51 protein-coding genes and 1 pseudogene (2 of these 52 running past the window's edge) are annotated in these 56,912 nt (G+C 59.7%); 27 read left to right on the top strand and 25 right to left on the bottom strand.

The window, feature by feature from the left end:
• Nucleotides 1-1,287: the 5' portion of a betaine-aldehyde dehydrogenase gene (betB, locus tag E3W21_RS14545; protein WP_134420584.1), read on the bottom strand. 186 nt of this gene lie to the left of the window's left edge; 1,287 of the gene's 1,473 nt are visible here — the first part of the coding sequence; the start codon lies at nucleotides 1,285-1,287; the stop codon falls past the left edge of the window.
• Between the two features lie 108 nt (nucleotides 1,288-1,395).
• Nucleotides 1,396-1,989, bottom strand: coding sequence for a transcriptional regulator BetI (gene betI, locus E3W21_RS14540; RefSeq protein WP_129440466.1), 594 nt, complete (start codon nucleotides 1,987-1,989; stop codon nucleotides 1,396-1,398).
• 379 nt (nucleotides 1,990-2,368) lie between these two features.
• On the opposite strand from betI, the gene E3W21_RS14535 reads away from it, so the two are divergent.
• Nucleotides 2,369-4,318 carry a BCCT family transporter gene (locus E3W21_RS14535; RefSeq protein ID WP_256661576.1) on the top strand — a complete coding sequence of 650 codons (1,950 nt, stop codon included), beginning with the start codon at nucleotides 2,369-2,371 and terminating at the stop codon, nucleotides 4,316-4,318.
• Between the two features lie 210 nt (nucleotides 4,319-4,528).
• Here E3W21_RS14535 and choV read toward each other — a convergent pair whose 3' ends face one another.
• The 3 genes from choV to E3W21_RS14520 all read right to left on the bottom strand — a co-directional run bounded on the left by choV (nucleotide 4,529) and on the right by E3W21_RS14520 (nucleotide 7,563).
• Nucleotides 4,529-5,707 (bottom strand): choline ABC transporter ATP-binding protein, encoded by a 1,179-nt coding sequence (gene choV / locus E3W21_RS14530; RefSeq protein WP_129440470.1) that lies wholly within the window; start codon nucleotides 5,705-5,707, stop codon nucleotides 4,529-4,531.
• Nucleotides 5,704-6,549 (bottom strand): choline ABC transporter permease subunit, encoded by an 846-nt coding sequence (gene choW, locus E3W21_RS14525; RefSeq protein ID WP_129440472.1) that lies wholly within the window; start codon nucleotides 6,547-6,549, stop codon nucleotides 5,704-5,706. The genes choV and choW overlap by 4 nt, the downstream gene beginning before the upstream one ends.
• Nucleotides 6,550-6,615: 66 nt before the next feature.
• Nucleotides 6,616-7,563 carry a choline ABC transporter substrate-binding protein gene (locus E3W21_RS14520; protein WP_129440474.1) on the bottom strand — a complete coding sequence of 316 codons (948 nt, stop codon included), beginning with the start codon at nucleotides 7,561-7,563 and terminating at the stop codon, nucleotides 6,616-6,618.
• Between the two features lie 436 nt (nucleotides 7,564-7,999).
• Between E3W21_RS14520 and E3W21_RS14515 the strand changes: the two genes are divergently transcribed.
• Nucleotides 8,000-9,376 (top strand): L-serine ammonia-lyase, encoded by a 1,377-nt coding sequence (locus E3W21_RS14515; protein ID WP_134420580.1) that lies wholly within the window; start codon nucleotides 8,000-8,002, stop codon nucleotides 9,374-9,376.
• A gap of 537 nt (nucleotides 9,377-9,913) precedes the next feature.
• Nucleotides 9,914-11,017 (top strand): GlxA family transcriptional regulator, encoded by a 1,104-nt coding sequence (locus E3W21_RS14510; protein ID WP_129440478.1) that lies wholly within the window; start codon nucleotides 9,914-9,916, stop codon nucleotides 11,015-11,017.
• 105 nt (nucleotides 11,018-11,122) lie between these two features.
• Here E3W21_RS14510 and E3W21_RS14505 read toward each other — a convergent pair whose 3' ends face one another.
• The 6 genes from E3W21_RS14505 to choX all read right to left on the bottom strand — a co-directional run bounded on the left by E3W21_RS14505 (nucleotide 11,123) and on the right by choX (nucleotide 16,544).
• Nucleotides 11,123-11,386, bottom strand: a complete 264-nt coding sequence (locus E3W21_RS14505; protein WP_129440480.1) for a hypothetical protein — start codon at nucleotides 11,384-11,386, stop codon at nucleotides 11,123-11,125.
• Between the two features lie 310 nt (nucleotides 11,387-11,696).
• Nucleotides 11,697-12,860: a gamma-butyrobetaine dioxygenase gene (locus E3W21_RS14495; RefSeq protein WP_134420578.1), complete on the bottom strand. Its 1,164-nt coding sequence runs from the start codon at nucleotides 12,858-12,860 to the stop codon at nucleotides 11,697-11,699.
• A gap of 14 nt (nucleotides 12,861-12,874) precedes the next feature.
• Complete coding sequence (locus tag E3W21_RS14490; protein ID WP_134420576.1) at nucleotides 12,875-13,351, bottom strand: thioesterase family protein; 477 nt, start codon at nucleotides 13,349-13,351, stop codon at nucleotides 12,875-12,877.
• A gap of 179 nt (nucleotides 13,352-13,530) precedes the next feature.
• Entirely contained in the window at nucleotides 13,531-14,496 is a 966-nt protein-coding gene (locus E3W21_RS14485) for an L-carnitine dehydrogenase (protein WP_134420574.1), read from the bottom strand.
• 141 nt (nucleotides 14,497-14,637) lie between these two features.
• Nucleotides 14,638-15,525, bottom strand: coding sequence for a 3-keto-5-aminohexanoate cleavage protein (locus tag E3W21_RS14480; protein WP_134420572.1), 888 nt, complete (start codon nucleotides 15,523-15,525; stop codon nucleotides 14,638-14,640).
• 74 nt (nucleotides 15,526-15,599) lie between these two features.
• Nucleotides 15,600-16,544, bottom strand: coding sequence for a choline ABC transporter substrate-binding protein (gene choX, locus E3W21_RS14475; RefSeq protein WP_134420570.1), 945 nt, complete (start codon nucleotides 16,542-16,544; stop codon nucleotides 15,600-15,602).
• Nucleotides 16,545-16,915: 371 nt separating this feature from the next.
• On the opposite strand from choX, the gene E3W21_RS14470 reads away from it, so the two are divergent.
• Nucleotides 16,916-17,875: a GlxA family transcriptional regulator gene (locus E3W21_RS14470; protein WP_134420568.1), complete on the top strand. Its 960-nt coding sequence runs from the start codon at nucleotides 16,916-16,918 to the stop codon at nucleotides 17,873-17,875.
• A 139-nt stretch (nucleotides 17,876-18,014) separates the two neighbouring features.
• On the opposite strand, the gene E3W21_RS14465 is transcribed toward E3W21_RS14470, so the two are convergent.
• On the bottom strand, nucleotides 18,015-18,431 hold the full coding sequence (locus tag E3W21_RS14465; RefSeq protein WP_134420566.1) for a DUF3010 family protein: 417 nt from the start codon (nucleotides 18,429-18,431) through the stop codon (nucleotides 18,015-18,017).
• Nucleotides 18,432-18,712: 281 nt separating this feature from the next.
• Between E3W21_RS14465 and E3W21_RS14460 the strand changes: the two genes are divergently transcribed.
• Nucleotides 18,713-19,153 carry a hypothetical protein gene (locus E3W21_RS14460; protein ID WP_134420564.1) on the top strand — a complete coding sequence of 147 codons (441 nt, stop codon included), beginning with the start codon at nucleotides 18,713-18,715 and terminating at the stop codon, nucleotides 19,151-19,153.
• Nucleotides 19,154-19,268: 115 nt separating this feature from the next.
• Here the strand turns inward: E3W21_RS14460 and E3W21_RS14455 are convergent, their stop codons facing one another.
• On the bottom strand, nucleotides 19,269-19,670 hold the full coding sequence (locus E3W21_RS14455) for a lysozyme inhibitor LprI family protein (RefSeq protein ID WP_134420562.1): 402 nt from the start codon (nucleotides 19,668-19,670) through the stop codon (nucleotides 19,269-19,271).
• Nucleotides 19,671-19,904: 234 nt separating this feature from the next.
• Between E3W21_RS14455 and E3W21_RS14450 the strand changes: the two genes are divergently transcribed.
• The 8 genes from E3W21_RS14450 (at nucleotide 19,905) to E3W21_RS14410 (ending at nucleotide 29,746) form a co-directional block, all read left to right on the top strand.
• Nucleotides 19,905-20,882, top strand: a complete 978-nt coding sequence (locus E3W21_RS14450) for a dipeptidase (protein ID WP_008033250.1) — start codon at nucleotides 19,905-19,907, stop codon at nucleotides 20,880-20,882.
• A gap of 162 nt (nucleotides 20,883-21,044) precedes the next feature.
• Nucleotides 21,045-21,575 (top strand): DUF5943 domain-containing protein, encoded by a 531-nt coding sequence (locus E3W21_RS14445; RefSeq protein WP_008033249.1) that lies wholly within the window; start codon nucleotides 21,045-21,047, stop codon nucleotides 21,573-21,575.
• A gap of 15 nt (nucleotides 21,576-21,590) precedes the next feature.
• Nucleotides 21,591-23,651, top strand: coding sequence for a dimethylglycine demethylation protein DgcA (dgcA, locus tag E3W21_RS14440; protein ID WP_134420560.1), 2,061 nt, complete (start codon nucleotides 21,591-21,593; stop codon nucleotides 23,649-23,651).
• Between the two features lie 171 nt (nucleotides 23,652-23,822).
• Nucleotides 23,823-25,772, top strand: coding sequence for a dimethylglycine demethylation protein DgcB (gene dgcB, locus E3W21_RS14430; RefSeq protein WP_134420558.1), 1,950 nt, complete (start codon nucleotides 23,823-23,825; stop codon nucleotides 25,770-25,772).
• The gene (locus E3W21_RS14425; RefSeq protein ID WP_134420556.1) at nucleotides 25,772-26,992 is read left to right on the top strand and encodes an electron transfer flavoprotein subunit alpha/FixB family protein; all 1,221 of its coding nucleotides are present in this window, start codon (nucleotides 25,772-25,774) and stop codon (nucleotides 26,990-26,992) included. The genes dgcB and E3W21_RS14425 overlap by 1 nt, the downstream gene beginning before the upstream one ends.
• A 15-nt stretch (nucleotides 26,993-27,007) precedes the next feature.
• Entirely contained in the window at nucleotides 27,008-27,778 is a 771-nt protein-coding gene (locus E3W21_RS14420; RefSeq protein ID WP_123368597.1) for an electron transfer flavoprotein subunit beta, read from the top strand.
• A 122-nt stretch (nucleotides 27,779-27,900) separates the two neighbouring features.
• Nucleotides 27,901-28,467 (top strand): GNAT family N-acetyltransferase, encoded by a 567-nt coding sequence (locus E3W21_RS14415; protein ID WP_134420554.1) that lies wholly within the window; start codon nucleotides 27,901-27,903, stop codon nucleotides 28,465-28,467.
• 79 nt (nucleotides 28,468-28,546) lie between these two features.
• Nucleotides 28,547-29,746 (top strand): retropepsin-like aspartic protease, encoded by a 1,200-nt coding sequence (locus tag E3W21_RS14410; protein ID WP_134420552.1) that lies wholly within the window; start codon nucleotides 28,547-28,549, stop codon nucleotides 29,744-29,746.
• A gap of 791 nt (nucleotides 29,747-30,537) precedes the next feature.
• Here E3W21_RS14410 and gbcA read toward each other — a convergent pair.
• Nucleotides 30,538-31,833, bottom strand: coding sequence for a glycine-betaine demethylase subunit GbcA (gene gbcA / locus E3W21_RS14405; RefSeq protein ID WP_134420550.1), 1,296 nt, complete (start codon nucleotides 31,831-31,833; stop codon nucleotides 30,538-30,540).
• A gap of 286 nt (nucleotides 31,834-32,119) precedes the next feature.
• Between gbcA and gbcB the strand changes: the two genes are divergently transcribed.
• A complete protein-coding gene (gene gbcB, locus E3W21_RS14395; protein ID WP_129440532.1) occupies nucleotides 32,120-33,220 on the top strand; it encodes a glycine-betaine demethylase subunit GbcB in 1,101 nt (366 codons plus the stop codon).
• A gap of 90 nt (nucleotides 33,221-33,310) precedes the next feature.
• Here the strand turns inward: gbcB and E3W21_RS14390 are convergent, their stop codons facing one another.
• The gene (locus tag E3W21_RS14390) at nucleotides 33,311-34,135 is read right to left on the bottom strand and encodes an NAD(P)-dependent oxidoreductase (protein WP_134420548.1); all 825 of its coding nucleotides are present in this window, start codon (nucleotides 34,133-34,135) and stop codon (nucleotides 33,311-33,313) included.
• Nucleotides 34,136-34,384: 249 nt separating this feature from the next.
• Nucleotides 34,385-35,425 (bottom strand): low specificity L-threonine aldolase, encoded by a 1,041-nt coding sequence (locus E3W21_RS14385; protein WP_046045314.1) that lies wholly within the window; start codon nucleotides 35,423-35,425, stop codon nucleotides 34,385-34,387.
• 133 nt (nucleotides 35,426-35,558) lie between these two features.
• Here E3W21_RS14385 and E3W21_RS14380 point away from each other — a divergent pair, with 133 nt between their 5' ends.
• The 8 genes from E3W21_RS14380 (at nucleotide 35,559) to fdhA (ending at nucleotide 45,657) form a co-directional block, all read left to right on the top strand.
• Nucleotides 35,559-36,275 carry a TraX family protein gene (locus E3W21_RS14380; protein ID WP_134420546.1) on the top strand — a complete coding sequence of 239 codons (717 nt, stop codon included), beginning with the start codon at nucleotides 35,559-35,561 and terminating at the stop codon, nucleotides 36,273-36,275.
• 234 nt (nucleotides 36,276-36,509) lie between these two features.
• Nucleotides 36,510-37,763, top strand: coding sequence for a serine hydroxymethyltransferase (gene glyA, locus E3W21_RS14375; protein WP_134420544.1), 1,254 nt, complete (start codon nucleotides 36,510-36,512; stop codon nucleotides 37,761-37,763).
• Nucleotides 37,764-37,786: 23 nt separating this feature from the next.
• The gene (locus E3W21_RS14370; RefSeq protein WP_007947735.1) at nucleotides 37,787-39,037 is read left to right on the top strand and encodes a sarcosine oxidase subunit beta; all 1,251 of its coding nucleotides are present in this window, start codon (nucleotides 37,787-37,789) and stop codon (nucleotides 39,035-39,037) included.
• A 14-nt stretch (nucleotides 39,038-39,051) separates the two neighbouring features.
• The gene (locus tag E3W21_RS14365; protein WP_008147095.1) at nucleotides 39,052-39,381 is read left to right on the top strand and encodes a sarcosine oxidase subunit delta; all 330 of its coding nucleotides are present in this window, start codon (nucleotides 39,052-39,054) and stop codon (nucleotides 39,379-39,381) included.
• Nucleotides 39,378-42,395, top strand: a complete 3,018-nt coding sequence (locus E3W21_RS14360; protein ID WP_134420542.1) for a sarcosine oxidase subunit alpha — start codon at nucleotides 39,378-39,380, stop codon at nucleotides 42,393-42,395. The genes E3W21_RS14365 and E3W21_RS14360 overlap by 4 nt, the downstream gene beginning before the upstream one ends.
• Before the next feature lie 169 nt (nucleotides 42,396-42,564).
• Nucleotides 42,565-43,197, top strand: a complete 633-nt coding sequence (locus E3W21_RS14350; RefSeq protein WP_134420538.1) for a sarcosine oxidase subunit gamma — start codon at nucleotides 42,565-42,567, stop codon at nucleotides 43,195-43,197.
• A 193-nt stretch (nucleotides 43,198-43,390) separates the two neighbouring features.
• Nucleotides 43,391-44,248, top strand: coding sequence for a formyltetrahydrofolate deformylase (gene purU / locus E3W21_RS14345; RefSeq protein ID WP_134420536.1), 858 nt, complete (start codon nucleotides 43,391-43,393; stop codon nucleotides 44,246-44,248).
• Nucleotides 44,249-44,457: 209 nt separating this feature from the next.
• Nucleotides 44,458-45,657: a formaldehyde dehydrogenase, glutathione-independent gene (fdhA, locus tag E3W21_RS14340; protein WP_007947729.1), complete on the top strand. Its 1,200-nt coding sequence runs from the start codon at nucleotides 44,458-44,460 to the stop codon at nucleotides 45,655-45,657.
• 51 nt (nucleotides 45,658-45,708) lie between these two features.
• On the opposite strand, the gene E3W21_RS14335 is transcribed toward fdhA, so the two are convergent.
• The 4 genes from E3W21_RS14335 to E3W21_RS14320 all read right to left on the bottom strand — a co-directional run bounded on the left by E3W21_RS14335 (nucleotide 45,709) and on the right by E3W21_RS14320 (nucleotide 48,176).
• Nucleotides 45,709-46,068, bottom strand: coding sequence for a hypothetical protein (locus E3W21_RS14335; protein WP_256661560.1), 360 nt, complete (start codon nucleotides 46,066-46,068; stop codon nucleotides 45,709-45,711).
• Nucleotides 46,069-46,228: 160 nt separating this feature from the next.
• Complete coding sequence (locus E3W21_RS14330) at nucleotides 46,229-46,903, bottom strand: anti-sigma factor domain-containing protein (RefSeq protein WP_134420534.1); 675 nt, start codon at nucleotides 46,901-46,903, stop codon at nucleotides 46,229-46,231.
• Nucleotides 46,900-47,535 carry a sigma-70 family RNA polymerase sigma factor gene (locus E3W21_RS14325; protein WP_129440550.1) on the bottom strand — a complete coding sequence of 212 codons (636 nt, stop codon included), beginning with the start codon at nucleotides 47,533-47,535 and terminating at the stop codon, nucleotides 46,900-46,902. Before E3W21_RS14325 ends, E3W21_RS14330 begins: the two co-directional genes overlap by 4 nt.
• 50 nt (nucleotides 47,536-47,585) lie before the next feature.
• A complete protein-coding gene (locus E3W21_RS14320; protein ID WP_129440552.1) occupies nucleotides 47,586-48,176 on the bottom strand; it encodes a fasciclin domain-containing protein in 591 nt (196 codons plus the stop codon).
• Between the two features lie 320 nt (nucleotides 48,177-48,496).
• Between E3W21_RS14320 and E3W21_RS14315 the strand changes: the two genes are divergently transcribed.
• A complete protein-coding gene (locus tag E3W21_RS14315) occupies nucleotides 48,497-49,048 on the top strand; it encodes a DUF2780 domain-containing protein (protein ID WP_134420532.1) in 552 nt (183 codons plus the stop codon).
• A gap of 69 nt (nucleotides 49,049-49,117) precedes the next feature.
• Here the strand turns inward: E3W21_RS14315 and E3W21_RS14310 are convergent.
• Nucleotides 49,118-49,231: pseudogene (locus tag E3W21_RS14310) on the bottom strand (acyltransferase); the annotation flags it as partial.
• A gap of 197 nt (nucleotides 49,232-49,428) precedes the next feature.
• On the opposite strand from E3W21_RS14310, the gene E3W21_RS14305 reads away from it, so the two are divergent.
• The 4 genes from E3W21_RS14305 (at nucleotide 49,429) to creD (ending at nucleotide 53,663) form a co-directional block, all read left to right on the top strand.
• Nucleotides 49,429-49,935, top strand: a complete 507-nt coding sequence (locus E3W21_RS14305) for an ATP-dependent zinc protease (protein WP_129440556.1) — start codon at nucleotides 49,429-49,431, stop codon at nucleotides 49,933-49,935.
• Between the two features lie 74 nt (nucleotides 49,936-50,009).
• A complete protein-coding gene (gene creB, locus E3W21_RS14300) occupies nucleotides 50,010-50,690 on the top strand; it encodes a two-component system response regulator CreB (protein WP_134420530.1) in 681 nt (226 codons plus the stop codon).
• Nucleotides 50,690-52,117, top strand: a complete 1,428-nt coding sequence (gene creC / locus E3W21_RS14295; protein WP_134420528.1) for a two-component system sensor histidine kinase CreC — start codon at nucleotides 50,690-50,692, stop codon at nucleotides 52,115-52,117. The genes creB and creC overlap by 1 nt, the downstream gene beginning before the upstream one ends.
• Nucleotides 52,118-52,292: 175 nt before the next feature.
• On the top strand, nucleotides 52,293-53,663 hold the full coding sequence (creD, locus tag E3W21_RS14290; RefSeq protein WP_134420526.1) for a cell envelope integrity protein CreD: 1,371 nt from the start codon (nucleotides 52,293-52,295) through the stop codon (nucleotides 53,661-53,663).
• A 224-nt stretch (nucleotides 53,664-53,887) separates the two neighbouring features.
• Here creD and E3W21_RS14280 read toward each other — a convergent pair whose 3' ends face one another.
• The 4 genes from E3W21_RS14280 to E3W21_RS14260 form a co-directional block, all read right to left on the bottom strand.
• A complete protein-coding gene (locus E3W21_RS14280; RefSeq protein ID WP_134420524.1) occupies nucleotides 53,888-54,517 on the bottom strand; it encodes a glutathione S-transferase in 630 nt (209 codons plus the stop codon).
• A gap of 192 nt (nucleotides 54,518-54,709) precedes the next feature.
• On the bottom strand, nucleotides 54,710-54,889 hold the full coding sequence (locus E3W21_RS14270; RefSeq protein WP_134420522.1) for a hypothetical protein: 180 nt from the start codon (nucleotides 54,887-54,889) through the stop codon (nucleotides 54,710-54,712).
• Complete coding sequence (locus E3W21_RS14265; RefSeq protein ID WP_134420520.1) at nucleotides 54,886-56,016, bottom strand: PepSY domain-containing protein; 1,131 nt, start codon at nucleotides 56,014-56,016, stop codon at nucleotides 54,886-54,888. Before E3W21_RS14265 ends, E3W21_RS14270 begins: the two co-directional genes overlap by 4 nt.
• A 72-nt stretch (nucleotides 56,017-56,088) precedes the next feature.
• Nucleotides 56,089-56,912, bottom strand: the 3' end of a protein-coding gene (locus tag E3W21_RS14260) for a TonB-dependent siderophore receptor (protein ID WP_134420518.1). It continues 1,606 nt past the right edge of the window; the window shows 824 of its 2,430 coding nt (coding positions 1,607-2,430); the start codon falls outside the window, past its right edge — the gene reads right to left on this strand; the stop codon is at nucleotides 56,089-56,091.

The following is a 56,912-nucleotide window of genomic DNA, read 5'->3' as shown; positions in this document are numbered from 1 at the left end:
GCGGTGAGCGCGGTTCAGGTCCTTGGTGACGACGCCAGCGGCCAGGCCGAAGTCGGTGTCGTTGGCACGACGGATCACTTCTTCTTCGGTTTCGTAGGTCAGGATGCTCATCACCGGGCCGAAGATTTCTTCGCGAACGATGGTCATCTCGTCGGTGCAGTCGGTGAACACGGTCGGTGCCACGAACGCGCCTTTGGCGAATTCGCCTTCGGTCAGACGGCTGCCGCCGCACAGCACGCGAGCGCCTTCTTCCTTACCTTTGGCGATGTAACCCAGCACGCTTTCCATGTGGGCGAAGCTGACCAGCGGGCCGAAGTTGGTGTTCTCGTCTTCCGGGTTGCCAACGCGGATGCGGGCAACGCGCTCAACGATCTTTGCTTCGAGCGCGGCTTTCAGGTGGCTCGGTACGAACACGCGAGTGCCGTTGGTGCAGACCTGACCGGAGCTGTAGAAGTTGGCCATCATGGCGGTGTCGGCGGCGCGATCGAGGTCGGCGTCGTCGAAGATGATCAGCGGGGATTTGCCGCCCAGTTCCATGGTCACGTCTTTCAGCGACGAGGCGGAAGCGCTGGCCATTACCTTCTTGCCGGTGTCGGTGCCGCCGGTGAAGGAGATTTTTTCGATGCGTGGGTGCTCGGTCAGCCAGGTACCGACTTCACGGCCGCTGCCGGTCAGCACGTTGAACACGCCAGCCGGAACGCCGGCTTCGGTGTAGATTTCGGCCAGTTTCAGCGTGGTCAGGGAAGTGACTTCGCTTGGCTTGAAGATCATCGCGTTACCGGCCGCCAGGGCTGGTGCGGATTTCCACAGGGCGATCTGGATTGGGTAGTTCCACGCGCCGATACCGGCCACGACGCCCAGCGGCTCGCGACGGGTGTAGACGAACGAAGTGGTGCGCAGCGGGATCTGCTCGCCTTCGATGGCCGGCACCAGACCTGCGTAGTACTCCAGCACGTCAGCGCCGGTGACGATGTCGACGTACTTGGTTTCGGAGAACGACTTACCGGTGTCCAGTGTTTCCAGGGCAGCCAGTTCATCGTTGCGCTCGCGCAGGATGTCGACGGCACGACGCAGGATGCGCGAACGCTCCATGGCGGTCATCGCAGCCCAGATTTTCTGGCCCTTTTCGGCGCTGACGACGGCGCGCTCAACGTCTGACTGGGTCGCACGTTGTACGGTTGCGAGGACTTCACCGTTAGCCGGGTTGATGGCTTCGAAAGTGGCGTCGCTGCTGGCGTCACTGTAGCCGCCATCGATGTAGAGTTTTTGCAGTTCGAAACGGGCCATATAGTCCTCGCAAGAGCATAAGTTGGTTGGCGGTAACCACTGGGCGTGCCTTATAGCTTGGGCAACGCTGGTCAGTGGCGGTTCAGGTGCTGAGCGGTTCTGTGTGCTCTAACTCACCTGCTTGGCCAGTTGGAAATCCATGTATTCGTAAGCGATCTGGTGCGCCTGCTCGGTGTCGAAAGCATCTCCCGACAACGCGCCGCGCAACCACAAACCGTCGATGAGGGCTGCCAGGCCCCGGGCTGCACTGCGCGCGGTATCGAGCGGCAATACACGGCGGAACTGGCAGCACAGGTTGGAATACAGACGGTGATCGTTGATCCGCTGCAACCTGTGCAAAGACGGGTGGTGCATGCTGGTGGCCCAGAAGGCCAGCCAGGTTTTCATTGCCGGGCCATTGACCTGGCTGGCGTCGAAGTTGCCTTCGATAATCACCTGGAGGTGGGCCCGCGGGCTGCTGTCCTCCAGCGCCTGACGGCGCGCGGTGACGTTCTCGCTGAGGACGCTCATCAGATACTGCGCCGTGGCAGCGATCAGGCCGTTCTTGTCCTGAAAGTAATGACTGATGATGCCATTCGAGACACCGGCCAAACGGGCGATCAGCGCAATGCTGGCGTCCCCCATTCCGACCTGATCTACCGCCTGCAATGTGGCTTCGATCAACTGCTGGCGACGGATGGGTTGCATACCGACCTTGGGCATCTTGCACATCTCCTTAGGCCTTCCGGCGGACGTAAAACGTCTATCGGATTGAAGGCCAGTCTATTTTGTTTTGATTGAACGTTCAATCAACAAAGAATAAGATCTGCGACAATTCGTCGCTGCCTACAGGTTTTTCCTACATGTAGTTGGCGGAAAAACGACATCCGAAAACGCTCGAAACCCACGCGCTATGGCGCTCCCGGGCTTCGGGCTTTTTTCGGGGTGTCTTTATATCACCCGCTGGTCGGCTGCCAACTAAGCGATTGGTCGGGTAACGCGTTGCCTTGTGTTCTTCTCTCGCACTGCCTGGAGCATCTGTGCCATGAGTTCTGCCTCTCTTATAAAGACCCCACCCGAGAAGGTGACGGTCAACGGTTGGGTGTTCTACACCTCTACCGCGTTGATCCTGTTGTTGACCGCCATTCTGATTATCGCCCCGCAAGAGGCTGGCAGATTGCTCGGTATTGCCCAGGCCTGGTTGTCCCGCAGCTTCGGCTGGTACTACATGGTGGTGATCGCCGCCTATTTGGTATTCGTCGTCGGCTTGGCGTTTTCGTCCTACGGCAAGCTCAAACTGGGCAGCAAAGACGACACCCCGGACTTCAGCTATGGCGCCTGGGCGGGGATGCTGTTCTCGTCGGGTATCGGCATCTCGCTGTTGTACTTCGGTGCTTCCGAGCCGCTGGACCACTACTTCAACCCGCCAGAAGGCGTGGCCGCCAGCAACCTTGCCGCCCGTCAGGCGGTTCAGCTGACGTTCCTGCACTGGGGCCTGCATGGCTGGGCGATCTACGCATTGGTCGGCCTGGCCGTGGCGTACTTTGCCTACCGTCATAACCAGCCGCTGGCGTTGCGTTCGGCGCTGTATCCGCTGGTGGGCGAGCGTTGGGTCAAAGGCGCGGCCGGTCACGCGGTGGACGGCTTCGGCATGTTCGTGACCCTGCTGGGGCTGGTGACCAACCTGGGGATTGGTTCGTTGCAAGTGTCGTCGGGGCTTGAAAACCTGTTCGGCATGGAACACAGCAATACCAATCTGCTGATCGTGATCATCGTGATGAGCACCGTGGCGACTATCGCTGCCGTGTCCGGCGTGGAAAACGGCATCCGCCGTCTGTCCAACCTGAACATCGTGCTGTTCAGCGGTCTGTTGATTTTCGTGCTGTTGTTCGGCCCGACCCTGCACCTGCTTAACGGCTTCGTGCAAAACATTGGCGACTACCTGAACGGCGTGGTGCTGAAGACTTTCGACCTCTATGTGTACGAAGGCGACAGTGAGAAGTCCGACCGCTGGTTGGGTCTGTGGACCGTGTTCTATTGGGCTTGGTGGATTTCCTGGGCCCCATTCGTCGGCATGTTCATCGCGCGTATTTCCCGTGGTCGCACGGTGCGTGAACTGGTGGCCGGCGTATTGCTGATTCCACTGGGCTTCACCTTGGCGTGGCTGTCGATCTTCGGTAACTCGGCCCTGGACCTGGTGATGAACCATGGGGCGGTGGAGCTCGGCAAGACGGCGCTGGAGCAGCCGTCGATGGCGATTTACCAGTTGCTGGAGCATTACCCTGCGTCGAAAATCGTGATCGGCGTGTCGATCTTTGTCGGTTTCGTGTTGTTCCTGACCCCGGCGGATTCCGGCGCGGTGATGATGGCCAACCTTTCGTGCAAGGGCGGTAACGTCGACGAAGACGCCCCGCACTGGCTGCGGATCTTCTGGTCGGCGGTGATCACGCTGGTGACCATCGGCCTGCTGTTCGCCGGTAACTTCGAAGCCATGCAAACCATGGTGGTGCTCGCCGGTCTGCCGTTCTCGGTGGTGCTGGTGTTCTTCATGTTTGGCCTGCACAAGGCCATGCGCCAGGACGTGCAGATCGAACAGGAGCAAGCGGAGCTGGCTGCGCGCGGTCGTCGTGGTTTCAGCGAGCGTTTGACGCAGCTGGACTTGCAGCCGAATCAGTCGATTGTTCAGCGTTTCATGGACAAGCAAGTCAGCCCAGCGCTGGAAGATGCAGCTGTGCAATTGCGTGCTCAGGGTCTGGATGTGCAGACGTTGCTGGGCAAGTCGAAACGCTGCATGGGCGTGCGGATCGAGATGGAAGAGGGCAACCCTTTTGTCTACGAAGTGAGCCTGGACGGCTATCTGGCAGCGGCGAGCGACATGGTTTCGGCTGAAAGTGCTGATGAGCCCCGCGCACGTTACTACCGCGCCGAGGTGTACCTGCACAATGGCAGCCAGGACTACGACTTGATGGGCTTCACTTCGGATCAGATCACCCGTGATGTGCTCGATCAGTTTGAAAGCCATCGGCAGCTCCTTGGCCGGGTCTATAGCTAAAACTTGATAGGACGCGGTGTTTCGATCTGAAGCACCGCGTCGTGTTCTTCGCGAGCAAGCCCGCTCCCACATTTGATCTGAGTCGTTCACAAATCCAATGTGGGAGCGGGCTTGCTCGCGAAGGGGCCATCAGCTTCGACGCCGCATTACCCGATGTCCCGATAAACAAAAACGCCGCGATCCTCTCGCGGCGTTTTTGTGTGTGTTGCCTTAACCCAGGTTCTTGCCGAGCAGTGCGTGATACAGCTCACTGTCACCGAGAATCCCGACCACCTTGTTGTTGTCGTGCAGCACCAGTTTGTTGCCCGTCTGATATCGAATCTGCAGCGCTTCGCGCATGCCGATGTTCGAATCCACTACCGTTGGCCGACGACCCAACCCTTCAACCGCTTGACCCGGCACCCAGTTCTGCAGATCCAGGCTCGCGCCGTTCTGACGAGCGCCCTTGATGGTGTTGCCTTCCGCCAGGTCCAGCCACGAATCGCCGCCCGGATCCAGGCATACCGAACCGTTGATGCGTTTGCAGTTGTCGAGGGTGCGCATCAGGCTGCGACCGCACAGTACGTTCAGCGGGTTGGTGTGGGCCACGAAGGTCCGCACGTAATCGTCCGCAGGGTTCAACACGATCTCTTCCGGCACGCTGTACTGAACAATGCGGCCGTCTTTCATGATTGCGATACGGCTGCCGAGCTTCAGGGCTTCATCGAGGTCGTGGCTCACGAACACGATGGTTTTGTTCAGCTTGCTTTGCAGTTCCAGCAGTTCGTCTTGCAGGCCTTGGCGGATCAGCGGGTCGAGGGCCGAGAACGGTTCGTCCATCAGCAGAATGTCGGCGTCCATCGCCAGCGCGCGGGCCAGGCCCACACGTTGCTGCATACCACCGGAGAGCTCGTCCGGCTTCTTGTTGCGCCACTGGGTCAGGCCCACCAGCTCAAGCTTCTCGTCCACCAGTTTGCGGCGTTCCTTCTCCGGACGACCCTGCATTTCCAGACCAAAGCTGATGTTCTCGCGAACGGTCAGCCAAGGCATCAGGGCGAACTTCTGGAACACCATCGCAATGCGCTTGGTGCGCATCATTTTCAGTTCCGCCGGGGTGCAGGACGCGATGTCGATCTGCTTGCCTTCGTGCTCGACGAACAACTTGCCGCGGCTGACGGTGTTGAGACCGTTGATGCAGCGCAGCAAGCTGGACTTGCCGGAGCCGGACAGGCCCATCAGTACGCAGATTTCACCTTTTTCGACGTCCAGGCTGGCCTTTTCAACGCCAACAATCTGCCCGGTCTTTTTCAGGATCTGGTCGCGTGTCATGCCCTGGTCGAGGAGTTTCAAGGCCTCGCGCGGGTCTTTGGAGAAGATTACGTCGACGTCTTCGAAGCGAATAATGCTCATGCGTCACCCCCTACTTTGGCTTCGGGTTGTTTGCAGATACGGTCGAGCATGATCGCCAGCAGTACGATCGCCAGGCCGGCTTCGAAGCCCAGGGCGATATCAGCAGTGTTCAGTGCGTTGACCACGGGTTTGCCCAGGCCGTCGGCGCCCACCAGTGCCGCGATCACCACCATCGACAGCGACAGCATGATGCACTGGGTAATACCGGCCGCGATGCTTGGCATGGCGTGGGGCAGTTCAATCCGTGAAAGCAGTTGACGGCGCGAGCAGCCGAAGGCTTTGCCGGCGTCCATCAGTTCCTGCGGAACATCGCGAATGCCCAGGTAGGTCAGGCGGATAGGCGCGGCAATCGCGAACACTACCGTCGAAATCAAGCCCGGGACCACACCCAGACCGAAGAGGGTCAGGGTAGGAATGAGGTACACGAAGGTCGGTACGGTCTGCATCAGATCGAGCACCGGACGCATCAGTGTGTAGAACATCGGTTTGTGCGCGGCGACGATGCCCAACGGCACGCCGATGACCACGCAGACCAGGGTGGCGAACAACACCTGGGCAAGGGTTTCCATGGTTTCCTGCCAGTACCCCAGATTGAGGATCAGCAGGAAGGAGGCGATGACAAAAACGGTCAGTCCCCACTTTCGTTGAATGAAGTGTGCCAGTAGCGCGATGAGGCCGATCAATGCCAGCGGGTTGAACCAGGTCAGCGCAAAAGTCACGCCGTGGATCATCGTTTCCAGTGACACGGCGATTGCGTCGAAGGTGCTGGCGCCGTGTTGCGTCAACCATTCAACGAAGCCCGCGATGTACTGGCCTAAAGGTATTTTCTGATCAATCAGCATGGTAGTGAACGTCCGCATGCAAGGAAATAAACAGCCCGGGCGAGCGAACTCGCCCGGCGTAAGCGATTACTGCGCGAGCTTGGCTTTCACGGCCTCCAGGCCTGGTTTACCGTCAATGGTGGTCACGCCAGCGAGCCAGGTATCGAGGACCTGTGGATTCTTTTTCAGCCAGGCCTTGGCGGCCGCGTCAGGCTTCATTTTGTCGTCCAGGATGTTGCCCATCAGCGAGCTTTCCATGTCGACGGTGAATTCCAGGTTTTTCAGCAACTGGCCAACGTTGCTGCATTCCTGGGCATAACCCTTGCGAGTGTTGGTCGCCACGGTGGCGGCACCGAAGTCGGGGCCGAAGTAATCGTCACCACCAGTGAGATATTGGATCTTGAAGCGCTTGTTCATCGGGTGGGGCGCCCAGCCGAGGAACACCACGGCGGTATCGCGTTTCTGGGCGCGGTCGACTTGCGACAGCATGCCCGCTTCGCTGGACTCGACGATCTTGAATCCGGCGTCTTTCAAGCCGAAGGCGTTCTTGTCGATCATACTCTGAATCAGACGGTTGCCATCGTTACCCGGTTCGATGCCGTAGATCTTGCCGTCGAGTTCTTTCTTGAATTTCGGAATGTCGGCGAAGTCGTGAAGACCTTTGTCATACAGCGCTTGAGGTACGGCGAGGGTGTACTTGGCGCCTGTGAGGTTGGTGCGCACGACGTCCACGGTGCCGGCATCGCGATAAGCCTTGATGTCGTTTTCCATGGTCGGCATCCAGTTACCCAGGAATACGTCCATGTTCTTGCCGTCGGCCAGGGACTTGTAGGTCACCGGTACGGAAATCATCGTGGTTTTGGTCTTGTAGCCGAGGGCGTCGAGGACGACGCTGGTGGTGGCGGTCGTTGCGGTGATGTCGGTCCAGCCGACATCGGAGAAGTTTACGGTGCTGCATTGAGCCGGTTCTGCGGCGTGAGCCAGAAGCGGCAGACTCAGCATGGCGGCCAACAACAACGACGGGGAACCTTTCATGGATGGACTCCTTGGTGTTTTTTTTGGCAGTGTTCCGACTGGACCACCGCACTTATAGGTTGCGGTTGGATGGCGTTTTGGAGACAGCTCTACCACGGCGCCTTGCAATCGAGTCGATACGATCATGTACCAGTGAAAATCTGACGCCTACAGGGGGCGTCGTAACCAGTACAGGGATGGTCGCATCCAGTGTCGGTGACGTCGTTTACAGCTTTTTTCAGCCCTCTTTGCCCCTCTGATCCGCAAAAAAAACGGCGAAAACGCAGCGTCAAAGGCCCGCGGCGTTGGTGGGCATGAGTGCGTCGGTGTGAGACGTCGAACGACATGACAAAAGGCTGATGATGCGGCCATCTCGGCGGATTGCAGCTTGAGCGTAGCAGCTCCGTCACTGGGCGCTTTTGCGTCTGGAGTAGGCACATCCAGGAGTTCGGCAGTAATGGCTATCAGTGTTTTCGACCTGTTCAAAATCGGCATCGGCCCTTCCAGTTCGCACACCGTGGGGCCTATGCGGGCCGCCGCGTTGTTCGTGCAAGGTTTGCGTGAGCAGGGTCTTTTGGAACAAGTAAGGCGCGTCGAAGTTCAGCTTTATGGTTCGTTGTCGGCCACCGGCATCGGTCACGGCAGCGACAACGCAGTGATCATGGGCCTGATGGGCGAGTGGCCGGACGCGATCGATCCATCGCAAATCGGAATTCGCATCGAAACCCTGCGCGAAACCCACACGCTGTTGCTCGACGGTCGTTTGTCAGTCCCGTTCAACTGGGCCCGGGACATGCGCCTGATCGACGAGAACCTGCCGTTCCACCCCAACGCCATGACGCTGATCGTCTACGGTGATGACGGCGAGCTGCATCGCGACACCTACTATTCCATCGGCGGCGGTTTTGTCGTCGATGAAGCACAAGCCTCCAGCGGTGTGGTGGACCTGGACCGCACGGTGTTGCCGTACGATTTTTCCAGTGCCGCCGAGCTGCTCAGCCTCTGTAAGCATCACAACCTGCGCGTCGCCGAATTGATGATGGCCAACGAGAAGGTCTGGCGCAGCGAAGAGGAAATCCGCGCCGGCCTGATGAAGCTTTGGCGGGCCATGCAGGATTGCGTCGAACAAGGCCTCAAGCACGAAGGCATCCTGCCCGGCGGCCTGAATGTGCGCCGGCGCGCGGCCAAGTTGCACCGTAGCCTGCAAGAGTTGGGAAAACCCAATGTGATCGGCTCGACGCTGAGCGCCATGGAGTGGGTCAACCTGTTCGCCCTGGCGGTCAACGAAGAGAACGCCGCTGGCGGGCGCATGGTCACAGCACCGACCAATGGTGCGGCGGGGATCATTCCGGCGGTGCTGCACTACTTTATGAAGTTCAGCGAGGTGGTGACCGACGCCAACGTGGTCGACTATTTCCTCAGTGCGGCGGCGGTAGGGATTCTGTGCAAGAAGAACGCTTCGATTTCCGGTGCCGAAGTCGGCTGCCAGGGCGAGGTCGGTTCGGCCTGCGCCATGGCGGCGGCCGGGCTGGCGGAAATTCTGGGTGCCACACCGGAGCAGTTGTGTAACGCGGCGGAAATCGGCCTGGAACACAACCTCGGCCTGACCTGCGACCCGGTGGGCGGGCTGGTGCAAGTGCCGTGTATCGAGCGCAACGCGATTGCCGCGGTGAAGGCGATCAACGCGGCGCAGATGGCGCTGCGTGGCGACGGTCAGCACTTTATCTCGCTGGATCGGGTGATCCGCACGATGCGTGATACCGGCGCGGACATGCATGACAAATATAAAGAGACATCGCGCGGTGGGTTGGCGGTTAGCGCGGTTGAGTGCTGAGTCAGTAATACCGAGTTGCCTGCTTCGCGAGCAAGCCCGCTCCCACATTCGACCGCATTACCCTGAGAGAACTCGGTCAACTGTGTGCGAGCTTGCTCGCGAAGGCGCCAGACCAGTCAAAACTGCGCGCTAAGTGAACACCGGAATCAAAACGCGCCACGTTTTGGCGCGTCGCTTACAGATAAGCGACTTGCCCGAGATCCGGGATCCAAGTTGGCCATTACCGCCTGTCACCTGTGCTTGTGGTGACACTCTTCACCAGGTCGCTGTAGCCCTGTTCCCACAAGTGCTACCGATTTGCTCACGCCCTACGGGGCAGAGCGCCTCCCGCCGATAATGGCACTTATCACCCCCACTCCCCGCGCGTCACATCTAGACACATCGCGACGTCGTTTTCAGGAGTTATTGAACGGCCATTCAACTTTAGGCATGGCATTTGCTCTGTCATTACAAAGCCCGTCTCCCACGCGAGAACGATGGCAATAACAAGAGCCTCCGCCTGAGGCCATCACCCGCTTTGTGTGAGGAGATACCGCGATGACGACGTTCAACTCCGGGGCCCAACCCCAGAACCGTGCGCCTCAATCCATCGGCTTTTTGCTGCTGGACAATTTCACGCTTATTTCTCTGGCCTCCGCAGTAGAACCCCTGCGCATGGCCAACCAATTGTCCGGTCGCGAGCTGTATCGCTGGAGCACGCTTACCGTCGACGGCGGTCAGGTCTGGGCCAGTGACGGTCTGCAGATCACCCCCGACGCCTCCATGCACAAAGCGCCTCCCATGGACACCATCATTGTCTGTGGCGGTATCGGCATCCAGCGCACTGTTACCCGTGAACACGTTTCGTGGCTGCAAAGCCAGGCGCGTCAGTCCAAGCGTCTGGGCGCGGTCTGCACCGGTAGCTGGGCCTTGGCCTGCGCCGGTTTGCTGGACGGTTTCGATTGCAGCGTGCACTGGGAATGCCTGGCCGCTATGCAGGAAGCGTTTCCGCGTGTGGCCATGAGTACCCGTCTGTTCACCCTCGACCGTAACCGTTTCACCAGCTCCGGTGGCACCGCGCCGCTGGACATGATGCTGCACCTGATCAGCCGCGATCACGGTCGTGAACTGTCCGCTGCGATTTCGGAGATGTTTGTCTACGAACGCATCCGCAACGAGCAGGATCACCAGCGTGTGCCGCTCAAGCACATGCTCGGCACCAACCAGCCGAAGTTGCAGGAAATTGTGGCGCTGATGGAGGCCAACCTCGAAGAGCCGATCGACCTCGACGAGCTGGCAGTTTATGTCGCCGTGTCGCGTCGTCAGCTGGAGCGACTGTTCCAGAAATACCTGCACTGCTCGCCGTCGCGTTACTACCTGAAACTGCGCTTGATTCGCGCCCGGCAACTGCTCAAGCAAACGCCGATGTCGATCATCGAAGTGGCGTCGGTGTGTGGCTTCGTGTCTACGCCGCACTTCTCCAAGTGCTACCGCGAATACTTCGGCATTCCGCCGCGTGACGAACGCGTAGGTTCCAACACCACGCAACAAGTGGCGATGATGCCGCTGCCGCAAGCACTGGTGCTGTCGCCGTTGTCCGGGCCGTTGTCGGCGTTGAGTCAGGCGCGCAATGAGTCGACGTTCGCCAGCGTAAGGCTCTAGACCGAGGCGCTCCCTTCGCGAGCAAGCCCGCTCCCACATTCGACCGAGTCTCTCAGGGGGAATACGGTCAAATGTGGGAGCGGGCTTGCTCGCGAAAGCGGTTTATCAGGCGCTACGGCTCTGCTGATACTCCGCCAACGCGGGCAGCAATTGCCTGTCGATGGCCTGGCGCACGGCCGGCAGAATGGTCGCGCTGCTGGTGTACATCTGCTTGACCATGGTCCGCAGTTCCATTGCCCGTTCGTTGTTCAAGCCCCGTACCGCGCATTCGCAGGCCTGCTCAGCGGTTGCGCCAGGGGGCACTGCAAATCCCAACGCCTTGAGCTGGCCCAACAGGTCTTCCTGGTCTATCAAATCGGCGTGCATCATGACGCAATCCTTCTTCAGGGAACGGTGTCGTGGCTCGATTCTCGTAGGGGTACGGAGTGGCGGCAAGGACGATTTGTCGCAATGGCCGCAATACCTATGAACAGGTCGTTTTCGGCTAACTTGCACAGGAGGAGAGTGGGCACACTGGGATCAGCTGGCTTCACGAAGGTTTGGTCACCCTCGCGCAACGGCTCCTCAACAGTACCCACCTCTGCCCCGATCCTGTCACGGCTTGATCGGGGTTTTTTTTGCCTGTGAATCAGGAAGGAATGTAGTGTCTGGGTTGCTCGCGAAGAACGATTACGCGGTTTTAGCGTTGAAGCACGAGGATGCGCGACAACAATTCATCACGGTCGACATAGCAACCCTGAAAATGCCGGGCGCCGGTGGCGGGGTCGAAGGCGTTGCGGGCGTGGAGGGTGCGGCGGTTGTCGAAACACCACATTTCGCCGGGATTCAGCCGCGTCATCACGCGGAACCGCGTTTCCCGGGTCATCGCAATAAAGCGGCGGTAGGCGTGATAGAGAGCGGGCATCTGCTCGACCGACGCATCGAACGGACCGCGCAGAAAATTCGCCATGCGAATTTCCGAAACCTGCCCCAAGGCATCCAGCGCGATGATCGGCGCGAGACGGCGGTAGTCGCTGTGGCGGTCTTTATTACGGAACTCCACAGGGATTTCGCACAGGCTTTTAAACGCCTCGGGATCTTCATCGCGCAAGGCTTCGGCAATGGCAAAACCGTCAACGAAAATACTCTCGCCACCCTCGGCGTCATTCACCAGGCAATGCAGGAATTGCAGCCCCGGTTGCAGCTCCCGGGTCGGTAGGTCGCTGTGCAGCGGCAGGTTGAACGCGGTGTAGGCATTGCTGTCGGCATCGGCCTTGGATTGCACGTTGAACAGCACGCCAAAATTGCTCTCGCGGATGAAGGAAATCCGCTGGGCAATCAACTTCAACGAGCCCGGCTCGGTGGGCACACCGCGGACCTGGGTCAGGCCGGTATCGCGCACGGCCAGCAGCCATTGCAGCAGGGCATCGTTGTCGTTCATCAACGACTGGTATTCGAACACTGGCAGCTTCAGGTTGCTGTTCCAGAGCTGGCTTTTTGGCTTGGCAGCCCGGCGTTCGGCGCGGGACTCATCGTCGTAGGCGTGGGCCCGTAACCAGCCAGGATCGAAGCGGCTGAGATGGCCGTCCTGCCAGTCGACACGCAGGCAGCCTTCGGCATCAATGCTGACGTCCGAGGGCTTCAGGTTTTCCGCGATGTCGACGATTTCCAGCACTTGCTCGCGGGTCACGGTGTAGACGCACAGCGGGCACGGACAGTTGTCCCGCAGCCACTGATGATGAAACGGGCTGACACGGTCATCGGCCCACTTCACTTGAATTCGGTCCGCCAGGGTGTGTACGGCGGTCAACGCGCTGATCAACGGGTAGGTACGGAAGTCGGCAAAAGCGGCGGCGGTGTTCAATGGCGATCTCCTTGTTATTTTTTAGGGGGTAACGCGATCACTCGGCCAATGTAGTCGGGGGCGGGAAGGTCGGTTTGCTCGGCGACGATGGCTTGCAGCTTGCCCAAAGTGTCTTCGCTGAACGGCGCGGATCGCGGTCCGGCAAGGTCGACGTGCAGCAACATCTGCTCATTGCCCGCCAGTTCCTTGTCATCTCCGACCAGATGCAGGCTGTGATAGAGGTGCAGGCGTTTGCTGTCGTGGCCGATGATTTGGGTGTGCACTTCGACGTCGGCGTCGAGCTTTACTTCGTGCAGGTAATTGAGGTGCAGTTCGAGGGTGAACAGCGAGTTGCCGCTGGCTTCGCGGTTGTTGCTGTCGAGCCCTAAGCGATCCATCAGCGCGTCGGTGGCGTAGCTGAAGATGAGCAGGTAGAAGGCATCGCGCAGGTGGCCGTTGTAGTCGACCCAGTCGGGGATGATTTTGGTTTGGTAGGTGGTGAGGGTGGGCATGATGAGTGATCCAGGATGTGTGGTGACTGGGCTGCCGTCTTCGCGAGCAAGCCCGCTCCCACAGGGGATTTGCTGGGTGACATAGATTGTATTCACACCTCAAATCAACTGTGGGAGCGGCGGTGCGACGATTCGACTTGCTCGCGAAGGGGCCAGCCTTGCTGGCCCATAGCTGAGGGTTATTCGCTAAACGCCATCCCATGCTTCTCTTTGGTGGTCTTCACCGCCTCCAGCACCGCCAGCAAGCAATCATCACGATAGCGCTCCAGCGCTGAAATGCTGTGTGTGCCCAACTGATCACTGGTGCCATCCACTACATCATCGATCAACTTGTCCGTCAGCTCCGGCGCCGGCAGATACGTCCACGGCAACTGCAACGCCGGCCCGAATTGCGCCATGAAGTGCCGCATGCCCGCATCGCCACCCGCCAGGGTGTAGGTCAAGAACGTGCCCATGAATGACCAGCGCAGACCCGCACCAAAGCGGATCGCATCATCGATTTCACCGGTGGTCGCCACACCGTCGTTGACCAGGTGCAGCGCCTCACGCCACAGCGCTTCGAGCAAGCGGTCGGCGATAAAACCGGGTACTTCCTTGCGCACATGCAGCGGACGCATGCCCAGGGATTCATAGACTTTCATTGCCGCTTGAACGGCTTGCGGGGCGGTGTTTTTGCCGCCAACCACTTCCACCAGCGGCAGCAGATAAACCGGGTTGAACGGGTGCCCGACGACGCAGCGTTCCGGGTGCGTCGAACTCTCGTAGAACTCGCTCGGCAACAGGCCGGAAGTACTGGAACCGATCAAGGCATTGGGTTTGGCCGCTGCGCTGATTTTGGCGTGTAGTTCCAGTTTCAGGTCCAGACGCTCAGGGGCGCTTTCCTGAATGAAATCCGCGTCGCGAACGCATTCTTCAATGGTTGCGACAAAGCGCAGCCGATCCTGCGATGCACCCGGCGCAAGGCCCTGTTTCTCCAAAGCACCCCAGGCATTGGCGACGCGTTTGCGCAGCGCGGCTTCGGCACCGGGCGCCGGGTCCCAGGCCACCACGTCGAGGCCGTGGGCGAGGGCGCGAGACACCCAACCGCTGCCGATGACACCGCTGCCCAGGGCGGCGAAGGTTTTGATATCAGTGATAAAGCTCATGGCGACGTCCTAAAAAATTCGGTGATCCAATGTGGGAGCGGGCTTGCTCGCGAAAGCGGAGTGTCAGTCGACAGAAATGTCGGATGTAACGGCCTCTTCGCGAGCAAGCCCGCTCCCACAGTTGGAAAGAGTTGTTAGCAGTTAACCGCGCTTGGTCAGGCCCATTTTTGCCCGGCCTTCCGCCGGCGTCAGAACACGGGCGCCGAGACGGCTGAGGATTTCCGAGGCGCGTTCGACCAGTTGGCCGTTGGTTGCCAGTACGCCCTTGTCCAGCCAGATGTTGTCTTCCAGGCCGACCCGCACGTTGCCGCCAAGCAGCACCGCTTGCGCAGCCATCGGCATTTGCATGCGACCGATGCCGAAACCGGCCCAGACCGCATTGGCAGGCAGGTTGTCGACCATGGCCTTCATGGTGGTGGTGTCGGCCGGCGCGCCCCACGGGATGCCCAGGCAGAGTTGGAACAACGGGTCGTCGAGCAACCCTTCCTTGATCATCTGCTTGGCGAACCACAGGTGACCGGTATCGAAGATTTCCAGCTCGGCCTTCACGCCCAGCTCTTGAATGCGTTTGGCACCAGCGCGCAGCTGGGCTGGGGTGGACACGTAAATAGTGTCGCCGTCGCCGAAGTTCAGGGTGCCGCAATCGAGGGTGCAGATTTCCGGCAGCAGCTCTTCAACGTGGGCCAGACGGGTCAGCGGGCCGACCAGGTCGGTGTTCGGGCCGAACTCCATCGGGTTCTCGTCAGCGCCGATTTCCAGGTCGCCGCCCATACCGGCGGTGAGGTTGACGATGATGTCGACGTCCGCCTCGCGGATGCGCTCCATCACTTCGCGATACAGCGCTACATCACGGCTGAATTTGCCGGTTTCGGGGTTACGAACGTGGCAGTGGACCACGGTGGCGCCGGCCTTGGCGGCTTCCACGGCGGCCGCGGCGATTTGTTTCGGGGTGACCGGCACGTGTGGGCTCTTGCTGGTCGTGTCGCCAGCACCGGTGAGTGCGCAGGTGATGATGACGTCGTGGTTCATGAGGCGGGTTCCTTGCAGGCGTGATGATTCCGTTCGCAGCCCGGTCGGGCTGCGAGTCGGTGGTTCAATCGGGTTTATTTGGTGGTCAGTTGCAGGTTTTCAGCAGCGGGTTTGCCATCGAAGGTGGTCACGCCTTCGAGCCAGCGTTGCTTGTCTTGCGGGTGATCTTTCAGCCATTGCTTGGCCGACTCGAAAGCGTCCTTGTGATCCAGCAGCGGCTGCATCATCCGGCTCTCGTCTTCGGCGGTGTACTTCAGGTTGCTCAGCAAGCGACCGATGTTCGGGCATTGCTCGGCGTATTTCGGCGCGGTGACGGTCCAGACCGTGGCCATGCCTTCGTTCGGGCCCAGGGCGTCGTCGCTGCGGGTGAGGTACGTCATCTTCACGTTGACGTTCATCGGATGCGGCGCCCAGCCGAAGAACACCACGGCCTCGTTGCGGCGCACGGCGCGATCCACCGCCGCGAGCATGCCGGCCTCACTGGACTCGACCAACTGGAACTTGCCGAGGCCAAACTGGTTCTTGGCAATCATCGCCTTGATCTGGGTGTTGGCACCCGAACCCGGCTCGATGCCGTAAATCTTGCCGCCCAGTTCTTTCTCGAACTTGGCGATGTCAGCGAAGGTTTTCAGGCCCTTGTCGGCGAGGTAAGTCGGTACGGCGAGGGTGGCGCGGGCGTCTTTCAGGCTTGGCGCTTCAAGCACTTTGACCTGCTTGCCATCGACGAACGGGGTGATGGTCTGGGTCATCAGCGGGTTCCAGTAGCCCAGGAACAAGTCCAGGCGCTGGTCGCGGATCCCGGCGAAGATGATTTGCTGGGAAGCGCTGGTTTGTTTGGTGTTGTAGCCGAGGCCATCGAGCAGGACTTGGGTCATGGCGCTGGTGGCGATCACGTCGGTCCAGTTCACAACGCCCATGCGCACGTTCTGGCATGAAGCAGGTTCGGCCGCCATGACGCTGGCGCTCAGAAAAGCGGTACCGCTGAGTGCAAGAACACAGCTGCTGATCAGTCGTTTCATCTCAGGTTCCTCGGCAGTTCGTTATTGTGGGTCCGGTCGTCTGCATCCGGTCTTGCGGATAGCGCTCATATTTTGGCGAGTGGCTGTTGTCCTCAGGCAAGGCGCCGCGACGAGTCATAGCTCGCTATGAAGAGGAGCGGCAACGCAGCTTGAGGGGCAACAGACGCCGCAAAAATTGAGCAGCTATCCGTAAGACCGGATGCGCCGTGCGCCGGTGATGCCAAGTTACGCAGCTTAAGGCCCGCTAAAGCGCACTGCGGCGACCAGCTCTTGCACTGCAGCGACCTGCGCTCTTGAATGCCTCTTGCAAGTGGCGTATCAACGTCCACACGCTTCCCGCCCTCTCGTTACCTGCCAGTCGAGTGCGCTCCATGTCCCAGGATTTCTACTTCTTGTTGATGCCGGGTTTCTCGGCGATTGGATTTATCTCTGCCATCGAGCCGCTGCGGGTTGCCAATCGCTTTCGTGGCGAGCTCTACCGCTGGCATGTGCTCAGCGCGGACGGCGGGGCGGTGCTGGCCAGCAACGGCATGTCGGTCAACGCCGATGCGGCGCTGGAACCGCTGAAGAAAGGTGCGACGTTGTTGGTGGTAGCCGGTTTCGAGCCGCTGAAGTTCGCAACCCCGGCGCTGGAACACTGGCTGCGCCGCCTGGACAACGAAGGCGTGACCCTCGGCGCCATCGACACCGGCAGCTTCATCCTCGCCGAGGCCGGCCTGCTCGACGGCCACCGTTTGACCCTGCACTGGGAAGCCATCGACGCGTTCAAGGAGTCTTATCCACAGCTCAGCGTCACCCAGGAGCTGTTCGAGATCGACCGCCGGCGCATCACCTCTGCCGGCGGCACTGCGTCCATCGACCTGATGCTCGACCTCATCAGCCAGGCCCATGGCCCGGAACTGGCGATCCAGGTCAGCGAACAATTCGTGCTCGGCCGCATTCGCCCGCGCAAAGACCACCAGCGCATGGAAGTCGCCACGCGTTATGGCATCAGCAACAAGAAACTGGTTCATGTGATTGGGGAGATGGAGCAGCACAGCGAACCGCCGCTGAGCACGCTGGAATTGGCCGAATCGATCAAGGTGACGCGACGGCAGTTGGAGCGATTGTTTCGCCTGCACCTGAACGACACACCGAGCAATTTCTACCTGCGCTTGCGGCTGGAGAAGGCCCGGCAGCTGTTGCGGCAGACGGACATGAGCGTGTTGGAAGTGAGTATCGCGTGCGGGTTTGAATCGCCGTCGTATTTCACCCGGAGTTATCGGGCACGGTTTGAGCGGTGTCCAAGGGAAGACCGACGGCGGCTGGGGGATGGTCGGGAACTGGTTTGATCGCGCCAGAAGCCTGTACACAAGACAAAATGTGGGAGCGGGCTTGCTCGCGAATGCGGTCAGTCATTCAACATTGATGTCAACTGATCCACCGCATTCGCGGGCAAGCCCGCTCCCACATTTTGATCCGGTTTCGCTTTTACTTCTTCATCAGGGCGGAGCAGGCCGCTTTAAACGCTTCATGCTGATACTTGTTCAACGTCCCCGGCAGTTCAAAGTCGAACTTCTTGTTCTGCGCATTGATGGTCTGTGGCGACAGCAGCGTGACTTCGCAATTTTCCAGCAACTGGAAAACGCCCTCGATCTTGAACGTGGTCGGTCCACCGGCGAATTCACCTTTCTTGCTGCGCTTCTTGATCGCGATCCGGTCGATGGAGTTCTCGCGTACAAACGAGGCGACTTGAGCGGCGAAGACGTTGACGTTGGCGGCTTCGTCGTCATCGTCGAGGGCGATTTTCTTGGTGGCCAGGGCGACGTGGCTCAGCGCCTGACCGTCGAGAGAGGCCACGGCAATGATGGCTTCGCTGCCTTTGATTTCGATGCCGCAGATTTTCATGCTTTGCCCAGGGGAAGAGTGAGGGAATGGAGATGGTCGCGCACCTTGATGCAAGGGTCAAAGCCATCGTGCTCTTGTTTGTCTTACTTGAACTGCTCTAAACGACGCTTAATACCGTCCGTCCGTCCGATAGCGCGTCGTACCTGTTATTTATGACAGTAGACGCCGAGGGTTTTTCATAGCCTAATAATTTCGTAGCATTTAAAGGCTATTTCGATTCGCAGTAATAAAGTGTCTGCCCAGTGCAACATCATCATTACTTATGTGTGGAGCATAAATAAATGACAACTCAATTAAATGAAAAATTAGTCCTGGCAACGTTCTACGATCTGACAACATTTGATAATTTTGACTGGGGAGGCTGGTCCTCATTCAACCCCGATGACTCTTCGGCTATCGTGCTTCAAGACGGGCGGTTCTATCTGGATCACCCAGACCAGGGACAGATTCTGCAAATAAAGAAAACATTCGAAAGTTTTGAGCAGCACACAGAATATGAAGTCAGTTTTTCATTTGTACGGACTCCCCCAGGGACGGGGAATGTCCCTGTAGCGCTGATCAAGCTGGAAGGTCAACTCACAGGATGGGAGTTTCTACCGAGCACCGAAGGCTGGGTTAATTACACTACTAAATTTGAGGTGGATGACACGCCACGGTCTAAGTTGGAACTTTGGTTTGACGGTGTTACAAAGGTCGATGATATTCGCATTAGGAAGCTGTAGTGGCCTTTGAGTAAATATCACTCCTGAAATTCAGATCGAAGGACTGGAAACAGAATGTATTCCAGCTGTTTTCCAGTCCCATAATCTACGTCGATAATCTGAGGGGCACAATCGATCACTCCTGCCCAATCGACTCCAAAAACTCCGACCGCTCGTCACTCATCCGCGCCACGCAATCATTCTGCGCAATGGTGAACGCCTTACTACCGGTCGTCGCCGGAAAGGCCTCAACCGCACAATCCGCATCCCGGGTCTTCAGCCATTGCTGCTGAGCGGCCTTGAGTTTGGCGGTGATGTCGGCCAGTTGCGCCGGGTTCTTGCCGTAGGCCGTCTGCATGCGCTCGGTCAGGCCTTGATAGTTGTCTTTTAGGAGCTGTTCGGCGGTGGTTCTGCTGTAGACCGAGCATTCCAGGGTCTGGACCTCGTTTTCGACTTTGTCGCAGGGGTTGTCGTCGGACTCTTCGGCCGCGTGTACGCCGGTCGCTATCAGTGCTAACGCCAGGAAGATCGATTTCATTGCGTCGCCGCCCCTTATCAGTAAAGCATCCAGTAGTGGCGCGAATTCTGGCCCATGCGCAGGCCCTTGAACAGGTGCCCCATGACGTCCGGCGACGACCCTTTGTCGCAGATTGACGCTTTCGGCAAACCCCCTGTCGTTTTTGCACCCGGCTGCCCCCTCCCTCAGGCATATGCTGGCCCCAAAGCGCCGGCACACGATTCGGCGTATGAATCGCTAATAGGGGACAGCCTGATGAGCCCAGCCGAATTGCACGCCGACAGCATCGTTATCGACGGTCTGATTATTGCCAAGTGGAACCGTGAGCTGTTCGAAGACATGCGCAAGGGCGGTCTGACCGCGGCCAACTGCACCGTGTCGGTGTGGGAGGGCTTTCAGGCCACTGTGAACAATATCGCCGCCAGCCAGAAGCTGATCCGCGAAAACAGCGACCTGGTGATTCCAGTGCGCACCACCGCCGATATCCGCAAAGCCAAAGAACAGGGCAAGACCGGCATCCTGTTCGGCTTCCAGAATGCCCACGCCTTTGAAGATCAGATCGGCTACGTCGAGGTGTTCAAGCAGCTGGGCGTCGGTATCGTGCAGATGTGCTACAACACCCAAAACCTGGTCGGTACCGGTTGCTACGAGCGTGATGGCGGCCTGTCGGGTTTCGGTCGTGAAATCGTCGCCGAGATGAACCGCGTCGGCGTCATGTGCGACCTGTCTCACGTGGGTTCGAAAACCTCCGAAGAAGTCATCCTCGAATCCAAGAAACCGGTCTGCTACTCCCATTGCCTGCCGTCGGGTCTGAAAATCCACCCGCGCAACAAATCCGATGAAGAACTGAAGTTCATCGCCGATCACGGCGGTTTCGTCGGCGTGACCATGTTTGCGCCATTCCTGGCCAAGGGTATCGATTCGACCATCGACGATTACGCCGAAGCCATCGAATACACCATGAACATCGTCGGCGAAGACGCCATTGGCATCGGCACCGACTTCACCCAGGGCCATGGCCAGGACTTCTTCGAATACCTGACCCATGACAAGGGCTACGCCCGCCGCCTGACCAGCTTCGGCAAGATCATCAACCCGCTGGGCATCCGCACCGTCGGCGAGTTCCCGAACCTGACCGAAACCCTGCTCAAGCGCGGCCATTCCGAGCGTGTGGTCCGCAAGATCATGGGCGAGAACTGGGTCAACGTCTTGAAGGACGTCTGGGGCGAGTAACCCCTTTTTCAAACGAACGCTGTAGCAGCTGCCGAGGCACGAGGCTGCGTTGCGGTCCGCAGGACCGCCCTCGGGGGCCGCTTCGCCGCCCAACGCAGCCTCGCAGGCTCGACAGCTGCTACGGCACGACAACACAACGAATTTTTCTGGAGTTAAGTTTCCATGGCCAAGATCGCCCCGCAATTGCCAATCGAAGTCGACAGCGAAACCGGTGTCTGGACCTCCGACGCCCTGCCAATGCTGTACGTGCCGCGTCATTTCTTCGTCAACAACCACATGGGCATCGAGGAAGTACTGGGCGCCGACGCCTACGCCGAAATCCTCTACAAGGCCGGCTACAAATCCGCCTGGCACTGGTGTGAAAAAGAAGCTGAATGCCACGGCCTGGAAGGCGTTGCGGTGTTCGAGCACTACATGAAGCGCCTGTCGCAGCGCGGTTGGGGCCTGTTCAAGATCCAGGACATCGACCTCGACAAAGGCACTGCCAGCGTCAAGCTCGAACACTCGGCGTTCGTCTACGTGTACGGCAAGGTCGGCCGCAAAGTCGACTACATGTTCACGGGCTGGTTTGCCGGTGCCATGGACCAGATTCTGCAAGCCCGCGGCAGCAAGATCCGCACCGTTGCCGAACAGGTTTACGGTGGCTCCGAAGAAGGCCACGACGACGGCCTGTTCACCGTCAAGCCGTTGTAAGTCGAGGAACCCGCCATGGCTTTCGAAGCAATGTTCCAGCCGATCCAGATCGGCAAACTGACCATCCGCAACCGCGTGCTCAGCACCGCGCACGCCGAGGTCTATGCCACCGACGGCGGCATGACCACCGACCGGTACGTCAAGTATTACGAAGAGAAAGCCAAGGGCGGGGTCGGCCTGGCGATTTGCGGCGGTTCCTCCAGTGTGGCCATCGACAGCCCGCAAGGCTGGTGGAAGTCGGTCAACCTGGCCGACGACCGGATCATTCCGCACTTCCAGAATCTGGCCGATGCCATGCACAAGCATGGCGCCAAGATCATGATCCAGATTACCCACATGGGTCGTCGTTCCCGTTGGGATGGCGAGCATTGGCCAACCCTGCTGTCGCCGTCGGGCATCCGTGAGCCGGTGCACCGCGCGACCTGCAAAACCATCGAGCCGGAAGAAATCTGGCGGGTGATCGGCAACTACGCCACCGCGGCTGGCCGCGCCAAGGCCGGTGGTCTGGACGGCGTCGAACTGTCGGCCGTGCACCAGCACATGATCGACCAGTTCTGGAGCCCTCGCGTCAACAAACGTACCGACGAATGGGGCGGCAGCTTCGAGAACCGTATGCGTTTCGGCCTGGAAGTCCTTAAAGCGGTGCGCAAGGAAGTCGGCCCGGATTTCTGCGTCGGCATCCGTCTGTGCGGTGACGAATTCCACCCGGACGGCTTGTCCCACGAGGACATGAAGCAGATCGCCAAGTACTACGACGACACCGGCATGATCGACTTCATCGGCGTGGTGGGTTCGGGTTGCGACACCCACAACACCCTGGCCAACGTTATTCCGAACATGAGTTATCCACCGGAGCCATTCCTGCATTTGGCCGCCGGTATCAAGGAAGTGGTGAAGGCCCCGGTGCTGCACGCTCAGAACATCAAGGACCCGAACCAGGCGACCCGTATTCTGGAAGGCGGTTACGTCGACATGGTCGGCATGACCCGCGCCCACATCGCCGACCCGCACCTGATCGCCAAGATCAAAATGGGTCAGGTCGACCAGATCAAACAATGCGTCGGCGCCAACTACTGCATCGACCGTCAATACCAGGGCCTGGACGTCTTGTGCATCCAGAACGCTGCGACCTCCCGTGAATACATGGGCGTGCCGCACATCATCGAGAAATCGACCGGTGTGAAGCGCAAGGTTGTGGTGGTCGGTGCCGGTCCTGCCGGGATGGAAGCCGCTCGCGTCTCCGCCGAACGTGGCCACGACGTGACCCTGTTCGAGAAGAAAGAATTCATCGGCGGGCAGATCACCACCGCCTCGAAAGCCCCGCAACGGGATCAGATCGCCGGTATCACCCGCTGGTTCCAGCTTGAGCTAGCGAGGTTGAAAGTCGACCTGCGCCTGGGCGTGGCGGCGGATGCGGCGACCATTCTCGACCTGCGTCCGGACGTGGTGGTACTCGCCGTCGGCGGCCATCCATTCCTGGAGCAGAACGAGCACTGGGGCGCGGCTGAAGGTCTGGTGGTCAGCAGCTGGGACATCCTCGACGGCAAGGTTGCACCGGGCAAGAACGTGTTGGTCTACGACACCATTTGCGAGTTCACCGGGATGTCGACGGCCGACTTCCTCGCCGACAAGGGCAGCCAGGTCGAGATCGTCACCGACGACATCAAACCGGGCGTGGCGATTGGCGGCACCTCGTTCCCGACTTACTACCGCAGCATGTACCCCAAAGAAGTGATCATGACCGGGGACATGATGCTGGAGAAGGTCTACCGCGAAGGCGACAAGCTGGTGGCGGTGCTGGAAAACGAATACACCGGCGCCAAAGAGGAGCGGGTGGTGGACCAGGTCGTCGTCGAAAACGGCGTGCGTCCGGACGAAGAAATCTATTACGCGCTGAAGGAAGCGTCGCGCAACAAAGGCCAGATGGACATCGAGGCCCTGTTCGCGATCAAGCCGCAACCTTCGCTGAGCCAGGCGGGCGACGGCTACTTGCTGTTCCGCATCGGCGACTGCGTGGCGCAGCGCAACACCCACGCCGCGATCTACGACGCGTTGCGGTTGTGCAAGGATTTCTAAGAGCTTGTGGATAACCCTGTGGGAGCGGGCTTGCTCGCGAAGACGGACTGACATTAAACATTGATGTCGACTGACCCGCCGCTTTCGCGAGCAAGCCCGCTCCCACAGGAATCGGGCAAGGCATCCAGCTAGTTAAGCCTGCAAGACCCTGCGGTCTTTGGGAGCTCCACCATGTTGAACACCCTTCTTCCAATCCTGTTGTTCGCAGCCCTGGGCCTCGCTGTCCTCGGCGCGTTGCGGCGGGTGGCTATGTGGCGCCGAGGCCGGGCTTCGAAAGTCGACCTGATCGGTGGCCTGTTCGCCATGCCCAAGCGTTACATGGTCGATTTGCACCATGTCGTCGCGCGGGACAAATACATCGCCAACACTCACGTTGCCACGGCTGGCGGTGCGGTGGCGTCGATTGTGCTGGCGATCCTGGTTCACGGTTTCGGCCTGCACAATCGCATTCTCGGTGTTGCACTGTTGATTGCCTCGGCGGTGATGTTCGTCGGTGCGATTTTCATGTTCCTGCGTCGTCGCAACCCACCGGCTCGTCTTTCCAAAGGGCCGTGGATGCGCCTGCCGAAAAGCCTGTTGGCGTTCTCTGCGAGCTTCTTCCTGTTGACCCTGCCGGTCGCCGGCATCCTTCCGGAAAACTTCGGTGGTTGGGTGGTGGCTGCGATCCTCGGCGTCGGTGTGCTGTGGGGCGTTAGCGAACTGTTCTTCGGCATGACCTGGGGCGGGCCGATGAAGCACGCCTTCGCCGGTGCTTTGCACCTGGCCTGGCACCGTCGCGCCGAACGCTTTGGTGGCGGCCGTTCCACCGGTTTGAAACCGCTGGACCTGAACGATCCAAACGCGCCACTGGGCGTGGAAAAACCCAAGGATTTCACCTGGAACCAACTGCTCGGCTTCGACGCCTGCGTGCAGTGCGGTAAATGCGAAGCCGCGTGCCCGGCGTTCGCCGCCGGCCAGCCGCTGAACCCGAAAAAACTGATTCAAGACATGGTCGTTGGCCTGGCCGGTGGCACCGATGCCAAGTTCGCCGGCAGCCCCTATCCGGGCAAGGCCATCGGCGAACACGCTGGTAATCCGCATCAACCGATCGTCAATGGTCTGGTGGACGCTGAAACTTTGTGGTCCTGCACCACTTGCCGCGCCTGTGTCGAGGAGTGCCCGATGATGATCGAGCACGTCGACGCCATCGTCGACATGCGCCGCCATCTGACGCTGGAAAAAGGCGCGACCCCGAACAAGGGCGCCGAAGTCCTGGAAAACCTGATCGCCACCGACAACCCTGGCGGTTTCGCCCCGGGCGGGCGGATGAACTGGGCGGCGGACTTGAACCTGAACCTGCTCAGCGAGAAGAAATCTGTCGACGTGCTGTTCTGGGTCGGCGACGGTGCCTTCGACATGCGCAACCAGCGCACTCTGCGCGCCTTCGTCAAAGTGCTGAAAGCGGCCAAGGTCGACTTTGCGGTGCTGGGGCTTGAAGAACGCGACAGCGGTGACGTGGCCCGACGTCTGGGCGACGAAGCGACCTTCCAATTGTTGGCCAAACGCAACATTCAGACTCTGGCCAAATACAGCTTCAATCGGATCGTCACCTGCGACCCGCACAGCTTCCACGTGCTGAAAAACGAATACGGCGCCTTCGACGGCAACTACCTCGTGCAGCACCACAGCACCTACATGGCGGAAATCATTGGCGCTGGCGCCCTGAACCTCGGTCAGCACAAAGGCAGCAGCGTGACTTATCACGACCCGTGCTACCTCGGCCGTTACAACGGCGAATACGAGGCACCGCGTGAAGTGCTGCGCGCCCTGGGTATCGAGATCAAGGAAATGCAACGCTCCGGTTTCCGCTCGCGCTGCTGCGGCGGCGGCGGCGGTGCGCCGATCACCGACATTCCGGGCAAGCAACGGATCCCCGACATGCGCATGGAAGACATCCGCGAAACCGGCGCCGAACTGGTGGCCGTGGGTTGTCCACAGTGCACCGCGATGCTCGAAGGCGTGGTCGAACCCCGTCCGCTGATCAAGGACATCGCCGAACTGGTGGCGGACGCGTTGCTCGAAGACGCTGCCCCGAGCAAGCCGACCAAACCGGCCCAACGTGAACCTGCGGAGGCCCACTGATGAGCGACATTATCCGCCGCGATCCACGCGCCGAATGGATCGCCCGTAACCGTTTGCACCCGCTGCACGCGGCCATGCAGCCGGCGCAACACAGCTGGATGGGGCCTAACGGCGTCATCCGCAAGAATCCCCATGGCATCGGTTTTATCGGTCCCAATGGCATCAAACGCATTGACCGCAGCGGCGCTCAACAGGGCGGGGCGACCAAACGCTCGGCCGCTGTTGAAGTGCAATTGCCGCTGCATCAAGTGCCTGCACCGGCGTTCTACATCAGCGTGGTGCCGGACATGGTCGGCGGCCGCTTGAGCAGCCACGACCGCGACCTGCTCGGCCTGGCGCACCAAATGGCCGGCAAGGACGGTGCGGTATTGGCCGTGGTCTTCGGCGAACACAAAGAAAACGCCTTTGCCACCGCTGGCGTCGATCGCTTGCTGGTGCTGGAAGGCGACGAATTCAGCGGTTATGCACCGGAACAACGGGTCCAGGGCCTGCGAGCTGTGGATAACCAGTTCAGCCCGCGTCACTGGTTGCTGCCGGACAGCCGCAGCGGCGGTGGTGAACTGGGTCGACGCTTTGCCGCGGCACTGGGCGAACGCCCGGCCACGCGGGTCTGGCAGGTCAAGGATCAGGAATGCATCGGCCGCGCGGGTGCTGGCTTGCAAGACCTTGCGCGCCCGGTCGCACGCTTGATTCTGGCTGCCGTCGAGTGCGCCGAACCTGTGAGCGAAACCCGTCACGAAGCCTTGCCGGTGGAGTTATCCACAGCGGTCGCTCGAAGCTTGTCGCGCATCGAGGATTTGGGCGCAGTGGCTGTCGATCCGGCGGCGATTCCGATGGCCGAAGCCGAGTTCATCTTCTCCGGCGGCAACGGGGTCAAGGACTGGGGACTTTTCCACAGGACGGCCGAAGCCCTCGGCGCTACCGAAGGCGCGTCCCGAGTGGCGGTGGACGATGGCTTCATGGCCCGCGACCGTCAGGTCGGCGCGTCCGGCACCTGGGTCACCGCGCGGGTCTACGTGGCGGTGGGGATTTCCGGGGCGATCCAGCACCTGCAAGGCATCGGTGCCTGCGACAAGGTGGTGGCGATCAACCTCGATCCTGGCTGCGACATGATCAAACGGGCCGACCTGTCGGTGATCGGTGAGAGCGCCGAGATTCTTCAAGCCTTGATCGATGCGGTAGAGGCTTACCGCAATGAAGCCAAGCGCGATGCGGCTTAAGGGAAGGAAAGGGTTATGAGCACGAAAATCATCAGCCTGGTTTCCATCGGCGCCCACCCGACCTCCGGCCGGCCGCGCCGCGCGGAACAGGATGCGCGGGCGGTGGAACTGGGCCTGCAACTGGCTGGGGATAACCTGCAAGTGCTGCATGCCGGCGACGTCGCGGAACCTGCACTACGCGCCTATCTGGGTATGGGCCTGGAACAGTTGCACGTGCTTGAACAACCTTCAGGCGCCGATGCGCTGCCGGCGTTGACCGCGTATTTGCGTGACGCCGGGGCGCAGGTCGTGCTGACCGGCAGCCAGGCGGAAACCGGCGAAGGCTCGGGCATGCTGCCGTTCCTGCTGGCCGAAAGCCTGGGCTGGCCGCTGGTAGTCGGGCTGGCTCAAGTTGAATCCATCGACGGTAATTCAGCACTGGTGCTGCAAGCCTTGCCTCGTGGTCAGCGCCGTCGCTTGAAAGTACGGCTGCCGTTTCTCGCGACTGTGGATAACGCCGCGCCGAAGCCTCGGCAAAGTGCCTACGGCCCGGCCCGACGCGGGGTGTTGCAGGCGGATGAAGTCGAAGTGATCGACGATGAACTGCTGGCGGTTGCCACGCTGCAACCGGCCAAGCCACGGCCTAAACGCTTGAAGGTGATCAAGGCCAAGAGCGGCGCGGATCGAATGAAAGCCGCGACGGCCAAGGCCAGCGGCGGGGGCGGGCAGGTGCTTAAAGGGCTGAGTGCCGAGGCTGGCGCCGAGGCGATTCTCAAGTTACTGATCGAAGAAGGCGTGGTCCGCTAGCGGACATCCAGTGAAGATCTAATGTGGGAGCGGGCTTGCTCGCGAAGGCGGCGTGTCAGTTATTACAAATGCTGGCTGACAAGACGCCTTCGCGAGCAAGCCCGCTCCCACAAGGAAAAATAATGACCGTTGAATTTCGTTCGGCCCTGCGCGCGGATGCGCGGGAGATTGCTCGCTTGTTCCAGATTTCGTCAGAAGGTGCTGCGAATTACATCTGGAGCCAACTGGCGCAACCCGGTCAGGATTTACTGGACGTGGGCGCCAGTCGGTTTGCCCGTGAAGACGTGGATTTTTCCTGGCAGAACTGCCTCATTGCCGAGGCACAGGGAAACGTCATTGGCATGATGCACAGCTACGTGATTCGTCACGATCCGCTGGCGCCTCCAGTGACCGATCCAGTCCTGGCGCCGTACGCCAAGATGGAAATCCCCGACACCCTCTATATTTCCAGCCTGGCGCTGCATGAAGGCTGGCGAAACCAGGGCCTGGGCAAGCAATTCCTCGCCTACGCTTACGACCGCGCCAACCAGCTGGGGCTCAATGGCCTGAGCCTGATCGACTACGCGGTGAACACCGGCGCCCGTCGGTTTTACGAGCGACATGGCTTTCGTATCGTCGATACCTGCCAGATCACTCCCCATCCGATGATTCGGGTCGCGGGTGAGGCCTATCTGATGTATCGGCCCTAGTGAGCTACATTTCTCTATGAGCTGCTCAGGGTTGCCGCAGCGCTAGTTCATAAAACTCGTTTTCTAGAATGGGTTGAACATGAGGGCGGTCAGTCGGCGTGAGACATGTCTGATCGGCGGCGTGAATTCAAAGTCGTCTCTGGTGCTGCTTGCATTTTTTATGTGTGCAGCATCAAGTTCGATGGCTGATACCAGGCCGGCAGCTCCGGATTTCTACACATGGTTAGAGCCCGAACAGGGACAAAAAGCGTCCTTGGTGCAGCTGAAACAGCAATGCGACAAGGCCTTGGATGCTGAAAAAAACCTGAATTGTTCAGTGTCTGTTCTCGCCCGGATGTTCGAGGCCAAAACCGCAAACCAGATCCCCGAATACTATTTGGCGATCAAGCATCGTCATGCTCAGGCAATCGCGAATGACCCTGAACTCAACACGATGTTTTCCATGTTCGGCAGCGAATCCCTCACAACCCTGCGGGCGGTCGGCGATTTTTCGGTGACAAGAACGAAGCGGCACGAGGTGCTGGCGATTCATCCTTACGCCAGCGGCGGTCACGTCGCTGACGAGGTGTTGCCCTACCTCGATGTCAAAGCGGCCAATGGTGTCTCGTCACGCTTCATTCTGGACACCGGCGCACCGCAAACCCGGGTCAACCACGAAACCGCGAAGCTGATGGGAATCAGGCTATTAACCGACTCTCACTATGGCTACAGCACGTTTTATGGTGAACGTGACCTGTCTGCCAAACTCGGGATCTTTGAGTCTTTAAAGATCGGCTCAAGCGAGTTCAGAAACGTCCTGGTGTTTGTCAGCGATCGGGATAACTTACTGGGGCTCGATTTGCTCGGTAAGTTGGGGCGTTTGAAGGTCTCCAAAAAGATGCTGGAGCTTAACGCCGAACCTCCCGCGCGATGCGATTCGCGAATTAACTACGCGCGCATGGACATTAATCAACGACTGATCATTGCCGCACGCCTGGATCGTCGGGCCACGCCGGCGATTATCGACACCGGCAATGTTAATTACCTGACGTCGTCCTCGCCGGGCAACTCACCCATTCATGTCACCGATAACCCGCGTTCCCAAACCTTCAAGGGTGAATTGAGCCTGTCGGGCCATATCCAATCGATCACCTACAACTACTACCCGGACTACACGATTCCTCCGTCGTTGTTGCTGGGTCAGTACGTGCCTTCGCTTTTGCTTGGGTGGGGTGCATTCAATGACTATGAGTTGAATCTGGACATCGACTCGGGCTGGTCGTGTTTCAACAGGACCTGATCGCGGTTACCCACAATCCCTGTTAGCGCTTCTGTGGATAACATGTTCGCCCTTTGCTACACACCATACAAATCAAGCCCTGCAACCCTTCGAACAAAAAACAACCAGCCTAACTTGCGGTTTTTTCACGCTTTTTTCAGAGGATAACTTTGTACGCGAACCAATACTTGCCCCCAATCTCTGTTAGCGCATCTGTGGATAAGATGTTCGCTGTCCTCTACAGGCCATATAAACCGGGCTTATCAGGAGGCTGATCAAAAAACGATCAAATCACCGTTTTAAGCTGATAAACCTCGCGCAAACCCCGATTTATCGCGGCTTCCAACGGTTTTCCACAGATCCGCCCAAGTTGCCCCCAAAGTCTGTTGGCGCTTCTGTGGATAAGGTGTTCGCCATCCTCTGCAAGCCACGTACAACGTGCCTTTCAAGCTTTAGATCAAAAAACAACCAATCGCTGCTCAAAACCCTGCTTCTGGATAAGTCACGGATTTTCTTCAGTTTCTGTGGAGAAAGTTTTCTATAAATTCACACTTGTCCCCAATAGCTGTGGGTGGAGGTGTGGATAACTTGTTTGCTAAAGGCTGGGAGGCACGCGGCGTATAGGCCTGAACGTAATAGATCATATTTCGTACAGTTCTATAGGGGAGAGGATTTCGCGGGGGAGGGATGCAGTGACTGGGAGGGCGCTTTCGCGAGCAAGCCCGCTCCCACATTTGATCGGAGGTGTTCACAAACGCTGTGGACACCTCGGTTAAGTGTGGGAGCGAGCTTGCTCGCGATGCTTTTTGCGGTTAACCCTGAACCGGAACCCCTTTGAGGTAAGCCGCAGGCTCAGCCCCCAGGTTGTTCAGCAAACGCTCGCTGTACCAATCCACAAAGTTCACCACGCCAAACTCATAGGTCTTGGAGTAAGGGCCTGGCTGGTAAGCGGTGGAGTTGATGCCGCGCTGGTTCTCTTCGGCCAGGCGACGGTCCTGGTCGTTGGTCGCATCCCAGACCTGGCGCATGCGCTCCACGTCGTAGTCCACGCCTTCGACGGCGTCCTTGTGGACGATCCACTTGGTGGTGACCATGGTTTCCTGCGCACTGATCGGCCACACCGTGAAGACGATGATGTGGTCGCCCATGCAGTGGTTCCACGAGTGCGGCAGGTGCAGGATGCGCATCGAGCCCAGGTCTGGGTTTTTGATCCGGCCCATGAGTTTGGCGCAGCCCTGTTTGCCGTCCAGGGTCATCGACACGGTGCCTTTGAGCAGCGGCATGCGCACGATGCGGTTACGCAGGCCGAAGCTGGCGTGGGCGTAAGGGATCTTTTCGGCTTCCCAGGCAGCGGCGGAGGCCGCGACGTGGTCCTTGAAAGCCTGGTCGGCACGCGGGTCGGTGACGTCGTCCCATTCCAGCAGGGTTTTCAGCAGTTCCGGGTGCGACGCGTTGCAGTGGTAGCACTCGCGGTTGTTTTCCAGCACCAGTTTCCAGTTGGCCTTTTCCATCAAGGTGGTGGTAATCGCCACCTTGGTGTTCTCCATGTCGTACGGTTCCATGTAATGGTTCAGCGTCGACAGGAAGTCATCAATGGCTGGCGGATTTTCCGACAGGCTGATGAAGATGTAGCCGCCGGCAGTCTTCACGTTGACCGGTTTGAGGCCGTACTCCTTCATGTCGAATTCGGCGCCCATCTCGGTGCCGGCGAACAGCAGGCGACCGTCCAGTTCGTAGGTCCACTGGTGGTAGTGGCAGACCAGTTTTGCGACCTTGCCTTTTTCACTGGTGCACAGCCGCGAACCACGGTGGCGGCAGACGTTGTGGAACGCATGTATCACGCCTTCGGCGCCGCGAATCACAATGATCGGGTTCTTGCCGACTTGCAGGGTCAGGTAGTTGCCCTTGGTCGGGATTTCGCAGGCCATGCCGGCGATCAACCACTCTTTCTGGAAGATTTCCTGCATATCGATATCAAACAGCCGCTCGTCAGAGTAAAACGGCTGCGGCAGCGAGAAAGTGCGTTCGCGCTCTTGCAGCATCTGCGCGGTGGCCTTGCGAGCGGGTTCCAGCGGATCGCCCAGGCTGATTTTTGCGGTGACGTCCATCGATTTGATCCTCAAGGCCATTCTGTGTGGCCGGCGAAATAGTGGCTGATACGGTTTGCTACGCAAGGCTGTAAAGGAATCGTCTTTGTGTGGAGCGAGTGTGGGGCCGGCGCACGCCAGAACCTTATCCATGGGCGACATGGCCCAATCTGTTCCCGACGCGCAACCCCCGGTAGTTGCAGGCTGGTCGCGATAAGTATGTGAATGTCGCAGATAGGTAAATGGGTGGTTCGCACGTTACGCAGAATCGCCAACATAAGGCCGACCATCGGCGGTGGAGAACAGCATGTCCAACAGCTTCCTGAATCCGGTAACCACCCAGACCTGGGCCAATGGTCGACACATCGTCCGTTGCGTCAAAGTCATCCAGGAAACCTGGGATGTGCGCACCTTCTGCTTTATGGCCGACCAGCCGATCCTGTTCTTCTTTAAGCCGGGGCAGTTTGTCACCCTGGAGCTGGAAATCGAAGGCGTGCCGATCATGCGCTCCTACACCATTTCCAGCTCGCCGTCGGTGCCGTACAGCTTTTCGGTGACCATCAAGCGCGTACCGGGCGGCAAAGTCTCCAACTGGCTGCACGACACCCTGCACGAAGGCCAGGAGCTGGCGGTGCACGGGCCGGTCGGGTTGTTCAACGCCATGGACTTCACCGCGCCGAAGGTGTTGTACCTCAGCGGCGGTGTCGGTATCACGCCGGTCATGTCGATGGCTCGCTGGTTCTACGACACCAACGGCAACGTCGACATGGTGTTTATCCACAGCGCCCGTTCGCCCAAAGACATCATTTACCACCGCGAGCTGGAACACATGGCGTCGCGGATCGATAACTTCAGCCTGCACCTGATCTGCGAGAAGCATGGTCTGGGCGAGCCGTGGGCCGGTTATCGCGGTTACCTGAACCACAAGATGCTGGAGCTGATGGCGCCGGACTTCATGGAGCGCGAAGTGTTCTGCTGCGGCCCGACGCCGTATATGAACGCGGTCAAGCGCATGCTGGAAGCAGTCGGCTTCGACATGTCGCGTTATCACGAGGAATCGTTCGGTGCTACACCGCCGGAAGCCCGTGCCGATGCGGTGGAGCAAGCCGAAATAGCCGCAGACGCACCGGACATCGACGTGGCGGACCTGCACCAGGTGGAATTCACCGCGTCCGGCAAGAGCATTCGTGTTGCACCGGGTGAAACCGTTCATGCCGCCGCTGCGAAGTTGGGGCTGTTGATTCCGAAGGCTTGTGGGATGGGGATCTGCGGGACGTGCAAGGTGATGAAGCTGGGTGGCGAGGTCGAAATGGACCACAACGGCGGGATCACCGAGGAAGACGAGGCGGAAGGGTTCATTCTTTCGTGCTGCAGCGTGCCGAAGGGCGACGTGCGCATCGAGTTTTGATAGTTGCACAATGACCCTGTAGGAGCTGTCGAGTGCAACGAGGCTGCGATCTTTTAAGATCAAAAGATCGCAGCCTTCGGCAGCTCCTTGTCAATCGACAAACAGATCCGTCATCAGTTTGTCGGTGGAGTCCGGTTCAAACCGATACCCCTCAAAATCCGTCACCCCGTGCTCCCGCAGAATTTCCTCATCAATCAGCAATCGCCCAGTAATGCTGCGACCGCTGCGGCTCAGAATCACATGGGCGGCGTCGGCCATGATCGCGGGCGTACGCGCATGCTTGAACGACTCCCGTGACCCCAGCTGAAACTCGATGGCAGCCGTTGCAATCATCGTTTGCGGCCATAGCGAGTTGACGCTGATGCCGTAGTTCTTGAATTCTTCGCTCATACCCACGGTCAGCATGCTCATGCCGTATTTGGTCACGGTATAGGGGCTGTACTGGGCGAACCACTTGGTCGCCAGATTCAGTGGCGGGGACAGGTTGAGGATATGTCCGGCGCTTTTCTTCAGATAGGGCAGGGCGGCCTGGCTGCACAGGAGCACGGCGCGGGTGTTGATCTGGTGCATCAGGTCGAAGCGCTTGAGTTCGATGTGTTGGACGCCAGTCAACTTGATCGCGCCGGCATTGTTGATCAGCGCATCAATGCCGCCGAAATGCTCGTTGGCCTGGGCCAATGCCTCAAGCACCGCGACGTCATCACGCACATCCACCTGCAACGCCAACGCCTTGCCGCCCGCGGCTTCGACTTCCTCGGCCACGCTGAAAATCGTGCCCGGCAACTTGGGGTGCGGCTCGGCGCTTTTAGCGGCAATCACAATGTTGGCCCCATCCCGCGCAGCCCGCAGCGCGATCTCACGACCAATCCCGCGGCTGGCGCCGGTGATGAACAGGGTTTTGCCTTTCAATGACATGCGTGCGCTCCTGATTATTGTTGTCTGAGCGGAGGCTCGACAAACAATGTAGACCATGTCTTTCAGGGCAAACGATCAGGGGCAGCAGGACTGTTGGACTGTTGGACTGTTGGACTGTAGGAGCTGTCGAGTGAAACGAGGCTGCGATCTTTTGATCTTAAAAAACCAACATCAAAAGATCGCAGCCTCGTTTCACTCGACAGCTCCTACCAGCTCCTACCAGCTCCTGCAGTCCTACAAGGGGAGGGCTTAGCGGGACATGACTTCGCGAATATCCGCCGCCAATTCCCGCACGCGTTCTTCTTCGGTGTCCCACGAGCACATGAAGCGGGCGCCGCCGTTGCCGATGAAGGTGTAGAAGCGCCAGCCCTTGGCCGTCAATGCGGCGATGGCCGGTTCCGAGAGTTGCAGGAACACGCCGTTGGCTTGCACCGGGAACATCAGTTCCACGCCTGGAATATCGCTCACCAGTTCCGCCAGCAGCTGCGCGCAGTGGTTGGCGTGGCGGGCGTATTTAAGCCAGGCGTCGTTTTCCAGAATCCCGACCCACGGCGCGGACAGGAAACGCATCTTCGAGGCCAGTTGCCCGGCCTGTTTGCAGCGGTAGTCGAAGTCTTCAGCCAGTTTGTGGTTGAAGAACAGAATCGCTTCCCCCACCGCCATGCCGTTTTTCGTGCCGCCGAAGCACAACACGTCGACGCCGGCCTTCCAGGTCAGGTCGGCTGGCGAGCAGCCAAGGAAAGCGCAGGCGTTGGAGAACCGCGCGCCGTCCATGTGCAGGTTCAGGCCCAGCTCTTTGCACGTGGCGCTGATGGCGCGGATTTCTTCCGGGGTGTAGACGCTGCCGACTTCGGTGGCTTGGGTCAGGGTGACTACGCGCGGTTTCGGGTAATGGATGTCCTGGCGCTTGAGCGCGATTTCGCGGATCGATTCCGGGGTCAGCTTGCCGTTTTCAGTGCGGGCGATGAGCAGTTTGGAGCCGTTGGAAAAGAATTCCGGTGCGCCGCATTCGTCGGTTTCGACGTGGGCGGTTTCCGAGCAGATCACGCTGTGGTAACTCTGGCACAGCGACGACAGGGCCAGGGAGTTGGCCGCGGTGCCGTTGAAGGCGAAGAACACTTCGCAGTCGGTTTCGAACAGTTTTCGGAAATCGTCGGACGCGCGTGCGGTCCATTCGTCGTCGCCATAGGCGCGTTGGTGGCCGTGGTTGGCCTGTTCCATGGCCGCCCAGGCTTCAGGGCAGATACCGGAATAGTTGTCGCTGGCGAATTGTTGGCTCTTATCGGTCATGGCCCTGCTTTCCGTGGTCGAGACGCTTATGGTGAAGCGCCCCGTGGTCAATGATGGTGCGCACTTTACCGAAGATCATCCGGTGAGCACACGCGATGTGTCTGACAGAAAAATACAAAAACGACGGGCAATTATGCACATGACGCAAAGGGATGGGGCACTGGATCTGCTCAAGTGGCTGGCGCTGTTGAGCATGGTGCTCGATCACCTGCGATATGTCGGTTATTCCCTCGATCTGCTGTATGTGCCGGGGCGACTGGCGTTCCCCTGGTTCTGTCTGGCGATGGCCGCAAACCTGGCACGGGCCCGCGCGGTGACGACCGACGGCCAGTGGCGTTATTTGGGCTGGTTGCTGCTGTTTAGCGCCATCAGCGAAATCCCCTACCGGATCTACATGCCTGATCCCGACACCTTGAACGTGCTGCCCACGTTGGTGCTGGGATTGCTGGTGGCCCGTGGCTGGCAGGATCGAACCCTGCAAACGCGACTGTTGGCGGCAGGCGCCTTGCTGCTGGCGGCGCTGTTCCCGGAACGGCTGATGTTCGGCTTCTTCGGGGTGCTGTTGCCGCTGGCGATGTTGCTGGTGATCGGGCGGCCCTGGTATTTCAGTCTGTTGCCGGGGCTGGTCTGTCTGGCAGCCAATCAGTGGCCAGTGCTGTATTCCGCCGCCCAGTTTCACAATGTTGCTGCCATCCTCGGCCTCGCCGCTTGTCTGATCGCGCCATTGCTGGGACTGTTGTTATTGCGACACACCCAAGGCATTAAGCCACCACCGATGCGTCGCTGGGCCTATGCGCTCTATCCCGCGCATTTCCTCGCTCTTCTAGCCTTGCGTCAACTCATCGGCTGACACTCTGTAGGAGCTGCCGAAGGCTGCGATCTTTTGATTTTGCTTGTTAAAAGATCAAAAGATCGCAGCCTTCGGCAGCTCCTACCAAGGGCATGTCGTAAACGCACCTTTGCGTGGCGTCCGTAGGCATTTGGCCTGTCTGCGCCGGTCATACCATCGCATCCAAAGGGCACTGCCGAAAGGTACGTGCCTCACCGAGACGAATGGCGCACCGCCGCCGCTGGGAGAGACGCGATGTTCAGCAAGCAAGACCAGATCCAGGGTTACGACGATGCACTGCTGGCGGCGATGAATGCCGAGGAGCAACGCCAGGAAGATCACATCGAGCTGATTGCGTCAGAAAACTACACCAGCAAACGCGTCATGGAAGCGCAAGGCAGTGGCCTGACCAACAAATACGCCGAAGGTTATCCGGGCAAGCGCTACTACGGTGGTTGCGAGCACGTGGACAAAGTTGAAGCGCTGGCCATCGAACGCGCCAAGCAACTGTTCGGTGCCGACTACGCCAACGTGCAGCCGCACTCCGGCTCTTCAGCCAACAGCGCTGTGTATCTGGCCCTGATTCAGCCTGGCGACACCATCCTCGGCATGAGCCTGGCCCATGGCGGTCACCTGACCCACGGCGCCAAAGTGTCATCCTCGGGCAAGCTGTACAACGCCGTGCAGTACGGGATCGACACCAAGACCGGGCTGATCGACTACGACGAAGTCGAGCGCCTGGCTGTCGAGTGCAAACCGAAGATGATCGTCGCCGGCTTCTCTGCTTACTCCAAGACCCTCGACTTCCCACGATTCCGTCAGATTGCCGACAAAGTCGGTGCCCTGCTGTTCGTCGACATGGCCCACGTCGCAGGTCTGGTCGCTGCCGGCCTGTACCCGAACCCGCTGCCTTACGCCGATGTGGTCACCACCACCACCCACAAGACCCTGCGCGGTCCACGTGGCGGCCTGATCCTGTGCAAGGCCAACGAAGAAATAGAGAAGAAGCTCAACGCGGCAGTCTTCCCGGGTGCCCAGGGCGGCCCGCTGATGCACGTGATCGCTGGTAAAGCGGTGTGCTTCAAGGAAGCGCTGGAGCCTGGTTTCAAGGCCTATCAGCAACAAGTGATCGACAACGCCCAGGCCATGGCCGGCGTATTTATCAAACGCGGCTACGATGTAGTGTCCGGCGGCACCGATAACCACCTGTTCCTGGTCAGCCTGATCCGTCAGGGCCTCACCGGCAAAGAGGCGGATGCAGCACTCGGTCGCGCCCACATCACCGTGAACAAGAACGCTGTCCCGAACGATCCACAGTCGCCGTTCGTGACCTCCGGCCTGCGCATCGGCACCCCGGCGGTGACCACTCGCGGCTTCAAGGTTACCCAGTGCGTCACGTTGGCCGGCTGGATCTGCGACATTCTCGACAACCTCGGCGACGCCGATGTCGAGGCTAATGTTGCGCAGCAAGTTTCAGCCCTGTGCGCGGACTTCCCGGTTTATCGCTGAGCGCGGTTTTGGAGTAAATGACTATGCAACGGTACTCGGGCTTCGGCCTCTTCAAACACTCCCTCAGCCATCACGAAAACTGGCAGAAAATGTGGCGCACGCCGACCCCTAAAAAGGTCTATGACGTGGTCATCGTCGGCGGTGGCGGGCATGGTCTGGCGACCGCCTACTACCTGGCCAAAGAGCACGGCATCACCAATGTGGCCGTGGTCGAGAAAGGCTGGCTGGGCGGCGGTAACACCGCGCGCAACACCACCATCGTTCGCTCCAACTACCTGTGGGACGAGTCGGCGCACCTGTACGAACACGCGATGAAACTGTGGGAAGGCCTGTCCCAGGACCTGAACTACAACGTGATGTTCTCCCAGCGTGGCGTTTACAACCTGTGCCACACCCTGCAGGACATTCGTGATTCCGAGCGTCGGGTCAGCGCCAACCGCCTCAACGGCGTGGACGGCGAACTGCTCGATGCCAAACAAGTGGCTGACGAGATTCCGTACCTCGACTGCTCCAAGAACACTCGCTACCCGGTGATGGGCGCTACCGTCCAGCGCCGCGGCGGCGTGGCCCGTCACGATGCCGTGGCGTGGGGCTTTGCCCGTGCCGCCGACGCACTGGGCGTGGACCTGATTCAACAGACCGAAGTGATCGGCTTCCGCAAGGAAAACGGCGTGTGCATCGGTGTTGAAACCAACAAAGGCTTCATCGGCGCCAAACGCGTCGGTGTAGTGACCGCCGGTAACTCGGGGCACATGGCCAAACTCGCCGGTTTCCGCCTGCCGATCGAATCGCACCCGCTACAAGCGCTGGTGTCCGAGCCGATCAAACCGATTATCGACAGCGTGATCATGTCCAACGCTGTACACGGTTACATCAGCCAGTCCGACAAGGGCGACCTGGTGATCGGCGCCGGTATCGACGGCTACAACGGCTACGGCCAGCGTGGTTCGTACCCGGTGATCGAGCACACCATTCAGGCCATCGTCGAGATGTTCCCGGTGTTGTCGCGCGTACGCATGAACCGTCAGTGGGGCGGCATCGTCGACACCACGCCGGATGCGTGCCCGATCATCTCGAAAACCCCGGTACCGAACATGTTCTTCAACTGCGGTTGGGGCACCGGTGGCTTCAAGGCAACACCTGGCTCGGGCAACGTGTTTGCCGCGAGTCTGGCCAAGGGTGAAATGCACCCATTGGCTGCACCTTTCTCCATCGACCGTTTCCACAACGGTGCGTTGATCGATGAACACGGCGCTGCTGCGGTTGCCCACTAACAGGAGAAATCCCCATGTTGCATATCTTCTGTCCTCACTGCGGCGAACTGCGCTCCGAAGAGGAATTCCACGCATCCGGCCAGGCGCACATCCCGCGTCCACTGGATCCGACCAATTGCACCGACGAGGAGTGGGGCGACTACATGTTCTTCCGCGATAACCCTCGCGGTCTGCACCACGAACTGTGGGATCACGTCGCCGGTTGCCGTCAGTACTTCAACGCCACCCGTGACACCGTGACCTACGAGATTCTCGAAACCTACAAGATCGGCACCAAGCCACAATTCACCGACAAGACCGATAGCCCGAAAGCGGCCGCCACGGCTCTGGGAGAGAAGGTATGAGCCAGATCAATCGCCTGTCCAACGGCGGACGGATCGACCGCAACAAAGTGCTGAGCTTCACCTTCAACGGCCAGAGCTACAAAGGCTTTGAAGGTGATTCCCTGGCCGCAGCCTTGTTGGCCAACGGTGTCGACATCATCGGTCGCAGCTTCAAATACTCCCGTCCGCGCGGCATCTTCGCCGCCGGTGCCGAAGAGCCGAACGCCGTGCTGCAGATCGGCGCGACCGAAGCCACGCAGATCCCGAACGTGCGCGCCACGCAACAAGCGCTGTATCAAGGTTTGGTCGCCACCAGCACCAACGGCTGGCCGAGCGTGAACAACGACATGATGGGGATTCTCGGCAAGGTCGGCGGCAAGCTGATGCCGCCGGGCTTCTACTACAAAACCTTCATGTACCCGCAATCGTTCTGGATGACTTACGAGAAGTACATTCGTAAAGCCGCCGGTCTTGGCCGCTCGCCGACCGAGAACGATCCGGACACTTACGACTACATGAACCAGCACTGCGACGTGCTGATCGTCGGCGGTGGCCCGGCTGGCCTGGCCGCTGCATTGGCGGCTGCCCGCAGCGGTGCGCGCGTAATTCTCGCCGATGAACAGGAAGAGTTCGGCGGCAGCCTGCTCGATTCCCGCGAAAGCCTCGACGGCAAGCCTGCCAGCGAGTGGGTCGCCAGCGTCATCGCCGAGCTCAAGGACACCCCGGACGTGCTGCTGTTGCCGCGCGCGACGGTCAACGGTTACCACGACCATAACTTCCTGACCATTCATGAGCGCCTTACCGATCACCTCGGCGACCGCGCCCCGATTGGCCAGGTGCGTCAGCGTATTCACCGTGTTCGCGCCAAGCGTGTAGTGCTGGCGACCGGTGCTCACGAGCGTCCGCTGGTTTATGGCAACAACGACGTGCCGGGCAACATGCTCGCCGGCGCTGTGTCGACTTACGTGCGTCGTTACGGCGTGGCACCGGGCAAAAAACTGGTGCTGTCGACCAACAACGATCACGCCTATCGCGTTGCCCTGGACTGGCTCGACGCCAGCCTGCAAGTCGTCGCCATCGCCGATGCCCGCAGCAATCCGCGCGGTGCGCTGGTTGAAGAAGCACGCGCCAAAGGCATCCGCATCCTGACCGGCAGCGCCGTGATCGAGACACGTGGCAGCAAGCACGTGACCGCCGCTCGCGTTGCCGCGATCGATGTCAAAGCGCACACCGTGACCAGCCCAGGTGAGTGGCTTGAATGCGACCTGGTTGCCAGCTCCGGCGGTTACAGCCCGGTGGTTCACCTGGCGTCGCACTTGGGTGGCAAGCCGATCTGGCGTGAAGATATCCTCGGTTTCGTACCGGGCGAAGCACCGCAGAAACGCGTGTGCGTCGGTGGCATCAACGGCGTCTACGGCCTCGGCGATTCCCTGGCCGATGGTTTCGAAGGCGGCGCTCGCGCAGCCAGCGAAGCCGGTTTCAGCGTGGTCGAAGGTACCTTGCCCAAAGCCCTGAGCCGTCTGGAAGAACCAACACTGGCGCTGTTCCAGGTGCCGCATGAAAAGAACACCGCACGTGCGCCGAAGCAATTCGTCGACCTGCAAAACGACGTCACCGCGGCCGCCATCGAGCTGGCGACCCGCGAAGGCTTCGAGTCAGTCGAGCACGTCAAACGCTACACCGCACTGGGCTTCGGCACTGACCAGGGCAAGCTCGGCAACGTCAACGGTCTGGCCATCGCTGCCCGTTCGCTGAACGTGACCATCCCGCAGATGGGCACCACCATGTTCCGTCCGAACTACACGCCGGTGACATTCGGCGCTGTGGCCGGCCGTCACTGTGGGCACATCTTCGAGCCGGTGCGTTTCACCGCGCTGCATCACTGGCATGTGAAGAACGGCGCCGAGTTCGAAGACGTCGGTCAGTGGAAGCGTCCTTGGTACTTCCCGAAAAACGGTGAAGACCTGCATACCGCCGTGAAACGCGAATGCAAAGCCGTGCGCGACAGCGTCGGCCTGCTGGACGCTTCGACCCTGGGCAAAATCGACATCCAGGGCCCGGATTCGCGCGAGTTCCTCAACCGCATCTACACCAACGCCTGGACCAAGCTCGACGTGGGCAAGGCTCGCTACGGCCTGATGTGCAAAGAAGACGGCATGGTGTTCGATGACGGCGTAACCGCCTGTCTCGCCGACAACCATTTCGTGATGACCACCACCACCGGCGGCGCTGCACGCGTGCTGCAATGGCTGGAAATCTACCACCAGACCGAATGGCCAGACCTGAAGGTGTACTTCACGTCCGTGACGGATCACTGGGCAACCATGACCCTGTCCGGGCCGAACAGCCGCAAGCTGCTCAGCGAAGTCACCGACATCGACCTGAGCAACGAAGCTTTCCCGTTCATGACCTGGAAAGAAGGTCTGGTCTGCGGCGTACCAGCGCGGGTGTTCCGGATTTCGTTTACCGGTGAGCTGTCGTACGAAGTCAACGTGCAGGCCGATTACGCCATGGGCGTTCTGGAAAAAATCGTCGAGGCCGGCAAGAAATACAACCTGACCCCGTACGGCACTGAAACCATGCACGTTCTGCGGGCCGAGAAGGGCTTCATCATCGTCGGTCAGGACACTGACAGCTCGATGACTCCGGACGACCTGAACATGGGCTGGTGCGTCGGTCGCACTAAACCTTTCTCATGGATCGGCCAGCGTGGCATGAACCGTGAAGACTGCGTGCGTGATCAACGCAAACAATTGGTCGGTCTGAAGCCGATCGATCCGACCAAATGGCTGCCGGAAGGTGCGCAACTGGTGTTCAACACCAAGCAAGCGATCCCGATGACGATGGTTGGTCACGTCACCTCCAGCTACTTGCACAACTCCCTCGGCTATTCGTTTGCCATGGGTGTGGTGAAGGGCGGCTTGAAGCGTATCGGTGAGCGCGTGTTCACACCGCTGGCCGATGGCAGCGTGATCGAAGCGGAAATCGTTTCTTCGGTGTTCTTCGATCCAAAGGGTGATCGCCAGAACGTTTAATGGCCTCGGGTCCTGTGGGCGGGCAGTTGCACCGAGTCGTCTGAGCGATTCGCGAGCAAGCCCGCTCCCACAGGGGAACGCGGTCAAATGTGGGAGCGGGCTTGCTCGCGAAAGCGTCAGCCTGGTCACCACAAGGGCCGGAACCAACAGAATTCAGGACAGGTGCTTTATGACCGCAGCCAATGTTTACCAACAACGCCCAACCACTGGGGCCAAGGCCGAGTCGTCGCTGCATCACGCCGACCTCGCCAGCCTGGTGGGCAAGGGTCGCAAAAGCGCCGGCGTGATCGTGCGTGAGAAAAAACTCCTCGGCCACCTGACCATTCGTGGCGATGGCCACGATGCCGCGTTCGCTGCCGGCGTGCACAAAGCCCTCGGTATCGAATTGCCGGGCGCGCTGACCGTCGTCGTCAAAGGCGAAACCAGCCTGCAATGGATGGGGCCGGATGAATGGCTGCTGATCGTGCCGACCGGTGAAGAATTCGCCGCCGAGCAAAAACTGCGTGAAGCGCTGGGCGACCTGCACATCGCGATCACCAACGTCAGCGGCGGCCAGCAGCTCCTCGAACTGAGCGGTCCGAACGTGCGCCAGGTGTTGATGAAGTCCACCAGCTACGACGTGCACCCGAACAGCTTCCCGGTGGGCAAGGCTGTGGGGACCGTGTTTGCCAAGTCGCAACTGGTGATCCGCCACACCGCCGAAGACACCTGGGAACTGCTGATTCGTCGCAGCTTCTCGGATTACTGGTGGTTGTGGTTGCAGGATGCGGCCGCCGAATACGGCCTTAGCGTTCAGGCTTGATGAACCACTGAGGTCCCTGTAGCAGCTGCCGAAGGCTGCGTTCGGCGACGAAGTCGTCGTGAAACCTGCGGCAGCGTTCTTTCAGATTGATCAGGGATTCAGGGTGGACGACGGCTTCGCCGCCGAACGCAGCCTTCGGCAGCTGCTACACAAAGCGGCGTTGCTGCTACTTTCGAACAGGAGTCACCGCACTATGAGCCGCGCCCCAGACACATGGATTCTGACCGCCGACTGCCCAAGCGTCCTCGGCACCGTGGACGCGGTGACCCGCTTTCTGTTCGAGCAGGGCTGCTACGTCACTGAGCACCATTCCTTTGATGATCGGCTCTCGGGCCGTTTCTTCATTCGCGTGGAATTCCGCCAGCCCGACGGCTTCGACGAGCAAGCCTTCCGCGCCGGCCTCGAAGAACGAGGCCAGGTCTTCGGCATGATCTTCGAACTCACGGCGCCGAACTATCGGCCAAAAGTGGTGATCATGGTCTCCAAGGCCGATCACTGCCTCAACGATTTGCTCTACCGCCAGCGCATCGGCCAATTGTCGATGGACGTGGCCGCCGTGGTTTCCAACCACCCGGATCTCAAACCGTTGGCGGACTGGCACCAGATTCCGTACTACCACTTCCCGTTGGACCCGAACGACAAACCGTCCCAGGAGCGTCAGGTCTGGCAGGTGATCGAAGAGTCCGGCGCCGAACTGGTGATCCTTGCCCGTTACATGCAAGTCCTGTCGCCCGAGCTGTGCCGCAAACTCGACGGCAAGGCGATCAATATCCATCACTCCCTGCTGCCGGGTTTCAAGGGCGCCAAGCCTTATCACCAGGCCTACAACAAGGGCGTGAAACTGGTCGGCGCCACGGCGCACTACATCAACAACGACCTGGACGAAGGCCCGATCATCGCCCAGGGCGTAGAGGCCGTGGACCACAGTCATTACCCGGAAGATTTGATCGCTAAGGGGCGGGATATCGAAGGGCTGACATTGGCGCGGGCGGTTGGTTATCACATTGAACGAAGAGTGTTTCTCAACGCGAACAGAACCGTTGTTCTTTAGATCGCCTTCGCGAGCAAGCCCGCTCCCACAGGGGGTTGCGCTTGGTCACAGATCTCAGTCACACCAAAGATCAACTGTGGGAGCGGGCTTGCTCGCGAAGAGGCCCTGACAAACAACGCAAAGACACACAGGCAATAACCCGAGCAATCAACGCGCCGCCGATCCATGGCGTCGCGACCGCTACATAAAAACAACAGCGAGGTGAAAGCATGTCTGGCAATCGTGGTGTGGTGTATCTCGGCAATGGCAAAGTCGAAATACAGAAAATCGACTATCCAAAAATGCAGGACCCGCGCGGCAGGAAGATTAACCACGCTGTCATCCTGCGTGTGGTTTCCACCAACATCTGTGGTTCCGACCAGCACATGGTGCGTGGCCGTACTACCGCTCAAACCGGCCTGGTACTGGGCCACGAGATCACCGGTGAAGTGATCGAGAAGGGCAGCGACGTCGAAAACCTGCAAATCGGCGACCTGGTGTCGGTGCCGTTCAACGTCGCTTGCGGGCGCTGCCGTTCCTGCAAGGAAATGCACACCGGTGTTTGCCTGAGCGTCAACCCGGCGCGTCCGGGCGGTGCTTACGGTTATGTCGACATGGGCGACTGGACCGGTGGCCAGGCTGAATACGCGATGGTGCCGTATGCAGACTTCAACCTGCTGAAACTCCCGGATCGCGATCGCGCGATGGAAAAAATCCGCGACCTGACCTGCCTCTCCGACATCCTGCCGACCGGTTACCACGGCGCAGTGACGGCCGGCGTTGGCCCGGGCAGCACCGTGTACATCGCCGGTGCCGGTCCTGTCGGTCTGGCCGCCGCCGCTTCCGCTCGCCTGCTGGGCGCGGCCGTGGTGATCATCGGTGACGTCAACACCGTCCGCCTGGCGCACGCCAAGGCTCAGGGTTTCGAAATCGCCGACCTGTCCCTGGATACCCCGCTGCACGAACAAATCGCTGCACTGCTGGGCGAGCCAGAAGTGGATTGCGCCGTCGACGCCGTGGGCTTCGAAGCGCGCGGTCATGGCCATGACGGCGTTAAACACGAGGCTCCGGCCACCGTGCTTAACTCGCTGATGGGCGTGGTTCGGGTGGCCGGCAAAATCGGTATCCCAGGCTTGTACGTGACTGAAGATCCGGGTGCAGTCGACGCAGCCGCGAAGATGGGCAGCCTGAGCATCCGCTTCGGTCTGGGCTGGGCTAAATCCCACAGCTTCCACACTGGTCAGACGCCAGTCATGAAGTACAACCGCCAGCTGATGCAGGCGATCATGTGGGACCGTATCCATATTGCCGACATCGTTGGCGTGGAAGTCATCAGCCTCGATGACGCGCCACGTGGTTATGGCGAGTTCGATGCGGGCGTGCCGAAGAAGTTTGTGATCGATCCGCACAAGTTGTTTAGTGCTGCGTAAGGCTTCACGTAAAATAAAACGGCGACCCCAGGGTCGCCGTTTTCAATTCAACTACTTCGCGACCAGTTTCAAGTAAGGATCTAAAGTAACGCCCTGCTCAATGATTTTGGTCCCCCCATAGCTACAGATCACTTTCCCGTCCTGCTCGACAACGGTTTTAGCCTTCAGGTCGTACTTTTTATCCAGAAAGTCGTCCTCCGTCCCCATCGATACACCCGTCCAGGCTTTGCCCCCGGCATTGGCTGTGTAGGCAAAGCCTTCGTTGAAGGGGGCAGGAAGTTGCGGGTCAGAGCTTTTGTAAGGTGCAGCTTTAATATCGATGGCTTTAGGGCAGACGTCAGTGTCGGCTGCATAGGCATTGCCCATCAAGGCACCCATAACCAGCATCCCAACTGCAATGTTATTTAGCATGACCGTGTACTCCATTACGTAATTGGAGAGTTCATGCTGAGGAGTTTTGTAGCGGGTCGTCACTGTCACTTATGACAGTTGTATAGAACTATTTGAAATACTTGCAGACCTGGTTATAAGCAGGGAAAACAGCGATGAGCCGAAGCCGCGGCTCCTCGTCTCAAAGGGCAGCCAACGCCCCTTGATACAACACCGGTCCCGTCGGTTGCCCCGTCGGCGAACCGCCCTTTGGTTCAAGACTGACCGCCAACGCAATCGGCTTGCCGATCAACGTCTTCTGCGCATCGCTCAACTCTACGCGCCCCTTGCCGTCAGCCGGAATCACCCCTAGTGAAATCGGTTTGCCATCCGCAGGAATCGCCCACAACTCCAGACTTCGCCCCGGATCAACCGCCGCCAGGGTCAGCGGCTCGACCTTCAGGTAGTTCTCGTGCGCTTCAACCTTCAGCGCAGGCTGCGCGTCGGCCGCCAGCAGCGTGGCGCTGTAACGCGCGCTGTCGCGGTTATAGATCACACCCAACGTCACGGCGATCACCAGCGAACAAACCGCCGCCGTCACCCGCAACCAGTTCCAGAACGGACGCTTCTCTGCCACATGAAGCACTTGTGGTTCGATTCGCGCGGTGATGCCTTTCCACACGCGATCAGGCACCGGCTGCTCGGGCAAAGCTTCAGTCAGACTGGCGAGGCTTTCCTGCCATTGCGCCAATTCCGCGCGAAGTGCCGCGTCTTCCAGTAACAATTGTTCAAAACGCCGACGAGCGGCAGAAGGCATCAAACCGATGGCGTAATCGGCGGCGAGCGCGCGGCGCAAGGTCGGGGTTTGATAGTTCATGATTCAAGGCACCTGCGCAGTCGCTCCATACCGCGGCGGATCCAGGATTTCACCGAGCCCAACGGCGCGGCCAGGTGTTCGGCGAGCTCAGAGCAGGACAATCCCTGAAAGTAAGCCACAGTGATCGATTGACGCTGCATGCCGTCGAGGCTTTCCAGGCACCGGTTCAAGGCGTTGGCCTCACGGGCACTGTTTAGTTGTTCGTGGGCCGATGGGCTTTCATCCACCAGCGCCTGTTCTTCAAGGTCGCTTAACGGCCGGTCGCGGTGTTTGCGCAACTGATCGATGGCCTGATGACGGGTGATGTTGATCATCCAGGTCAGCGGTGCCGACAGATGCGCCTCGTAGCGCGAGGCGTTGTTCCAGATGCGCACGAAGCTTTCCTGCAGCACTTCTTCAGCCAGGTCCGGCCGCCCCATGAAACGCAGCGCTACGCCATGCAGCCGAGGGCCGACGCTGCGGTAAAGCGTCTCGAAAGCGCGGCGGTCGCCCAGTGAACACTGGGCCAGAAGCTGCCTGAGCTGATCGGTGTCGGCGATGGGAATGGCAGTTCTCCAGGCAATCGAGGTGGGCTGCGTGAGGTGTCGGTTGCAGGCAGAGGTTAGTTCACGGTGCGCAGTTGTTCCATTCACGGGTGGCCACCTCGGAAAACCGACCCGATGAATAGGGTCGGCGGCAGCCCTCAGCTTTTTGGCATCAGCACTTTGTCGATGACCTGAATCACGCCGTTGGACTGGTACACGTCATAGGTGGTGATGTCGGCGACGTCACCTTTTTCATCCTTGATCGTGATGTTGTGCGGGCCGTTCATCATCGCCCACAGCTTGCCCCCTGCGACGGTGGTCAGTTCGGCTTTGCCGCCACCGGCCTTGATTTTCTCGGCCAGGGTCATCATGTCGAGTTTCCCGGCGACCACGTGGTAGGTGAGGACGTGAGTCAGGGTCGCCTTGTTGGCGGGTTTGAGCAGGGTATCGACAGTGCCGGCCGGCAGGGCGGCGAAGGCCGAGTTGACCGGGGCGAACACGGTGAACGGGCCTTTGCCCTTGAGGGTATCCACCAGTCCAGCTGCTTTCACGGCGGCGACGAGGGTGGTGTGGTCGGCGGAGTTCACCGCGTTATCGATGATGTCCTTGCTCGGCATCATGCTCTGGCCGCCGACGATGACCGCTTGACTCGTGTCTGCCGCTTGCACGGTGTTCAGGGCGAATCCGCCGCCAAGGGCCAGGGTCAGCAGGCTGGCAATCAACGGCGTTTTGATCGAAGTGCGTTTCATGGTGATGATCCTCGTGAAGGGAATCGGCCAGGAGTGTCTGTCCGTGCTTGATATACGCGGGCGGGGCCGGACTGGATGCAGCGCGACTGCATTCTTTTTTGATGTGGACCTGTAGGAGCTGGCGAAGCCTGCGATCTTTTGATCTTCAGCGCATTCAATTCCGCCAACAATCAGGATCAAAAGATCGCAGCCTTCGGCAGCTCCTACAGAATCCGCGACAAACTCACTGGGCTGGGAACAATCCATGGGGATGCCAGTCCAATACACGATTTTTCGCCGCCCACTGCCGGGCGGTTTTCATGGCACATGAGGATGTCTGAATGAGGATTTCACGCGGTTTTGCACTGGCTTCGCTGATGTGTCTGGCGGCCAGTCCGGTCTTTGCTCAGTTCAGCCTGTTCGATGCGGCCAATGCCATCTCCGGCACGCAGGGCGAGGACGCCGCCGCGGCCGCGCCGACCTCGCAGACGGCCGGTCTGCTGAGTGCGCTCAGCCAATTGAACGTGACGCCACAACAAGCCATTGGCGGTGCCGGGGCGATGCTCGGTCTGGCGAAGAATCAATTGAGTTCGACCGACTACTCGGAGTTGGCCCAAAGCGTGCCCGGAATCGACTTACTGTCGGGTGGCGGTGAACTGGGCGTCCTCAGCGGCTTGCTTGGCTCGTCCGGCAAAGCGGCAGGTCTGGGCAACGTCTTGGGCAACGTGAATAACGCCAACGACCTGAACAGTGCCTTCAACGCATTGGGCATGGACACTGGCATGATCGGCCTGTTTGCCCCCGTGCTTCTGCAATTTTTCGGTCAGCAGGGCGTCGGCGGGTCGCTGCTGACAAACCTGGGCGGGATCTGGGGCGCAGGCACCGGTACCTGATTCAGCGGCGCTCGGCGCGCAACGCGTCGATGCGCAGGTCCTTCTCGATCCAGAGCTGGTTGACCCAGTTCTTCCGCGCAGGACCAGTTTGAGCAAGGCGAACACCATCAGCGGCCCGAACAGGGCCAGGGTGTTGAGCAACAGCAGCAGGGTAACGAAACAGCCGGTGAGCAGGCGGCGCATAAATAACTCTTGAAAGCCTTTGGGCGCGCAATGATAAGCAGCTTCGGACGGCAGGCCAAATCGGTGACGACGAATGTTTCACCTTTTAACCGCTATGCTTGAGGTCGGCTTTTGATCTTTGGTTTTGCAGGCGCCGAACGAATTCAAAGGCAACGGTCTAAAATTCCGCTGCCCACTCCCTCAAGGAAGCCCATTACGTGAAATCCCTCCTTGCACTGCTTTCCCTCGTGGCCCTGCCGGTCCTGGCTGCTGAGCCGACCCTGTACGGGCGCTACGAATACATCGCTCTGCCGGAAATCGGTGGCGAAGTCCTCAAGGCCAAGATGGACACCGGCGCCCTGACCGCGTCGCTCTCGGCCAAAGACATCGAAACCTTTACCCGTGACGGCGACGAGTGGGTGCGTTTCCGCCTCGCCACCAAAGGCGCGAGCAACAAGGTCTACGAACACAAGGTCGCGCGGATCAGCAAGATCAAGACCCGCTCCGAAGAAGACGAGGATGACAAGGAAGCCGTCGCACCCACCAAGCGTCCGGTGGTCGATCTGGAACTGTGCCTGGGCAACGTCAAGCGCACCGTGGAGGTCAACCTCACCGACCGCAGTAGCTTCAACTATCCTTTATTGATCGGTGCCAAAGCCTTGCGTGAGTTCGGCGCGGCGGTGAACCCGGCACGGCGCTTTACGGCGGACAAACCCGACTGCTGATTTCAAGTGGTCTCATTGACGTGACGTGAGCCTTGGGGCACCGTTCGCCCACTTAACTCCCGGGCTCGGACGCCATGCCTCATATCCTGATTGTCGAAGACGAAGCGGCGATTGCCGACACCCTGATTTTCGCCTTGCAGGGCGAGGGCTTCACCACCACCTGGCTGAGCCTTGGCGCGGCGGCACTGGAGCATCAGCGCCAGACCCCGGCCGACCTGATCATTCTCGACATTGGCCTGCCGGACATCAGCGGCTTCGAGACCTGCAAGCAATTGCGGCGTTTCAGCGATGTGCCGGTGATCTTCCTCAGTGCCCGGGATGCCGAAATCGATCGCGTCGTGGGCCTGGAAATCGGTGCCGACGATTACGTGGTCAAGCCGTTCAGCCCACGGGAGGTGGCGGCGCGGGTCCGGGCGATTCTCAAACGCATGGCGCCGCGAGCGACCGCCGCGGTGTCATCGACGCTGTTTCGCATTGACAGCGAACGGGTGCAGATCAGCTACCGCGGTCAGCTTCTAATCCTGACCCGCCATGAGTTCCGTCTGCTGCAATCCCTGCTGGACCAACCCGAGCGCGTCTTCAGCCGCGAGCAATTGCTCGATGCGCTGGGCGTCGCTGCCGATGCCGGGTACGAGCGCAGCATCGACAGCCACATCAAAAGCGTGCGCGCCAAACTGCGCCAGGTGAAAGCCGACGCGGAACCGATCCAGACCCATCGCGGCCTCGGTTACAGCTACAGCCCGGGGCGTAGCTGATGCCTCTGGGGATTCGGATTTTTCTGGTTTATGTGCTGTTTATCGGCCTGACCGGTTACTTCGTGTTGAACACCGTGATGGAAGAAATCCGTCCCGGCGTGCGCCAGTCCACCGAAGAAACGCTGGTCGACACCGCCAATCTCATGGCCGAAATCCTGCGCGACGACTTCAAGGCCGGCACCCTGAATCAGAACCGCTGGCCCGAACTGCTCAAGGCTTATGGCGAACGGCAACCGAAGGCGAGCATCTGGGGATTGCCGAAGAACCAGGTCAACCACCGGATCTACGTCACCGATGCCAAGGGCTTCGTGGTGCTGGACTCCAGCGGTGTGGCAGTGGGGCAGGATTACTCGCGCTGGAACGACGTTTACCTGACCCTGCGTGGCGAATACGGCGCTCGTTCCAGCCGCAGCGATCCGGACGATCCGAACTCCTCGGTGATGCACGTCGGCGCGCCGATCCGCGACAACGGCCAGATCATCGGCGTGGTTACCGTGGCCAAACCCAATAGCTCGTTGCAGCCTTACGTTGATCGCACCGAACGGCGATTGCTCGCCTGGGGTGCCGGGTTGATCGTCCTCGGTTTGCTATTCGGCGCGTTGTTGTCCTGGTGGCTGAGCGCGGCGCTGCGGCGGCTGACTGCTTACGCTCAGGCAGTCAGTGAAGGCCGGCGGGTCGAGGTTCCGCACTACCGTAGCGGCGAGCTGGAACAACTGGCGACGGCAGTGGAGCAGATGCGCACGCAGCTCGAAGGCAAAGCCTATGTCGAGCGTTACGTGCACACCTTGACCCACGAACTGAAAAGCCCGCTGGCGGCGATTCGCGGCGCGGCGGAGTTGCTGCAAGGCGAGATGCCGCTGGCTCAGCAGCAGCGTTTTGTCAGCAACATCGACAGCGAAAGCGCGCGGATGCAGCAGTTGATCGAACGCCTGTTGAATCTGGCCCTCGTCGAGCAACGCCAAGGGCTGGAGGAACGGGTGGCGGTGCCGCTGGCGAAGTTGGTAAATGAATTGCTGAGCGCTCAGGCGGCGCGCATTGAAGGCAGGCAGTTGCGCGTGGAACAAACCATTGCGGCGGACCTGGTGCTGACCGGTGAACCGTTCCTGTTGCGTCAGGCGTTGGGCAATCTGCTGGAGAACGCTATGGATTTCACCCCGGCTCAGGGTTTGTTGCGATTCAGCGCAGAGCGCATTGGGGAGCAGATCGAGTTCAGGTTGTTCAACCAGGCTGAGGCTATTCCCGACTATGCCTTGCCGCGACTGAGCGAGCGTTTCTATTCACTGCCGCGACCGGACAGCGGGCGCAAGAGTACGGGGTTGGGGCTCAACTTCGTTGAGGAAGTGATGAAGCTGCATGGCGGGGTGATGAGTATCGGTAACGTCGACGGTGGCGTTCAAGTGAGATTGCGTTTGCCTTCAGGCCGTTAAAGATCGCAGCCTTCGGCAGCTCCTACAGGGGAACGCGTAAATTCTGTAGGAGCTGCCGAAGGCTCGGGCCGCGTTCGGACGATCTTTTTCTCAACTCCACACAAACCCCACATTCCCCCCATAAATCTCCCACACACAGATCGCAGACTCGCCCCATCCAAACAGGGAGAGTCCCATGAACCGCAGCCTGACCCTAAAACTCGGGGCAATTGCCCTTCTGATTCTGTTGTTGCTGATCCCGCTCCTGATGATTAACGGCGTGATCCAGGACCGCCAGCAGCTGCGCGACGGTGTCCTCGAAGACATCGCCCGCAGTTCCAGTTACAGCCAGCAACTGAGCGGGCCGCTGATGGTGGTGCCGTATCGTAAAGTGGTGCGCACCTGGAAGCTCAACGAGAAAACCAACCAGCGTTACCAGGAAGTGGGTGAAGAACGCGGCCGTTTGTATTTCCTCCCGGAGCGCTTCGAACTCGACGGCAAGGTCCAGACGGAACTGCGTTCCCGGGGCATTTATGAGGCGCGTCTGTTTCATGCGGACAACCACATCAGCGGGCATTTTTCGGTCCCGGCTCAATTGGGTATCAAGGAGGATTTCGCCGATTACCAGTTCGATCAGCCATTTTTGGCGGTCGGGATCAGCGACATTCGCGGCATCGAGAATGCCCTGAAACTCGAGCTCAATGGCCAGACACTCGACTTCGTTCCCGGCAGTCAGGTAGGTTGGTTGGGGGAAGGCGTGCATGTCACCCTGCCGGCGCTCAACGCGAAGCAAGCCACGGAACTGGCCTTCGGTTTTGACCTGCGTTTGCAAGGCACTGGTCAGTTACAGATCCTCCCGGTAGGCAAGACCAGCAAGGTTTCGCTGGCCGCCAATTGGCCGCATCCGAGTTTCATCGGCAACTACCTGCCGGCCCAACGTGAAGTCAGCGATCAGGGCTTCACCGCCCATTGGCAGACCTCGTTTTTCTCGACCAACCTGCAAGAGGCCTTGAGCAGTTGCGTGTCCGGCGGCGGTTGCGAAGCCTATACCGGCCGCAGTTTCGGGGTGAGCTTCATCGACCCGGTGGATCAGTACCTGAAGAGCGATCGGGCCATCAAATATGCATTGCTGTTTATCGTCCTGACCTTCGCCGGTTTCTTCCTCTTCGAAGTGCTGAAAAGCCTGGCGGTACACCCGGTGCAATACGCGCTGGTGGGCGTGGCCCTGGCGTTTTTCTACCTGCTGTTGCTGTCGCTGTCCGAGCACATCGGCTTTGCCCTGGCGTACCTGTTGTCGGCGGGCGGCTGTGTGTTGTTGATCGGTTTTTATGTCTGCCATGTGCTGCGCAGCGTGCGCCACAGCTTGAGTTTTTCGGCGGGATTGGCGGCGTTGTATGGCTTGCTCTACGGCTTGCTGAGTGCAGAGGATTACGCGTTGTTGATGGGTTCGCTGCTGTTGTTCGGATTGCTGGGCGTGTTCATGGTGCTGACCCGCAAGCTGGACTGGTATGGGGTTGGGCAGAAGTCGGCCAAGCCGCTGGCGTTTGATATCGGAGCGGTGGAATGAGCCGGTGGTTGGGGTTGCGTGAGGATCAGCGAGAAGGGGAATTACTGGCGACGCTGATATTCGGGTTATTTCCAGTCGATTCGGTGTGGTGCATTCGTCGGAACGCCGCCCGGAGCAAGCCCGCTCCCACAAGGGACCTCCAGTGAACACAAAATTCGTGCACACAACCGATCAACTGTGGGAGCGGGCTTGCTCGCGAAGAGGCCCGGACAACCAGTGAAAATCTAAACCTTGGGCATAGTCGCCAGCATCGACGCCCGCTGACTCACCTCAAAGTACCAGTTCGCCAGCTTCGGATTCGTCGTGCGCCATTCCATATCCGGATGGCGCAAATCCAGGTAGCCCAACGCACAGGCAACACTGATCGCCGCCACATCGAAATGACTGGTCAGCTCGGCAATCGCGTCCACTTCCAGCAATGCCAGGCCGCGACGAATCTTCTCGCGTTGGCCATCGAGCCACGCGTCCCAGTGTTTTTCCGGGGCACGCAGGGCGACTTCATAACGAATCAGCACCGCAGCGTCCATGATCCCGTCGGCCAGGGAGGCCAGGGTCAGGCGCCGCCAGCGGGCCGAGCCGTTACGCGGTATCAGCGGATTGCCGACGTGCTGGTGGTCGAGGTAATCGAGGATCACCCGGCTGTCATGGATGACGTTGCCATCGGCCAGGCGCAAGGCCGGAATTTTACCCAGCGGATTGTCTTCGTTGAGTATCAGGTCCGGGCTGACCGGTGTGAGCACGCAGTCTTGCAACGCCACGCGGTCCTGTTGACCGGTTTCGTGCAGCAGCACCATGACTTTGCGAACGAAGGGCGACAACGGGTTGTGGAACAGGGTCATGCTGGGGGCGGACATGGCAGCGTCTCGGTGTGGGACAGTGCTGGGCAGCATAGCGCGTTGGTCCGATAGCTCAAGATCGAAGTAAATGCCTAACCCCTGTGGGAGCGGCGGTGCGGCGATCCGACTTGCTCGCGAAGGCGGTGTATCAGTCAACATTGATGCTGGCTGACACACCGCCTTCGCGAGCAAGCCCGCTCCCACAGGTTTTTAGCGGCGTTGCAGCAGGCCGCGCAAGGCGAGGATTGCGGGAACGCCCAGGCCAAGCCAGCTCAGAGCGTCCCACACGCCATCCCCCAGTAACGCAGCAAACAAACCCGCCGCGCTGAGGAGGGCGATGACTGTAGGGGTGGAGAAGACCTTCCAGAAATTCGACTGCTGCGGCCTCATGCTGGACTCTCCGCGTTCTCGAGCACCGGTTTCGCGGCCTTGCGCCGCACCACCCACAGGTAAACCCCGCTACCGAGCACGATGATGGTCAGCACATCCAGCGTCGCCCAGAGGATCTTCATCGGCAGGCCGCCGTAATCACCGAAGTGCAACGGTTGAGACATGCCCATGGCGTCCATGTACCACGGGCGTTCGGCCACGGCGGTGACTTGCAGGGTGCTGGCGTCGATCAGCACCGGTGTCAGCAGGTGCGAGGTCAGGTGAGTGCTGCCTTTCATGAACACCGCGTAATGGTGTTCGCTGGAGAAGCGTGTGCCGGGGAAGGCGATGAAGTCCGGCTGCATACCCGGTGCGACTTCCTTGGCGATGTCGAGCAAGCGGGTCGCGGGTGCCAGTTGTGTCAGTGGCGGTGCGTCGCGGTACGGCGCGACCATCGCGCTCAGGCTGTCGTTGCGCCACGCGGCGATCAGCAGGTCGGCGCAGGCGCTGATGACGCCGGTGACACCGACCACCAAGGCCCAGGTCAGGGTTACCACGCCGATCAGGTTATGCAGATCGAGCCAGCGCAGACGGGTGGATTTGTCCTGGCGCACGGTGGCAAATGTCAAACGCCGCATGAACGGCAGGTACAGCACCGTCCCGGACACAATCGCCACCACGAACAGAAGGCCCATGAACGCCAGCAGCAACTTGCCCGGCAGACCGGCGAACATGTCCACATGCAGGCGCAACATGATCATCATGAAGCCGCCATTGGCCGACGGCATCTCCAGCGCTTCGCCGGTGCGGGCGTCGAGCATGAAGGTGTGAGACGAGTTCGGTTCAGTGCCGGCGGTCGCCGCCATGATCGCAATCGCGGCGTTTGGCTCGTCTTCATCGAAGCCGAAATATTGCATGACCTCGCCGGGACGATGCTTTTCAGCTGCCTGCACCAACTGCTGCAAATTCAGCTGCGGGGTGTCCGCCGGCATTGCCTTCAATTCAGCGGCATCGCCCAGCAAGTGGTCGATCTCGTGATGGAAGATCAATGGCAGGCCGGTCAGCGCGAGCATCAGCAGGAACACGGTGCAGATCAGGCTGGTCCAGGTATGGACGAAGGACCAGCGGCGGATTGTTTTGCTTTTCATTTCATAGCCTTCAGAAATACCAAAGCCGTCCATGTCGGACGGCTCGGGTCTTGGGCGTGTCAGGTCAGGCCATTACCACTTGTAAGTGGCACTGGCGACGACGCTGCGTTGGTCGCCGTAGTAGCAGTAGAAGCTGTCGCACGTGGAGATGTAGTCCTTGTCGAACAGGTTGGTGGCGTTCAGTGCCAGGGAGGCGCCTTTGAGGCTGTTGTCCAGACGGCCCAGGTCGTAATGAACCGCGGCGTCGAACACGGTGTAGGCGTCAGCCTTGCCGAGCGAGGTATTGCCCTGGTCGCCGTAGGTATTGCCGGTGTAGCGAGCGCCGGCGCCGATGCCGAAACCGTCCAGCACACCGTTGTGCCAGGTGTAATCGGCCCACAGCGAAGCCTGTTGGTTGGGCATCAGTTGCAGACGATTGCCTTTAAAGTTGCCTTTCTGCACTTCGGATTTGGCCAGGGTGTATGCGGCGATGACCTTGAGGTTCTCGGTCACGTCGGAGACGGCTTCCAGTTCCAGGCCTTTGACTTTTACTTCACCGGTCTGGCTGGTGATCGAAACGCCGTTCGAGTTGGTCGTGGTGACGGAGACGTTTTTCTGGGTCAGGTCGTAGACCGCAGCGGTCAGCAGGGTGCTGCTGCCAGGCGGTTGGTACTTGATGCCCAGTTCCCATTGTTTGCCTTCAGTCGGTTTGAACGAATCGGTTGGCGATGCCGTGGCGTTGCTGGTCGGCTGGAACGACTCGGCGTACGACAGGTACGGCACGATGCCGTTGTCGAACACGTAGCTGATCGCCGCGTTGCCGCTGAAGTTCTTGTCGCGCTCGGTATTGGTGGCATCGCCCTTGTTAAAGAACCTGGTGCCGGTGTGGACCCAGTCTTCACGCCCACCCAACGTCA

It is taken from the genome of Pseudomonas sp. F01002 (genome assembly GCF_004402115.1).
Classification (GTDB): domain Bacteria; phylum Pseudomonadota; class Gammaproteobacteria; order Pseudomonadales; family Pseudomonadaceae; genus Aquipseudomonas; species Aquipseudomonas frigoris.
Note: the sequence above shows the minus strand (reverse complement) of the source record. Positions and strands in the feature narration are given on the sequence as shown.

Coding starts and splice junctions, on each gene's coding strand:
- fdhA (WP_007947729.1), top strand. CDS start 44,458: ATGTCTGGCAATCGTGGTGTGGTGTATCTCGGCAATGGCAAAGTCGAA.
- E3W21_RS14270 (WP_134420522.1), bottom strand. CDS start 54,889: ATGAGGCCGCAGCAGTCGAATTTCTGGAAGGTCTTCTCCACCCCTACA.
- creD (WP_134420526.1), top strand. CDS start 52,293: ATGAACCGCAGCCTGACCCTAAAACTCGGGGCAATTGCCCTTCTGATT.
- E3W21_RS14390 (WP_134420548.1), bottom strand. CDS start 34,135: ATGTCATTGAAAGGCAAAACCCTGTTCATCACCGGCGCCAGCCGCGGG.
- E3W21_RS14515 (WP_134420580.1), top strand. CDS start 8,000: ATGGCTATCAGTGTTTTCGACCTGTTCAAAATCGGCATCGGCCCTTCC.
- E3W21_RS14425 (WP_134420556.1), top strand. CDS start 25,772: ATGAGCGACATTATCCGCCGCGATCCACGCGCCGAATGGATCGCCCGT.
- E3W21_RS14380 (WP_134420546.1), top strand. CDS start 35,559: ATGCACATGACGCAAAGGGATGGGGCACTGGATCTGCTCAAGTGGCTG.
- purU (WP_134420536.1), top strand. CDS start 43,391: ATGAGCCGCGCCCCAGACACATGGATTCTGACCGCCGACTGCCCAAGC.
- E3W21_RS14410 (WP_134420552.1), top strand. CDS start 28,547: ATGAGGGCGGTCAGTCGGCGTGAGACATGTCTGATCGGCGGCGTGAAT.
- betI (WP_129440466.1), bottom strand. CDS start 1,989: ATGCCCAAGGTCGGTATGCAACCCATCCGTCGCCAGCAGTTGATCGAA.
- choV (WP_129440470.1), bottom strand. CDS start 5,707: ATGAGCATTATTCGCTTCGAAGACGTCGACGTAATCTTCTCCAAAGAC.
- E3W21_RS14420 (WP_123368597.1), top strand. CDS start 27,008: ATGAGCACGAAAATCATCAGCCTGGTTTCCATCGGCGCCCACCCGACC.
- gbcB (WP_129440532.1), top strand. CDS start 32,120: ATGTCCAACAGCTTCCTGAATCCGGTAACCACCCAGACCTGGGCCAAT.
- E3W21_RS14335 (WP_256661560.1), bottom strand. CDS start 46,068: ATGCTAAATAACATTGCAGTTGGGATGCTGGTTATGGGTGCCTTGATG.
- creB (WP_134420530.1), top strand. CDS start 50,010: ATGCCTCATATCCTGATTGTCGAAGACGAAGCGGCGATTGCCGACACC.
- creC (WP_134420528.1), top strand. CDS start 50,690: ATGCCTCTGGGGATTCGGATTTTTCTGGTTTATGTGCTGTTTATCGGC.
- E3W21_RS14445 (WP_008033249.1), top strand. CDS start 21,045: ATGGCCAAGATCGCCCCGCAATTGCCAATCGAAGTCGACAGCGAAACC.
- E3W21_RS14320 (WP_129440552.1), bottom strand. CDS start 48,176: ATGAAACGCACTTCGATCAAAACGCCGTTGATTGCCAGCCTGCTGACC.
- E3W21_RS14520 (WP_129440474.1), bottom strand. CDS start 7,563: ATGAAAGGTTCCCCGTCGTTGTTGTTGGCCGCCATGCTGAGTCTGCCG.
- glyA (WP_134420544.1), top strand. CDS start 36,510: ATGTTCAGCAAGCAAGACCAGATCCAGGGTTACGACGATGCACTGCTG.
- E3W21_RS14510 (WP_129440478.1), top strand. CDS start 9,914: ATGACGACGTTCAACTCCGGGGCCCAACCCCAGAACCGTGCGCCTCAA.
- E3W21_RS14330 (WP_134420534.1), bottom strand. CDS start 46,903: ATGAACTATCAAACCCCGACCTTGCGCCGCGCGCTCGCCGCCGATTAC.
- E3W21_RS14460 (WP_134420564.1), top strand. CDS start 18,713: ATGACAACTCAATTAAATGAAAAATTAGTCCTGGCAACGTTCTACGAT.
- E3W21_RS14490 (WP_134420576.1), bottom strand. CDS start 13,351: ATGCCCACCCTCACCACCTACCAAACCAAAATCATCCCCGACTGGGTC.
- E3W21_RS14470 (WP_134420568.1), top strand. CDS start 16,916: ATGTCCCAGGATTTCTACTTCTTGTTGATGCCGGGTTTCTCGGCGATT.
- choW (WP_129440472.1), bottom strand. CDS start 6,549: ATGCTGATTGATCAGAAAATACCTTTAGGCCAGTACATCGCGGGCTTC.
- E3W21_RS14415 (WP_134420554.1), top strand. CDS start 27,901: ATGACCGTTGAATTTCGTTCGGCCCTGCGCGCGGATGCGCGGGAGATT.
- E3W21_RS14465 (WP_134420566.1), bottom strand. CDS start 18,431: ATGAAAATCTGCGGCATCGAAATCAAAGGCAGCGAAGCCATCATTGCC.
- E3W21_RS14315 (WP_134420532.1), top strand. CDS start 48,497: ATGAGGATTTCACGCGGTTTTGCACTGGCTTCGCTGATGTGTCTGGCG.
- E3W21_RS14350 (WP_134420538.1), top strand. CDS start 42,565: ATGACCGCAGCCAATGTTTACCAACAACGCCCAACCACTGGGGCCAAG.
- gbcA (WP_134420550.1), bottom strand. CDS start 31,833: ATGGACGTCACCGCAAAAATCAGCCTGGGCGATCCGCTGGAACCCGCT.
- dgcB (WP_134420558.1), top strand. CDS start 23,823: ATGTTGAACACCCTTCTTCCAATCCTGTTGTTCGCAGCCCTGGGCCTC.
- E3W21_RS14505 (WP_129440480.1), bottom strand. CDS start 11,386: ATGATGCACGCCGATTTGATAGACCAGGAAGACCTGTTGGGCCAGCTC.
- E3W21_RS14480 (WP_134420572.1), bottom strand. CDS start 15,525: ATGAACCACGACGTCATCATCACCTGCGCACTCACCGGTGCTGGCGAC.
- E3W21_RS14385 (WP_046045314.1), bottom strand. CDS start 35,425: ATGACCGATAAGAGCCAACAATTCGCCAGCGACAACTATTCCGGTATC.
- E3W21_RS14360 (WP_134420542.1), top strand. CDS start 39,378: ATGAGCCAGATCAATCGCCTGTCCAACGGCGGACGGATCGACCGCAAC.
- E3W21_RS14265 (WP_134420520.1), bottom strand. CDS start 56,016: ATGAAAAGCAAAACAATCCGCCGCTGGTCCTTCGTCCATACCTGGACC.
- E3W21_RS14455 (WP_134420562.1), bottom strand. CDS start 19,670: ATGAAATCGATCTTCCTGGCGTTAGCACTGATAGCGACCGGCGTACAC.
- E3W21_RS14370 (WP_007947735.1), top strand. CDS start 37,787: ATGCAACGGTACTCGGGCTTCGGCCTCTTCAAACACTCCCTCAGCCAT.
- E3W21_RS14280 (WP_134420524.1), bottom strand. CDS start 54,517: ATGTCCGCCCCCAGCATGACCCTGTTCCACAACCCGTTGTCGCCCTTC.
- E3W21_RS14365 (WP_008147095.1), top strand. CDS start 39,052: ATGTTGCATATCTTCTGTCCTCACTGCGGCGAACTGCGCTCCGAAGAG.
- choX (WP_134420570.1), bottom strand. CDS start 16,544: ATGAAACGACTGATCAGCAGCTGTGTTCTTGCACTCAGCGGTACCGCT.
- E3W21_RS14485 (WP_134420574.1), bottom strand. CDS start 14,496: ATGAGCTTTATCACTGATATCAAAACCTTCGCCGCCCTGGGCAGCGGT.
- E3W21_RS14450 (WP_008033250.1), top strand. CDS start 19,905: ATGAGCCCAGCCGAATTGCACGCCGACAGCATCGTTATCGACGGTCTG.
- dgcA (WP_134420560.1), top strand. CDS start 21,591: ATGGCTTTCGAAGCAATGTTCCAGCCGATCCAGATCGGCAAACTGACC.